Genomic DNA, 57671 nt, shown 5'->3' on the forward strand with positions numbered 1-57671 from the left:
CGCGAGGGTCGCGCGGGCACGCTGCAGCGCGCTGTTGACGGCGGGGACGGTCGTGTCCAACTGCGCGGCGACCTCGACGGCGCTGAACTCCAGCACCTCGCGCAGCACCAGCACGGCGCGCTGCCGCGCCGGCAGCAGCTGGACGGCCGCGACCCAGGCGAGCCGCAGGTCGGCCCGCGCCTCCGCGTCGAAACGGCCGTCAGGGAACGGCTCCAGCCAGGGGATGTCGATCCTGGGGGCGAGCGGCGCTCCCAGGTCGTCACTCGGCGCACCGAGGCCGGAGGGAAGCGGCCGCCGGGCACGGGCCTCCAGGGCGCTCAGGCAGACGTTGGTCGCGATCCGGTAGAGCCAGGTCCGCACCGAGGCCCGTTCGGGGTCGTACCGCTCCCGGGCCTTCCAGGCCCGCAGCATCGTCTCCTGGGTCAGGTCCTCGGCCTCGTGGACGGAGCCGAGCATCCGGTAGCAGTAGGCCACCAGCTCGTTCCGGTACGGCTCCGTGTCCACCCGTCCCTCCACTGCTCCATCATCCCGTAGCCGACCTGCGCTGTCCGGCGGATCGCGAGCCCGCCCCCGCGCCGGAGCCACCCGCGCCGGAGCCCGCTCCGCACGCCGCCCGAAGGAGCGCCGCTCAGCTGCGGATTCCTGCGGGGCGTCAGTTCGGGTAACTCGGAATGCCTAGCTGAACAGGCGGTTCCGGTTCCGCATTTCTAGCGTGGACAGAGACGGCCGCCGAGGACCCGCATCCATCCGCTCCCACCGCGGAGGCCGCCGCTCCCTCCCGTCCTCAGCGTGCCCCGGCGCGCCCGGCTGGAAGTAGGTCCGCGTGGGTGTACCAGCGTCGCCGGAGTCCGTCTCGGAGAACACCGCCGAGGAGCCCGCGCAGTCGGCGGGCGGACCGATGCCGCCGAAGAAGCAGCGCTTCCGCCGGCCCCGCCGAATACTCCTGCTGCGCGGGGTGCACGCCGTGCTCACCCTGCCGACGGCCTTCTTCGCCTGGCTGTGCCGGTCCATCGGCTCCGCCCTGGCTGCCCCAGGCGACGAGGGCGTCGTCGCGCGCAGGGCGGAGTGGGCCCGCGACCACCGCCTCGGTCCGGTGGTGACCTCCCTGGAGGACCGGCAGAACGAGGCTCATCCGCCGAGGATCGGCGGCAGGCCCGGCATGGCGCCGGCCCCGGACGGCGGCCCGGCGCACCACACCACCTCGAACCGGCCCGCGCTGAAGCCGATCACACCGGCGCAGCCGATCACACCGGCGCGGCTGGTCTCCCCGGCCGGCGCGCCGCTGCCGGGTGAGGGCGCCTGGCAGACCCTCGTCGACGGCACCCCGGCCCTGTTCGGCGCCTTGGTGCGACCGGACAACGCACACACCTCCTACCTGGCGGCGGTGGTCTCCATGGACGAGCGCCTGGTGCGCTTCCCGCTCCATCCCGGACAGTCCGACTACCGGCCGCAGCCGAACCCGGCGGACCCGACGCCGGTCGAACTGCTGCCGGAGCAGGAGCGCCCGGCCGTCCGGTACGACGAGGACACCAGTCGCGACCGCACCGCGGTGTGCGCCCGATGAGCGCGCCGCAGCCGATCCGACCGGCGCCGCAGTCGCCGGTGCCGCCGCTCCCGCTGGACGTCGACGCGGTCCGCCGGGGCGCCTGGGTCCGCGTGCCGTCCGCCCTGCTGCGGACCTCACGGCCGCGGCAGTGGGTCAAGAACCTGCTGGTCTTCGCCGCGCCGCTGACGGGTTCGGAGCTCACGGCCCGCCAGTTCGAGGCGCGCGGCGGGAGCGCGCTGGGCGGCGCGGCGCTGGCCTTCGTGGTCTTCACGCTGGCCTCCTGCGCGGTCTACTTCGTCAACGACACCGTCGACGCCGAGCGCGACCGGCAGCACCCGCGCAAGTGCCGACGCCCCATCGCCTCCGGCGAGCTGAGCGAAAGCACGGCGGTGACCGTCGCCGGGATCTGCCTGGCCGCGGCGCTGACCCTCAGTCTGGCCGCGCCCGGCTACGGTCTGACCGTCGCGGTCACGGCGTACCTGGTCACCTCGTTCCTGTACAGCCTGGGGCTGAAGCACCTCGCCGTGCTGGAACTGACGCTGGTGGCGTCCGGCTTCGTGCTGCGCGCGCTGGGCGGCGCGGCCTCCTCGCAGGTGCCGCCGTCCGGATGGTTCGTGCTGGTCTGCAGCCTGGGCGCGCTGCTGGTGGCCACCGCCAAGCGGCACACGGAGCTGGCGGGCCTGGGCGCCCCCGCCGCGGCGCACCGCCCCTCGCTGCGGCACTACACGGCCTCCGGCCTGCGGGTCGCCCAGCGGGTCATCGCCCTGGCGATGGTCGCGGCCTACCTGGCCTGGGCGCTGGTGGAGCGGGACGGACGCGAACGCGTCTGGCACGTGGCCACGGTGGTTCCGCTGATCGGGGCGCTGGTCCGCTTCGACCGGCTGACCTCGCGCGGGACCACGAGCCACATCGAGGACCTGCTGATCCGGGACACCCCGATGATCCTGCTGGAACTGTGGTGGCTGGTGCTGTTCGCCGTCGGCTTCGCGGCTCCCGCGCTCTGACCGGTTCCTGGCGCGCGGTCAGCGTCCGCCGGGGGTCGCCGCGGGATCGGGGCCGGCGGCTGCCTCCGCCTCGCTGTAGAGGTCCGGTTCGAGGTAGATGACGCGGACCGTGGGCTCCGCCGCCCGGACGCGGGCCTCAGCTGCGTTGATGGCGGTGGCGATGCGCCGGGCGTCCGCGGCCGCGGGGACCGCGATCTTGGCGGCGACGAGCAACTCCTCGGGGCCGAGGTGCAGGGTACGCATGTGGATCACCCGGTCCACGTCCCGCCCGTCCAGCAGCGCGGCGCGTACCCGCGCCACCACCTCGGGGCCCGCGCCCTCGCCCAGCAGCAGCGACTTGGTCTCGACCGCCAGCACCAGCGCGATGCAGACCAGCAGCGCGCCGATGCAGACCGTGCCGACGCCGTCCCAGACGCCGTTCCCCGTCAGCACGGCGAGGCCGACGCCGAAGAGCGCGAGGCAGAGACCGATCAGCGCGCCGAAGTCCTCCATGAGGACGACCGGGAGCTCGGGGGCCTTCGCCGTGCGGATGAAGCGCCGCCAGGACTGACGGCCCTTCAGCGACCGGGCCTCCCCGATCGCCGTGCGGAAGGAGAAACCTTCGGCGACGACGGCGAAGAGAAGCACGCCCACCGGCCAGTACCAGGCGTCGACCGGGTGCGGGTGACGGATCTTCTCGTAGCCCTCGTAGAGGGCGAACACGCCGCCGATGGTGAAGAGGACGACGGAGACGAGGAATCCGTAGACGTAGCGCTCGGCGCCGTAGCCGAACGGGTGCTCCTCGTCGGCCGCGCGCCGGGAGCGGCGTCCGCCGAAGAGGAGCAGCAGCTGGTTGCCGGAGTCGGCGAGCGAGTGCACGCCCTCCGCGAGCATCGACGAGGAGCCGCTGAAGGCGAACGCGACGAACTTGGACACCGCGATCGCGACGTTGGCGCCGAGAGCCGCGAGAACGGCCCTCGTACCTCCGGAGGCGCTCATGGACGAAGGACTCCCGTCATGCTCCGAGCTGCATTCTTACCGCTCTTACTTACCTGGGCGGGCAACACCGTAGAGCATGCCGCCGGGCGGCGGCGAGGGCGGCCCGGCCACGACGGCGGCCACGACGGCAGTGCGGCGACGGGTCACGGCACCACGGTGACCGGCCAGCGGCCCGACTTGACCAGGCGCACGCCGACCGAGCCGACGAGCCGGTGCCCGGCCTTCTCGGACGCGCCGATCACCACGCCGTCCGCCTTGAGCTGGTCGGCGAGGTCGACGATGCCCTGGTATGGGTCGCCGGCCTGGCTGTAGAACTCCCAGCGGACCCGCTGCTCCTCGGGCATCCGCTCGGCGGCCTCGCGGATCTCCGCGAGGAGCTTGTCCGCGACCTCCTGCTCCGCCTGCATGACGGCGGCGCCGACGTCGGCGCCGCCCATCGCGCTCAGCGGCTGCACGTAGACCAGTGCCAGCTTGGCCCCCTGTCGCCGGGCCAGGCCCGCCGCGTACGCGGCGGCCCGCATCGACGAGTCGGAACCGTCGATCCCCGCCACGATCACCGACGGCCCGTCTGTGCCGAGCTCGAACATGTCACCCTCCACCCCTGGCGGTCTGTCTGTCCGGTTCGACCCTACGCCGAAGATCGTCCGGACGCCGCGACCGGGGCGGAAAGGGCGCGCGGTCACCCCGTCAGTCCTCGGCGGCGATCTGCTCGTGGTGGCGGATCACCTCGGCGATGATGAAGTTGAGGAACTTCTCCGCGAAGGCCGGATCCAGGCGCGCGGCCGAAGCGAGCTCGCGCAGCCGCTCGATCTGCTCGCGCTCCCGCGCCGGATCGGCCGGCGGCAGCCGGTACTCAGCCTTCAGCCGGCCGACCTCCTGTGTGCACTTGAAGCGCTCCGCCAACATGTGCACGATCGCGGCGTCGATGTTGTCGATGCTGCCGCGCAGGCGCTCCAGTTCGGCCTTCGCGCGCGGGTCGACCTCGGCGTGGCTCTCGGACATGCACTCCCCTGTGGGCCGGTCTGGATGGGCAGCCAGGATACCGATTCGGCATTTCTCCTGGGTTCCTGTAATGTCTTCCACGTCAGCAGGCGCCGCTAGCTCAGTTGGTTAGAGCAGCTGACTCTTAATCAGCGGGTCCGGGGTTCGAGTCCCTGGCGGCGCACAGACGGTTGGAGGGCTCCTCCGCTTCGGCGGGGGAGCCCTCCGGCGTTTCCAACCGACCTCCATGGAACGGCAGGGAAGACGTTGTGATGGCCACTCCGCCCGACTCCCCGCTGCTCCCCGACGTCGTCGCCCGGCTGCGCGCCGCGGGGTGCGTCTTCGCCGAGGAGGAGGCGCAACTGCTGCTCGCCGCGGCGGCCGAGGCGTCCGCGTCGCAGACGTCCGACCCGGGCGACCCCGCCGGGGCGACGTCCGCGCTCGACGCGCTGGTGCGGCGCCGGGCGGAGGGCGAGCCGCTGGAGTACGTCCTCGGCTGGGCACGCTTCTGCGGTCTGCGCGTCGAGGTGGACCCCGGCGTCTTCGTCCCGCGCCCGCGGACGGAGTTCCTCGTCGAGTGCGCGGCGGAGGCCGGACGCGAAGCCTCCGTGATCGTGGACCTGTGCTGCGGGACCGGCGCCCTCGGCGCGGCCCTCACCGAGCGCCTGGGCGCCGCCGGGAGCCGGGCCGTGGAACTGCACGCCGCCGACATCGACCCGGCGGCCGTGCGCTGCGCCGCCCGCAACATCGCGCGCTTCGGCGGGCGGACGTACCAGGGCGACCTGTTCGACGCCCTCCCGGAGGCGCTGCGCGGCCGGATCGACATCCTCCTCGCCAACACGCCCTACGTGCCGACGGACGACATCCCCTTCCTCCCGTCCGAGGCCCGCGACCACGAGGCCCGCGTCGCCCTGGACGGCGGCGCGGACGGCCTGGCCGTGATGCGCCGCGTGGCAGCAGAGGCGCACCGATGGCTCGCCCCGGGCGGCGTGGTGCTGGTGGAGACCAGCGAGCAGCAGCGGGACGCCGCGCTCGCGGAGTTCGCCGCAGGCGGGCTCGATGCGACGACGGAGTCGTCGGAGGAGTTCTGGGCAACCGTCGTCCTGGGCCGGCGAAGCCGCTGAGCCTCGGCAACCGAGCGCGGCAAGGCCGACCGGGCGCGCGGCGGCCGGCCACGACGACGGGCCGGTGGTCCGGGGGCGCGGCGCACTCGGGGGGCGGGCCCGCCGAGTGCAGCCCCGGCGAAGCCGCGAACCCTCAGACCGAGGCCCTGAACACCCGAAGCGGCGGACCAGGGCTCCGACGGCCCGGCGAGCGCGGTGCGCTCGATGCCGTCGGTGCACCGGCTGCCAGGGCGACCCGGCGAACGGGCCCGCCCAACGGCCGAAGGCCCGGCAACCACCCGAACCTGACCGGCCGCCGGTGGGCTGGTGGGCTCGGGCGGCTGCCGGGCCGGCGCTTCCGGGAAGACGAGAGAGGCGGGGCTCCGCGGAGCCCCGCCCCCGACCGTGTGGCGCCCTCAGCGCGCAGCGGTCACCGGCTCCGGCCTGGACGCGGCGATCGTGCGGGTCTCCACCGCCGGGACGAGGAGGCCGCGGAAGCCGAGCAGGGCGATGAAGCCCAACGCCGAGCCCGCCGCCGGGACGAGGAAGCCGGCCGACGCGCCGTGGGCGTCGATGAGGCGTCCCGCGACCGTGGAGCCCAGGGCGAGGCCGAGGCCGATCGCGCCGGTGAGCCAGGTGAACGCCTCCGTCTTCGCGCCAGCGTCGACCAGGGTCTCGACGAGCGTGTACGCGGAGATGAGCGTGGGGGCGATCGCGAGGCCGCAGCAGAACGCCGCCACCGCGAGCGTGAGCAGGTTCGGCATCGCCCACAGCGAGGACGTGCCGACGACCAGCGCCCCGTACGCGGCGAGCAGCCGGGCCCGTGGGGAGCGCTTCCAGCTGACCGCGCCGAACGCCGTGCCGGCAAGCACGCTGCCCGCGGCGAAGAGGCCGTAGACCACGCCGCTCAGGCCCGCCTTGCCGGCCGCCTCGCTGGCGGCGGTGATGGAGACCTGGAGCGCGCCGAAGACCGAGCCGACGCCGAGCAGCGCCACGACCAGCAGCCGGACGCCGGGACGCGACAGGGCGGAGGCGGAGCCGCTGCCCCCGGCCGTGCGGATCGGCGGCGCGGTGCGCCGCTGCGCGGCGAAGGCGAGGCCACCGAGGACGGTGAGCCCGGCCTCCGCGGTGAGGCCCGCCGCGGGAGCGACGGTGGTGCAGAGCGTCGTGGCGAGGACCGGTCCGAGGACGAAGGTCAGCTCGTCCGTGACGGACTCGAAGGCGAAGGCGGAGGAGACCGCCTCGGAGCGGCCGTCCAGGGCGTGCAGCCAACGGGCGCGGACCATGGCGCCGATCTGCGGCAGCGACGCGCCGGCGAGGCCCGCGGCCAGGAACAGCGTCCAGACCGGCGCGCCCGACAGAGCCAGCACGATCAGGCCGACGACGGAGCCGCCGTGCAGTGCGAGACACGGAAGCAGCACGGGGGCCTGGCCGCGGCGGTCGGCGAGGCGGCCGGTGAGCGGCGCGCCGACGACCTGGGTGATCGAGGCGACGGCGGCCACCGCGCCGGCGGTGGTGTAGGAGTGGGTGGTGTCCAGCACGAGCAGGACCGTGCCGAGCCCGAGCATCGCGTAGGGCATGCGCGCGACGAAGGCCGGCAGCAGGAAGGTCCAGGCGCCGGGGGTGCGCAGCAGCGCACCGTAACCGAACGGACGGGCCATGTGGGGAGGTCTCTCCGCTGCCTGGTGACGCGCGGGAGCATAAGGGTGGTGTCCCGGGCGCCGAGGGTCGTCCTCTGTGCGTCGACCGGGGTAGATACCGCGCGCCTCGCCGGGGAGTGACGATGGCCGCGGCCGCCGAGCGGTCTAGCCGACTCTGCTTCAGGCAGATGTAGCTGGTCTCGGTAGATCTGCCGCCCAGTGTAGCCGATCGCGCGTGACGCGCGTAGACCCCTCTTCGTCCGGACGCCTCGTGACCGGACGGACGCATGCGGTTGCGGGGTGTTCACCCCGCGGGAATCGTGGCTTTCGTTGCCACCCACCATCACCTGAGCACCCCCGGAGGGCCCGATGCCCGACGTCACCTCGTACCCCGACGGCGCGCCCTGCTGGGCGGATCTGAACGCCCCCGACCTGGAGAGCGCCCGCCGCTTCTACGGCGCCGCCCTGGGCTGGGAGTTCCAGGACAAGGGCCCCGAGTACGGGCACTACACGATGTGCCTGTGGAAGGGGAAGCCGGTCGCCGCGCTGATGCCGCCCCCTTCCAGCGCCGACGGTCTGGCCCCCGCGTGGAACGTCTACCTGCGCACGAGCGACGTCGACGCCACGGTCGCCGCCGTCGAGGCGGGCGGCGGCAAGATCGCGATGGGGCCCCACGACGTGCCGGCGGCCGGACGGCTGGCCTTCGCCTTCGACCCGCAGGGGGCCTCGTTCGGGCTGTGGCAGCCGGCGGGCCACGAGGGCGCCGCTTTGTACGGGGAGCCGGGCGCGATGTGCTGGAACGAGGTCTACACGACGGCCGGTGGCGCCGCCGACGCGTTCTACGCGGGGCTCTTCGACTACAAGCAGGTCCAGATCGGCGACGGCACCAACTTCGACTACACCGCCTGGACCCCGCGCGGTGCCGACCGGCAGGTCTGCGGCCGGCTCCGTGCCACCGACCCGGCCCACGAGCTGGCCGCGGGCGGCGGGCAGCCGTTCTGGTCGGTCTACTTCGCCGTGGCGAAGGTGGACGAGACCGCCGAGCAGATCGCCGCGCTCGGCGGATCCGTCCTGCACGGCCCCTTCGACTCGCCCTACGGACGGCTGTGCGTGGTCCGCGACCCGTCGGGCGCGCACTTCTCCGTCATGACACTCGCCCCGCGGTGAGCGGGCCCGCGCCCGTCCGCTCCTAGGATGGGTGACGGCCTGTCACCAGCACCGAACGGAGGCCCCCGGTGGCCACGACCCGCACCGCGCACACGACCTGGGAAGGCAACCTGCAGGAGGGCCAGGGCGTCGTCGCCATGAAGTCCTCCGGCATCGGGGAGTTCCCGGTCTCCTGGCCCTCGCGCGCCGAGCAGGCGAACGGGAAGACCAGCCCGGAGGAGCTGATCGCCGCGGCGCACAGCTCCTGCTTCTCCATGGCGCTCTCCTTCGGCCTGAGCAACGCCGGCACTCCGCCCACCAAGCTGGAGACCACCGCCGACGTGACCTTCCAGCCGGGCACCGGCATCACCGGCATCCACCTGACCGTGGTGGGCACCGTGCCCGGCCTGGACGAGGCGGGCTTCGCCAAGGCGGCCGCGGACGCCAAGGCCAACTGCCCGGTCAGCCAGGCCCTGAGCGGCACGACCATCACCCTGACCGCGTCGCTCGGCTGAACCGGCCCGCAACCGAACTCCTGACCGGACAGCTCCTGGACGGGGCCGGCACCCCAAGGCCTACACCCGAAGCGCTCCGCCTGAACAGGAAAGCTCCGGTCGCTCACCGGAATGGGCGAACGAGGGCGCGCAGATACAGCGAATGTCCCGCTCGCGGGGGTGAATCGGCCCCGGAATGCTGGATTGATTCCGGGGCCGCTGCCTACGATCGCCACCGTGCGTAGTGGCCCGTCCGGTCCCCCCGGCTCTCCCGAGGACTTCGGCGCCCTCGGCGCCCTCGGCGCTGTGGACGCCCTCGGGGAGCGGATGACGCTCGGAGACCTGGAGGGCCTCGACCGGCTGAAGGAGTTCCGGCCGGCCGGCGCAAACGCCTCCGGTGCGGTCGGGCCCAACCCGTCCGGCGCGGTCGGCGAGCGCGGCGGCCCGGTGGATCGGCGCAGTCTCGAGGACGCGCTGCGGGCCAGCGAGAACCGCTTCCGGGCGGCCTTCGTCGACGCCGGCATCGGCATGGCGCTGGTCGACCGGGACGATCTGATCATCGAGGCCAATCCGGCCCTGGCCGAGATGCTCGGGCACACCGTGCCCGAGCTGATGCGGATGCACATCCACCAGCTGATGGACGTGGAGGAGCGCGCCCGGCATCTCTACCGGCAGCTCGTTCGGGGCGAGCGGGACCGGGTGCGCCTGGAGAAGCGGCTGCGGCACCGTCAGGGCCACGCGGTGTGGACCAACATCACCGTGTCCCTGATCCGCGATTCGACGGGCGAGCCGCTCTACACGCTCGCCATGGTGGAGGACGTCTCCGAGGCGCGGCGCCTGGGCGACCGGCTCCAGTACCAGTCGATGCACGATCCGCTGACCGGGCTGCCGAACCGGGCGCTCTTCTTCGAGCGGCTGGCGGACGCCTGCGCCGAGGCCGACCAGCGGATCGGGCTCTGCTACCTGGATCTGGACGGCTTCCAGGCGGTGAACGACACGCTCGGCCACCCGGTCGGGGACGAGCTGCTGGTGGCCGTGGCGCGTCGGCTGGAGCACCGGTTCTCGCCGCGCGGCCATCTGGTCGCGCGCGTGGGCGGGGACGAGTTCGCGGTGCTGGTGCCGCGCAGCGCGGGCGCGGAGGAGCTGACGGCCCTGGCGGCGGAGGTCGTCGAGGTCCTCGACGCCCCCTACGACCTGGCGGACCGGCGGGTCGCGGCGACGGCCAGCGTCGGCGTGGTGGAGCGGCCCGTCCCCGGCACCTCGCCGACGGAGCTGGTCCGGGACGCGGACGCGACACTGAGCTGGGCCAAGTCGGACGGGCGCTCGCGCTGGGCGCTCTACGATCCGGAGCGGGTCGCGACGCAGATGACGCGGCAGGTCCTGGCCACCACGATGAGGCCGGCGCTGGAGCGCGGCGAGTTCCTGCTGGAGTACCAGCCCCTGGTGGAGCTGGCGACAGGCCGGCTGCAGGGTGTCGAGGCGCTGGTGCGCTGGCGGCATCCCGAGTTCGGCCGCCTCGCGCCGGATCGTTTCATCCAGATCGCCGAGGAGACCGGCGCGATCGTCCCGCTGGGCCACTGGGTCCTCGAGGAGGCCTGCCGCCAGACGCGCGCCTGGCTCGACCGCTTCCCCGACGCGCGGCTGCTGGTCAGCGTGAACCTGGCCGCCCGTCAGTTCCGGGACTCCGACATGGTGGCGGACGTGGCCGAGGTCCTGGGCCGGACCCGACTACCCGCGCGGCTGCTGCAGCTGGAGCTGACGGAGAGCGCGGTCATGGGCCCCGCGGGTCGCCCCGTGGAGGCGCTGCACGCGCTGGACGCGATGGGCGTGCGGATCGCGATCGACGACTTCGGCACGGGCTACTCGAACCTGGCCTACCTCAGCCGCCTGCCCGTGCACGTGCTGAAGCTGGCGAAGTCGTTCGTCGAGGGCTTCCGCACGGAGCCGTACGTCGCCGAGGAGACGGCCGGGGACGCGGTGGACGAGAAGATCGTCACGGCGCTGGTGCGCCTGGCGCACGTCCTCGGTATCACGGTCACGGCGGAGGGCGTGGAGAGCGCGGGGCAGGCCGAACGGCTGCGGCTCACCGGCTGCGACGCGGCCCAGGGCTGGCACTTCGGCAAGGCCGTCCCGGCGGAGGAGATCACCCGCCTGCTCTGCGGTTGAGATGCGCGGCGGGCCGCACGAAGGGCAGGCCGGACGGCCGGACCGTGTGGACCGATGCCCCCGAACGGGTGAGGTGTGACACCTGTTCAGCTTGCATGGAGAGCACTGACGGTTCATCAGTCCATAGGCTGAAATCATGTCACAGCGTCGCCTGCTCGCGGTCCTGGCTCTCGCCATGAGCGCGCTGCTGCTCGCCTTCGCGGCCGGGGCGTGGGAGTTGGCTCCTCCGGTCGGCGCGGGGGCGGGGCGGGTCCAGAGCGGAGACGCCGTGCCCGCCGCCGGCGACGCCTCGCTGTGGGCGGACCCGACCGTGCTGCCCGCGCACGCGGTGCCCTTCGGGGCGTTCGTCGGCTCCGACTTCGCCGCCGATCGGCAGAACGAGCTCTCGGCCTGGCTGCACCGGGCGGACCTGCAGGTCGGGCACACCTACCTGCCGGGCAACACCTGGTCCGACATCGAGGGCTCGCCCTCGCTCCTGGCGCCCTGGGCCCAGTGGCGGCTCGCCCGTCCGGACCGGATCTTCGTACTGGCCGTGCCGATGCAGGAGCAGAACGAGGGCGACCTCGGCGACGACGAGGTCGCCGCGCTGCTCGAGCAGGCCGCGGCCGGCGCCAACGACACGCACTTCCTCACCCTGGCCCGCCGCCTGGTCGCGCTCGGGGTGCCGGACGCCGTGATCACGCTCGGCTGGGAGATGAACGGCATCACCTACACCAGCCGCTGCGGCCCGGACCCGGCCGCCTGGAAGGCCTACTGGCGGCGCATCGTCGCCGTGATGCGCAGCGTGCCGGGGCAGGACTTCCGCTTCGACTTCACCCCGAACCGGGGTCCCGACGCGCATCCGTGGACGGACTGCTATCCGGGCGACGACGTGACCGACGTCATCGGAACGGACAACTACGACCAGGGGCCCGGCGACACCTTCGCCGACTACGTGACGGAGCCGTACGGGCTGCTGGAGCAGGTGCGTTTTGCCGCGCAGCACCACAAGCCCGTCTCCTACGCGGAGTGGGGCATGTTCCGGCACGGCGACGATCCGCGGTTCGTGCGCGACATGATCGACTGGATCGAGACGCACGACACGCTCTACCAGACGATCACCGACTACTGCCCGCACGGCGTGCTGAACTGCGACGACAATCCCGAGTCCAGCGCGGTGTACCGGCAGATGATGTCGCATCAGCCGCCGCCGCTGCCGACGCCCTCGCCCAGCCCGTCGGGTTCCCCGTCCGCGTCCCCGTCCGCGTCCCCGTCCCCGTCGGCGTCCGCCTCGGCCTCCGCCTCGGCCTCGGCCTCGGGGGCGGCGTCGCCCTCCTCCTCGGTCGCCCCGTCGGCCTCCGTCCCCGCTTCCCCGTCCACGTCGCCCGGCGTCACCGCGAGCGCCGGGCCCGTCGCGAGCGCCCCACCCAGCGGGAGCGCGAGTGCCGGGGCGAGCGTGAGCGTGAACCCCACCACGAGCGTGGGCGGGAGGACAAGCACGAGCGTGCAGGCGGCCCCGACGCCGTCGCCGAGCCCGTCCTGCCACCGCCGGCGCTCCGCCGACCCGTGCGCGGGTCTGCGGTCCCGGCCCGCGGGCGCCGGCCACCCGGCCGCGCCCGCGCCGCTGCCGACCGTTCCACGGGTCAAGCTGCCGGGTCGTTCCTGACCTCGAGCGCGGCGACCTCCGCCTCGGTGGCCGCGCTCACCGGCACGTCCGGATGGCGGAACCAGGATCCCTGGACGGCCCACTGGATCAGCATCAGCACGAAGCCGAGCAGCAGCGAGCCGATGCCGATCACCGAGACGCCGCCTACCTTGCCCCACGGCATGGTGACGGTGGTGCTGCCGTAGTCGGGCGCGGCGTAGACGTCGAAGGCGGCGTAGCAGAAGAAGTACAGCAGCATCAGGCCGCCGAGCAGCGGCAGGATGCCCTTGAACCACAGGTCGCGGGCGCTGCGGCGGAGCACCTTGCGGAAGTACCAGACGCAGGCGAACCCGGTCAGGCCGTAGTAGAAGGCGATGCCCAGGCCGACCGAGGAGATCGAGTCGGCGAGCACGTTGGTGCTGATCCGGGTCATCAGCACGTAGAAGGCGATCGAGACCAGGCCCATCGCCACCGTCGACCAGGTCGGCGTGGCGAACCGGGGGTGCACCCGGCCGAACTGGGACGGGATGGCCTTGTGCAGGGCCATCGAGAAGCTGGTGCGTGCGGTCGGCAGGATCGTGGTCTGGGTCGAGGCCGCGGCCGAGGTCAGCACCATGAAGATGAGCACCTTGGAGAGGAACCAGCCGAAGCCGGTGGTACCGAAGATGGCCCCGCCGAGGCCGGAGAGCACGTCCCCGGAGTTGTCCGGATTGGCCAGTCCGATGCCCTTGTCGCCGACCCCGGCGAAGGCCTGGGTGGAGGTGGAGACGAGGGCGTAGATGAGCAGCAGGATCACGGTGGAGAGCACCGCCGCCCGACCGGGGGTGCGGGTCTTGTCGGCGGTCTCCTCGTTGACGGACACGGCCGTGTCCCAGCCCCAGTAGATGAAGACCGCGGACAGGATGCCGGCGGTCAGCGCGCTCGCCGTCGGCACCTGGAAGGGGTTGAACCAGGAGCCGGAGATGTGGATCGCGGTCGCCGGCGGGTGGCTGCCGTAGACCTTGACCAGCGCGGTCACCGAGAGCAGCACCAGCATGGCGACCTCGACGCAGAGCAGCACGCGCTGCAGCGCGGCGGAGATCTCGATGCCGATGTAGCAGATGAAGGTCATCAGGACGATCCAGACCACCCCGGCCACCGTCGTCCACAGGTCACTCGACGCCAGGGACGGGTGCCCGACGAGCTGGAAGCCGTAGGAGCCGGCGATCTGGGCCAGGTTGGCCATGACGATGATGTCGGCGACGATGATGCCCCAGCCGCCCATCCAGCCGGTACGCGGCCCGAACGCGCGGGCGGCCCAGGTGAAGGTCGTGCCGCAGTCCGGGTCGACCGCGTTCATCTCCTTGTACGCGTACGCGATCAGCAGCATCGGGATGAAGGCCAGGATCGTGATGATCGGGGCCTGCAGGCCGACGCCGACCACGATGAGGCCCAGGGTGGCCGCGAGGCTGTAGGCGGGAGCGGTGGAGGCCAGGCCGATCGCCACCGAGGAGAACAACCCCAGCGCGTTGCCCCTGAGCCCCTTCTCTCCGGAACCCGAGCCGGACACCTCACCCGGTGCGACGACGACGGAGGCCCCGGAGGGATGTTCCGGGCCCGAGGGGCCCTCAGCAGGCGGAACCGAAGCACTCATGTGACCCTCCATGCGGACGCGTCGCCCGGCCCGCGGCGCTGCCGAACGGGTTGACGTGGGGCGCTTTGGGTTGTTTACGGCTAATCCTCCCTCTTCAGGCGCCCAATCCGCATGGGCGACCGCATTGACTTCTTCGGCGTGGCGGCCGACTCTCGGCTGCACCCGTCACCACCCGACTGTCCCGCCGTGCCCCGCATCGCCGGCGTGACGCCCGCGCGGGACCGCACCGCCCGGCGCTTTCATCCACCCCTTCTCGCCGTGCGTCGGCGTGCGCCTGACCAGCGGTCCCCCCTACACGGCCTCCGTCCCCCGGACGAAGGTCCGGCGTGCCGGGCCGGTGAAGCGCGAGCACCTCGGCTGCGACGTCGCGCACGGCTGTGCTCCCACCCGAGCCAACCGGAGGACAGTCATGGACCAGCACGATCGCGCGCGCCTGTCGCGTCGCGCCTTCCTCGGCGCGACGGCGGCCGGTGCCGCCCTGGGAGCCGTCTCGTGGACGCCCGCATTCAGGGTCACCCCCGCGGAGGCGGCCACCGCGGCTCCCCCGAACCTCCCCGCCTCGATCCCCGTCTACCAGCAGGCCTTCCGCAACTGGTCGGGGGAGATCCAGCTGAACCCCACCTGGACCTGCGCCCCGACCAGCCCGAACGACGTGGTGACCCTCGCGAACTGGGCCAACGCCAACGGCTGGCGGCTGCGCGCCATGGGCATGGGCCACGGCTGGTCGCCGCTGCTGGAGCCGAGCGGGGCGGCGGGCGACATCCTGCTCGTCGACACGACCCAGCACCTGACCGCCGTCACGGTGAACTCCGGCTCCCCGGCCAGTGTGACCGCCCAGGCCGGGATCACCATGGTGAACCTGCTGACGACGCTGGAGAACGCGGGCTACGGCCTGACCAACACCCCCGCGCCCGGCGACCTGACCCTCGGCGGCGTCCTGGCCATCGACGGGCACGGCACCTCCGTTCCGGCGAACGGCGAGACGCCGCTCGCGGGCAAGACGTACGGCTCGGTCAGCAACCTGGTCGTCTCGCTGACGGCCGTGGTCTGGGACCCGGGCAGCGGCGCCTACGTGCTGAAGACCTTCCAGCGCAGCGACCCCGACATCGGCGCCTTCCTCGTCCACCTGGGCCGGGCCTTCGTCACCGAGGCCACCCTGCGGGTCGGCGCGAACCAGCGGCTGCGCTGCGTCTCCACGTACACCACCCAGGTCACCGACCTGTTCGCGCCGCCCGCCTCGGCCGGTTCCAGCTCGTTCGCCGCGCTGGTGCAGCAGAGCGGCCGGGTGGAGACGATCTGGTTCCCGTTCACGACCGTGCCGTGGCTGAAGGTCTGGTCGGTCTCCCCGAGCAGGTCGTGGCTGTCGAGGGAGGTGGACAGCCCGTTCAACTACAGCTTCTCGGACTCGGTCAGCAGCCAGGAGTCCCAGTACATCTCCGACATCGTGGCCGGGAACGTCTCGGTGACGCCGACCTTCGAGAACCTGGAGATGAGCATCGTCGGCTCCGGGTTGATCGTCACCGGCACCTGGGACATCTGGGGCTGGGCCAAGAACACCCAGCTGTACGTGCGCCCGACGACCCTGCAGGTGACCGCGAACGGGTACACCATCCTGTGCCGGCGCGCCGACATCCAGCGGGTCGTCAGCGAGTTCTACAGCTATCTGAGCGGACAGCTGAGCACGTACGCCGCGGCCGGACAGTACCCCATGAACGGCCCGTGGGAGGTCCGCGTCACCGGTCTCGACCACGCCGCCGACTGCGGCGTCCCGGGTGCGGTGGAACCGCTGCTGAGCGCGCTGAGACCGAGACCCGACCAGCCGCAGTGGGACACCGCGGTCTGGATGGACCTGCTGACCATCCCCGGCACCCCGCAGTCGCAGCAGTTCTACCGCCAGACCGAACAGTGGGTGCTCTCCAACTACACCGGCAGCTACGCGGCGGTGCGCGCGGAGTGGTCCAAGGGCTGGGCCTACTCGGGCACCGCCGCCTGGGCCGACCCGACGGTCCTCGGCAGCACCATCCCGGCGTCCTACCGCGCCGGGCAGCCCGGCTCGGCCAACTGGGACACAGCGGTGGCGACGCTGGACCGCTACGACCCCGGCCGGGTCTTCTCCAACTCCTTCCTGGATACCCTGCTGCCCTGACCGCGCCTGGGTCCCAGGCGCTCGTGAGTACGCGGGTGGTGCGGGTGAGCACAGCAGGGAACGCAGTACGGATCGAACGCTCCGGGCCGGTGTGGACCGTGGTCCTCTCGCGCCCGGAGCGGCGCAACGCCGTGGACGGCCCGACCGCGGCCGCGCTGTTCCGCGCGTTCGCGGAGTTCGACGCGGACGAGAGCGCGTCGGTGGCGGTCCTGTGGGGCGAGGGCGGCACGTTCTGCGCGGGTGCGGACCTCAAGGAGGCCGACGGCCCGCACGGCAACACCCTCTCGCCCGACGGCCCCGGCCCCATGGGCCCCAGCCGGATGCGCCTGGGCAAGCCCGTGATCGCGGCGGTCGCCGGCCACGCGGTGGCAGGCGGGCTGGAGTTGGCGGCCTGGTGCGACCTTCGCGTGGCGGCGGAGGACGCGGTCTTCGGGGTCTTCTGCAGGCGCTGGGGCGTCCCGCTGATCGACGGCGGAACCGTCCGTCTCCCGCGTTTGATCGGCGCGGGGCGTGCGATGGACCTGATCCTCACCGGCCGCGAGGTCCCGGCGGCGGAGGCGCTGTCGATCGGGCTGGTCAACCGGGTCGTCCCGAGCGGCACGGAACGCGAGGCGGCGGAGGAGCTCGCCCGCGAGATCGCGGGCCTGCCGCAGATCTGCATGCGCAACGACCGGCTCTCGGCGCTGGAGGCCGAGGGCCTCCCCGAGGAGCCGGCGCTGGCCAACGAGTTCCGACGCGGCATGTCGACCCTCAGCAGCGAAGGCCTCCCGGGCGCCGCCGCCTTCCGCAACCGCCACACCTGACCCGCCGCCCGGCCGGACAGACCTCCCCGGCCCGCCGCCCTCAGGGGATCTCAGGCGCGTTCAACGACAGGACGGACCCCCTGGGCCTCGGCGAGATGCTCGCGCTGGACGCCCACAGCGGCAGCCGGCTCTGGACGTCCCAGGTCCGCCTGAGCCTCCACCCCAGCCCGCTGGTGGTCGTCCGGGACGCCGTCTTCTGCACGGCCGCGAGGGCCTCGGGCGGCGACGCCATCGCCGCCTTCGACCGCACCGACGGCCACCTGCTGTGGACCTTCACCGACGGCGGCAGCCAGGACGCCAGTTGGTGGTGCGCGACGGGGGGCACCCTGCTCTACGCGCGCACGACAACCACGTCTACGCACTGCCGGCGCGCTGACCCGCGCCACGCGGCGTCCCGCGGTGTCCGCGGCGAAGGCCCTTACGGCAGCTTGAGCGCGACGAGCTGCTGCTCGAACGGCACGACCTCCGCGAAGGCGTCGGGCCGTCGGGTCCGCGCGGGCTGCCGGAGCAGGACGGCCGCCAGCTCGTCGGCCGCACGGTCGATGTGCCGGCGCAGGCCGTTCCGCTCCGCCGAGGCCCAGTCCTCCGAGGCCGCGTAGACAGCCGTGGGGACGACGGCCGCACGCAGGTAGGCGAAGAGCGGGCGCAGGGCGTGGTCCAGCGCGAGGGAGTGGCGGGCGGTGCCGCCGGTCGCGCCGAGGAGGGCGGGCTTGCCGGTGAGCGCGCCCTGCTCCAGCACGTCGAAGAAGGACTTGAACAGGCCGCTGTAGGAGGCGGAGAAGATCGGCGAGACCGCCACGAGCGCGTCGGCGCCGGTCACGGTGTCGATCGCCTGCCGCAGCGCCTCGCCGGGGAAGCCGGTCACGAGGTTGTCCGCGATGGGGTGGGCGAGCTCGCGCAGCTCGACGTGCTCGATCCGGACCTCGCGCCCCGCCTCGACCAGCCGGTCCCGGACCGCCTCGCCGAGGCGGTCCGCCAGCAGCCTGGTCGACGACGGCTGGCTCAGACCTGCCGAGACCACGGCCAAGGTGATGGCTTCCACGACGTTCTCTCCTTCTTTGTCGCTTGACGGTGTTTCAGGCCTGGACGGACCCCGCCTCGGCGGTCGCCCGGGAGGCGGCGAGCAGCGAGGCGTGGTCGGGCGCGTCCGGCACGTCGGCGGGGCGGTCCTTGGCGAACTCGCGGCGCAGCACCGGCACGACCTCCTCGCCGAGCAGGTCGATCTGCTCCAGCACCGTCTTCAGCGGCAGACCGGCGTGGTCGACCAGGAACAGCTGGCGCTGGTAGTCGCCCGCGTAGTCGCGGAAGCTCAGCGTCTTCTCGATGACCTGCTCGGGCGTGCCGACGGTGAGCGGGGTCTGCGCGGTGAACTCCTCCAGCGACGGGCCGTGCCCGTAGACCGGCGCGTTGTCGAAGTAGGGCCGGAACTCGCGCACCGCGTCCTGGGAGTTGCGGCGCATGAACACCTGGCCGCCGAGGCCGACGATCGCCTGCTCCGGCGTGCCGTGGCCGTAGTGCGCGTAGCGGGTGCGGTAGAGCTCGATCATCCGCTCGGTGTGGTCCTTGGGCCAGAAGATGTTGTTGTGGAAGAAGCCGTCGCCGTAGTACGCGGCCTGCTCGGCGATCTCCGGCGAGCGGATCGAGCCGTGCCACACGAAGGGCGGCACGTCGTCGAGCGGGCGCGGCGTCGAGGTGAAGGACTGCAGCGGCGTGCGGAACCGGCCCTCCCAGTCGACCACGTCCTCGCGCCAGAGGCGGCGCAGCAGTGCGTAGTTCTCGACGGCGAGCGAGATGCCGTCGCGGATGTCCTTGCCGAACCACGGATAGACCGGCCCGGTGTTGCCGCGGCCCAGCATCACGTCCACGCGCCCGTCGGCGAGGTGCTGCAGCATGGCGAAGTCCTCGGCGATCTTCACCGGGTCGTTCGTGGTGATCAGGGTGGTCGAGGTGGAGAGGATGATCCGCTCGGTCCTCGCCGCGATCCAGCCGAGCATGGTCGTCGGGGAGGACGGCACGAAGGGCGGGTTGTGGTGCTCGCCGGTGGCGAAGACGTCGAGACCGACCTCCTCGGCCTTCTCGGCGATGGCCACCATGGCCTTGATCCGCTCGCGCTCGCTCGGGGTGTGACCGGTGGTGGGGTCGGGGGTGACGTCACCGACCGTGAAGATCCCGAACTGCATGGTGCTCACCTCTCTGGCTCGGCTGGGTGCCTCGAAGCCTTGTTGTTGAAAATTCAATCATGCTCCACAACATCTCGCCACCCGCCGCCATTCCCGAGGATGTGACAGCGATACTGTTGAGCCCACTGAGCGGGCGGGGCGGCGGGAGGCAGGGTGTGGCGGACGAGGCGTGGTTGACGGTTGAGGAGTTGGCGGCGCGAGCCGGGATCACGGTCCGCACACTGCGCTTCTACGCCGCGAAGGGCCTGCTCCCGCCGCCCGAGCTCGGTCCGCGCCGGGTGGGCCGCTACGGCCCGGAGCACCTCGGCCGACTGGAGCTGATCGAGGAGCTGCAACGGCAGGGACTGACCCTGGCCGCGATCGAGCGCTACCTCGCCCAGCTGCCCGACGACGTCGGCTCCCTGGACCTCGCCGTGCACCGCGCTCTCGTCGCCTCCTGGCAGCCGGAGACCGCCCAGCGGATCAGCCGCGAGGAGCTGGAGCGCCGGGCCGGCCGACCGCTCACCGACGAGGATCTCCACCGTCTCGCCGCGATGGGGGCGATCCTCCCCGAGCCTTCGGCCGAGGGCGGCCACAGCCCCGAGCCGCCGCAGGGATGCGCGACGAAGGACGACTCCTTCCCCGTCGACCCGGGGCTGCTCCCCCTCGGCGTGCGGATCCTGGACGTGCCGATCCCGCTGGAGACGCTGGTCGCCGCCCGCGCCGTGGTCCGCCTCCACAGCCGCGCCACCGCGCACGACCTGCACCGCCTCTTCCGCGACACGGTCTGGCGCCCGTTCCGCGCCTCCGACCCGGACGCCGAGGGGCTGGAACGGATGAAGGAGCTGACCGCCCACATCGAGCCGCTGGCGGTCCAAGCCCTGGTCACCGCCTTCCAGCGCTCGCTCGCCGAGGAGCTGTCCGCCCCGGCGGAGTGAGCGACCGCGAGCAGGACGCGGCGGTTGTCAGTGGCGGCGGCTAGCGTCGGGACCGTGAACGCGGGGGGTGGCAGCGCGCGGGATGGCCGCGCGGGGGATGACGGGATCCGCTATCTGCGCGGCGACGCGACGGCGCCGCAGGGCGGGGGACCCAAGGTGATCGCGCACGTCTGCAACGACCTGGGCGGCTGGGGCAAGGGCTTCGTGGTGGCCCTCTCCCGGCGCTGGCCCGAGCCGGAGGCGGCGTACCGGAAGTGGCACCGGGAGCGGGCACGGAACGACTTCGGGCTGGGCGCCGTCCAGCTCGTGCCGGTCGGTCGGGCCGAGTCGCGGCTCTGGGTCGCCAACATGATCGGCCAGCGCGGCATCCGCACCGGCAGCAAGGGCGTGCCCGTGCGCTACGAGGCCGTCGAGCGGGCGCTCGTGGCGCTCGCGCCCCAGGCGCGGGAGCTGGGCGCGTCCGTCCACATGCCGCGGATCGGCTGCGGGCTGGCCGGCGGGCGGTGGGAGCGGATCGAGCCGCTGGTCCGGCACGCCCTGGTGGCCAGGGGTGTGGCGGTCACGGTCTACGACCACGACTGAGTCGGGCTTCCCGGGGCGACGCGCCGGGCTACGAGGCCCCCGTGTCGTGCCAGTGGACGAGGGCGCGGACGACCGCGCTCAGGCGGCCGTTCATCCAGGCGGTGGCCAGTGTGCCCGCGACGAAGCGTTCGGCGCGGAGGACGGAGGTCGCGGTGCGGACGGCGTCGGCCGGGGTGAGGGTGCCGTCCGTGGCGAGGAGCGGGTAGCTGAAGGCGTTCCAGTCGTAGGCCGGCCGCACCGCGCCGACCGCGTCGAGCGAGGTGGCCACCGCGCCCACCCGTGGCCCGTACACCCAGTGCCGGCCGTCCCAGCGCGCGTCGGCGTCCTGCACCGCCCAGCCGGAGGCGAACTCGCTGAGGCGGCCCCACGCGTCCGAGGCGACATCGAGGCCGGCCAGCAGCTCCGCGTCGGTCGGATCGCCCTCGTCGCCGTCGCCCACCGGCAGCGGCGCCTGCACGTCGGGGTGGAGCAGGCGGCGCATGCGCTCGTACTTCGCCGTCAGGCGGGAGCGCTTCGCCGCGTCCGGGAGCAGGGCGAGCCGCCGCGCGGCGGAGTTGCTCGCCAGGTCGGCGTCCTTGACGGTGACGGCGCCCGGGGTGGACAGGATGCGCGCGGTGTAGTCCGGGAGGGCCTCTCCCTCGCGTCGGGTGAGCGCGAGCACGATGTCCTTCGTGCGCTGCGGGAGCGCGGCCGCGGCCAGCCACTCGGCCGTCAGCACGCCGTCCTCGACGGCGTCGTGCAGCCACGCAGCCGCGATCTGCGCCTCGTCGCCGCCGTGCCGGGCCGTGCCGGCGGCGACCTCCGCCAGGTGCCCGACGTAGGGGCGGCCGGCCTTGTCGACCTGATCGGCGTGGGCGGTGCGGGCGATCGCCTCGACCTCGGCGAGGGACAGCGGCGGCGGTGCGGAGTCCTCGACCTCCGGCGTGCGCTGCGGCATCTGGTCCGGCCCCTTCCCGGTTCGGTGATCCCTACCCGTCCAGTGTGGCCCGGGGCGCGGCGGGAACGACCGGAGACACGGGCTGGAGACGAGGTGGGGGTGGCCCGTCCGCTCGCCCGCCGGCTCCCCCCGGTCAGGGTTCGGTGCCGGCGTTCGCCTGGTCGGCGGCGGAGCCGACGGCTCGCGATCAGCCGGCTCAGCGCCGGGCCAGCAGTTCGTCCGCGACCCGCAGCAACGTCTCCCGGCCCTCGATCTCCGCCGCCCAGGCCGCGGGGAGCGCCCGCTTGCCATAGGCGGCGCCGAGCAGGTTGCCGCAGACGGCACCGGTCGAGTCGCTGTCGCCCGAGTGCGTGACGGCCAGGGTCAGCGCCCGCCCCGGGCCGACCTCGGCCGCGGCCAGCAGGGCGAACACGGCGATCGCCAGGCACTCCTCCGCGATCCAGCCGAGGCCGACGCGCTCGACCGTGTCGAAGCCCGGCTCCTCCTCGGCGGCCAGCCGGACGGCTCGTTCCAGCGCGGCCACGGTCTCCCCCGCTCCGGGAAAGGCCGCTGTCTGCCTGATCGTCGCCTCGACCGCCGCACCCGGTTCGACGCCCGCGACCAGCCGCTCCACGAGCGCGGCGAACGCGCCCGCGGCGAGGTAGCCCGTGGGGTGGCCGTGCGTCAGCTGAGCGCAGTCCGAGGCGAGTCGGAACGCCCGATCGACGCCCAGGCCGAGGAGGCCGAAGGGTGCGGAGCGCATCACGGTGCCGCAGCCCTTGGAGTCGGGGTTCACCGGGCCGCGTTCGCCCGGCTGGACGGGCACGGACCCGGGCGGCCCGGCGTGCGCCTCCAGGCCGGACAGGCACGCGTTGCCCGGCGCGCGGGAGGCGTAGAGCCAGCCCTCGGCCAGCAGACCGGTCGCGTCCGGCTTCGGCGCGGCCTCGCACTGCGTGCGCAGCCAGCGGCGATAGGCGGCGTGGACGGCGGGCAGCACGGCCTCCGGCGTCGGCCGTTCGGCCAGGAGCAGGCCCTCCGCGGTGAAGAGGGTCATCTGCGTGTCGTCGGTGACCTCGGCGAGCGCGCCCAGGGGTCTCGGCAGGGAGCGCACCCCCTCCGCGCCGTGGCGGTCGAGGATTCGCTCCAGCCGCTGGAACTCCACCGGCCAGCCCAGCGCATCGCCCAACGCGCCGCCGAGCAGGCAGCCGCGCACCCGCTCGGCTGGGCACGCCGGGTCCACGTGGTCGAGGTGGTCCATGTGGTCCACGTGCTCCGTCCCGGGGGCGCCCGGTGCGTCATCCGTGCCCGGCGAGCCCGTCGAGCCCGTCGATCCCGTCGTCATGGCGTTCCCCCGTCGTCCCCGCGGCGAGCACCTCGCCCGCCTCGGTGCGACGGTAGACCACGCGCCGTCCGACGCGCTCCCCGACCACGAGTTCCGCCTCGCGCAGGACGGCGAGGTGACCGCCGACCGTGCCCAGCGAGAGGTCAAGCTCCGCCGCGAGTTCGCTGCTCGTCGCGGGTCGTGTCAGCGCGCGCAGGATCGTGGCGCGGCCTGCGCCGAGGAGCCGCGCGAGCGCGCGGTCCCGGCGGCCCCGGTCGCCCGCCGGGGCGGAGGACGGCTCGGCGCCCGGGCCGCGCGCCGGGTAGACCATCGCGTACGGGCGGCCGGGCGCCTCGCAGAGCCAGGAGCCCCGGGCGCCGGTGTAGGGGACGAACAGCATGCCGTCGGCGCCGACGACGCGGTCGGGGCCGGGCCGGTCGCTGAACCGGATCGCGTCGGCGCCGATCCAGGCGGTACGGCGGGCCATCTGTTCCAACGCGCCCGACCATCCGTACGCGGCGAGCAGGCCGGCCCGGTAGGTGACGTCGCGTTCGAGCAGCCTCCGGCGGCGGGGCCACTCGGCGGCGAGGTGGGCGTCCCAGGTCCGGCGGTAGAGCTCGGCGGTCCGGGCGGCGAAGTCACGACCGGTGAGCCAGGAGGCGACGTCGTGCTCCTCCCAGCTGGCCGCGGCCGAGAGCCGGACGCTCTCGACGACGGCCTCGTCCGGGACTTCGCGCATCAGCGCCAGCTCGTCCTCGAGACGGGTGCGCATGCCGTCGGTCGGCGGCAGGCTGACCTGATCGGGCAGGTACTTCGTGGAGCTGACCAGCCGGACCAGGCCCGCGGCGAACCGGTCGGCGGCGAGGGCCGCCCGCAGCGCGGCGTGGTGACGGGCGTGCCAGGGCGCGAGCCACGGATCGACGCACGGGCGCGCCAGCGCCATCAGCGCGCCGAGCGTCTCGGCGGCGGGCGAGAGGGCGAACCGCGAGCGGGACAGCGCGAGCGAGTCCAGGCGCAGCAGCACCATCCCCGTGCTCCCCTCTCCCGTGCGCCCTCGCCCGTGGCCGCGCCGACGCGGACGCGCGGACGTCGCCCGCTCGGCCCGCGCCGAGCTTTCGGGCGTGGGCGAAAGATTAGTGCCGTCCCGGGGCGCGAGGCAGTGTGTGGCCGGTGCCCACTCCACCCTCCACGGCCTCCCCGCTGCGTCGGGCGGCCTTCCGCTGGTTCTTCGCCGGACAGACCGTCTCCCTCCTCGGCAGCTCGATGGCGCCGGTGGCGCTGGCGTTCGCGGTGCTCGACGCCTCGGGCCGCGCGGGCGACCTCGGCATCGTGCTGGCCGCGCGGATGCTGCCGCTGCTCGGCTTCCTGCTGATCGGCGGCGCGGTCGCCGACCGACTGCCGCGCCGGGCCGTGCTCGTCGTGTCCAACCTCGGCGCGGCGCTGACCCAGGGCGCGGTCGCCGCGATGCTGCTGACCGGCCACTACACGCTGGGCACGATCGCGGGCCTGGAGTTCCTCAACGGGCTGCTCTCGGCGTTCACCACGCCGGCGTTGCGCGGTCTGGTGCCGGAGCTCGTCCCGCCCGACCAGATCCAGCGCGCGAACGCGCTGCTCGGGACGGTCCGCAACGGCAGCAGGGTGCTCGGCCCGAGCGTGTCGGGCGTTCTCGTCGTGGCGACGGGCGGCGGGGCGGCGATCGCGCTGGACGCGCTCAGCTGTCTTCTCGCCGCCGGATGGCTGGGGCGCCTCCCGTCGAACCAGGCGAGTCCCCCGGCAGCCGGGCCCGCGCGGCGCCATCTCGCCCGCGACCTGCGGGAGGGCTGGGCGGCGTTCCGCGGCACCGACTGGCTCTGGCCGGTGACCCTGGCCTTCTGCGCGGTGAATCTGGTGCAGACCGGCACGTGGCAGATCCTCGGCCCGGAGCTCACGGCACGCGCGGGATCGGCCGCGACCTGGGGCCTGCTGCTGAGCGTACGCGGCGCCGGCATGCTGCTGATGAGCAGCGTGCTCTACCGGCTGCACGTGCGACGGCTGCTGGCGTTCAGTCAACTGATGAGCGCCCTGCTCGGGTTGCCCCTGCTGGCGCTCGGCACGCGACTGCCCCTGCCGTGGCTGCTCGCCTGCGCTTTCGTCGCCGGGCTGGGTTCGTCCGTCGCGTCGATCGGTTGGGACACCTCGTTGCAGGAGCACGTCCCCCAGCGGCTGCTGTCACGGGTCGCCGCATACGACGACCTCTTCTCCTACATCGCCATCCCCGTGGGGCAGTTGTCGGTGGGACCGGCCTCCGCCGCGTTCGGGCCCTACGCCGCGACCGCAGTCTCAGGCCTGGCCTCCACGGTGTTCGCCCTCCTCCCGCTCACGCTCCGATCGGTCCGCCGACTGCCGCACGCGGGTCCCGAGCGTCGGTCGTCCGAGCCGGCTCCCCCGCTGCGGACGACCGTCGAGCCCGCCGCGGCCGCGCTCCCGGATGGGGGAGGACATGGAGCGGGACATGGAGCGGACGAACCCGCCGCCCCGGGAGCGCTCTGACCTCCCCGCGAAGCGGCCTCTCCGGGCCCGGCAGGGCTCCCACTACTGCTGGTCGCCGGTGGTGCCGGAGACGACCGGGTGGATCTGGAGGGTGCAGGCGGTGGGCTGGACCGAGGCGATGCGGGTGGAGGTCTTGGTGCCGGGCGGGGTGACCAGGACGCTGTTGTAGGTCGGGCAGGAGGTGGCGTTGCCCTCGGGCACGTCGGTCCACTCGAGCAGCGCGGAGGCGCGGCCGTGCGCGGGGACGGTGATGGTGGACGGGCCGGTCGCGCCCTGGGACAGGCCGCCGGTGAAGCCGCGCAGGGTCCGGGTGGCCTGGACGGCCTGGTTCCCGCTGGAGTCGAGGCCGGCGACGCCGGGGTAGCCGTAGAGGGTGCAGGACGTGCCGCTGACGTTGGTGAAGAGGAGGGGGACCTCCAGGTGCCCGGTGGCGGCGCCGCCCTGGCCGACGCCGACGGTGACCTGGGAACCGGTGCAGGCCGCCAGACCGCCGCCCGTCGAACCACCGGAACCGCCCGAGCCGCCCGAGCCGCCCGAGCCCCCGGTGCCGCCGGTGCCGCCGGTGGTGGAGCCGCCCGTGGTCCCGCCCGTGGCGGAGCCGGTCGTCCCGCCGGTTCCGGTGGCCTCGGTCGAACCCGTCGCGCCGGTGGAACCGTCCACGCCGGCGGATGCGGAGGCCCCGGACGACGCCGAGGTGGTCGGGCCGCCCGTGGTGCCGGTGGAGCCGCTGCAGGCGGAGAGCGTGAGACAGAGGGCCGAGGCCGCGAGTATGCCGAATGCGGAGAAGCGCGTCATGCCGGGAGGGACGGCACCCGTCCCGCCCCGGGTTGCGGGTCCCGCGTCACAGCCGCGTCCCGGCCGCGCCACCGAACCGTCCCGCGAACCGGTCCGCGAACCGGTCAATGCACCGCTCCGCGAACCGTCCCGCGCGTGCCCCCGGGCACGCCTCACGACAGCACCCGGCGCCGGAAGTTGCGCAGGCCGACGCTGAGGAAGAGCACCAGGAAGCCGATCAGCACCGGGTAGACGACCACGAGCGGCATGTGGGCCGCGTCGGTGAGGCCGGCACGCATGCCCTCGGCGATGTAGATGAGCGGGTTGACCAGGACCAGCACCTGCAACCAGTGGAAGCCGTCGACGCTCACCGCGCCCAGGCGGGTCCACTGGTAGTACGTCCCGCCCAGGAAGACCAGGGGCAGCACCACGAAGCCGAACATCAGGCCGATGTTGCGCGGCTCGAAGGTGGTCCCGAGCACCAGCCCGAGCGAGGTCATCGCCACGCACGCCAGCGGGATCAGGGTGACCACGATCCACCAGTGCACGGTCAGGTGCGCGTGCACGCCCGGCGCGTGGACGACCGCGGCGATCGGGAAGACGATCAGCGCCGAGATCAGCGCCTGCGTCGCGCCCGACAGGACGCGGGCGACCGCGACGAGCCAGATCGGGCACGGCGCCTGAACCCGGTCCTCGATCTCGCGGGTGTAGCCGAACTCCTGCGAGAGCTGGATGGCCACCGACTGGATGCCCTGGAACATGATCGAGATCGCCACCACGCCCGGCACCAGCACGGTGGCGAAGTCCGACTCCCCCGCGCGGCCGCCCGCTCCGCCGACGCCCTGGCCGATGGTGGGGAAGACGTAGAGGAAGACGAAGACCAGCAGCAGCGGCTGCATGAGCGTGCGGCCGACGAACTCCCAGAAGTTCTTGCGCAGCACGGTCAGGTCACGCCTGATCAGCGCCCGCAGCGCGGCGCGGCTCGCGGCGGCGCTCGAACGCGGGGGCCGGATCACCGCGACGGAGGGGCCGTCGCCCGCGCTGGTCACCGGAAAGGTCTCGGTCGTCATCAGTCCCGCAGCTCCTTGCCCGTGAGTCGGATGAAGACGGTCTCCAGAGTCGTCTCGGCCACGGACAGGTCCGCGACGTCGAAGCCGCCGGACTCGGCGGCCTCCAGCACCCGCGGCAGCAGCCGGTCACCGCCGTTGACCTGCAGCTCCACCCTGCCGTCGGCGACCCGGGTGCGCACCACGCCCGGGACGGTGCGCGCGAGCAGCTCCGCCAGTGCGTCACCGGGCCCGTCGGCCGCGGCCGACGGGCCCGACGCGGTCCCGGGACCGGCGCCCGCGGCGGGCTCCGGACCTGCTCCGGCCAGCTGGACCGTCACCTGCGCGTCGGCCTCGACGCCGCGCTTGAGCGCCGCCGGGGTGTCCAGCGCCAGGATCCGGCCGTGGTCGATGATGGCGACCCGGTCGCAGAGGCGGTCCGCCTCCTCCATGTTGTGGGTGGTGAGCAGGATCGTCTGCCGCTCGGCCACCAGTTCGGCCAGCACCTCCCACAGCGCGAGCCGGCTCTGCGGGTCGAGGCCGGCCGTCGGCTCGTCGAGGAAGAGCACGGCGGGCCGGTGCAGGATCGCCCTGGCCACCATGAGCCGCTGGGCCATCCCGCCGGAGAGCACGAACACGGGGTCGTCCGCGTGGCCGCTGAGACGGAAGCGCGCGAGCAACTCGTCCGCGGCGTCCCGGGCGCGGCGCGAGGTCATCCCGAACAGCAGGCCGTGGAAGTAGAGGTTCTCCCGCACGGTCAGCGACCGGTCCAGAGTGTTCTGCTGCGTCACCACCGCGATCAGCTGCTTGACCAGCGTCGAACGGGCGACGATGTCGATCCCGCCGATCAGCGCCCGGCCGCCGGTCGGGACGACGCGGGTGGTGAGCATGCCGACTGTGGTGGTCTTGCCCGCGCCGTTCGGCCCGAGCAGCCCGAAGAGCTCGCCCCGGCCCACCGCCAGGTCCAGCCCGTCCACGGCGGGGACGGACGAGCGCGGGTAGACCTTGGTCAACCCTTCCGTCCAGATCACGGTCTCGTTCGCGGTCTCGCGGCGCTGCGATGCGGTCATGCCCTCACGTCCCGTGCGGAAGCGCGCCCTCGTCCTCCAGGATGCTCCCTCCGCTCCCGCGCGGCACGACCGCGGGAAGGGGAAGGCGGCCCACCCGTGAGGGGTGGGCCGCCGAGCTGGAGCCGCAAGGCCGCACCGCAGCCGCACGGCCGTGGGCCGGCTGTCCGCTATCTGCCTGCGCCCGGAGGACGGGCGGTCTGGCGCACCACGCCCATCATGGCGGCGAGCCCGAGCAGGCAGCACACGGCACCGATGAGCACGTTGTTCCAGATGATCCCCCGCGTCGCCGTGTGGCCCACGGTCACCACCCACGGCGAGATGATCATCCAGACGCCGATCACGGCGACCACGCCGCTCATCCGGTACATCCGCTCCGGTGCGAGGGCCAGCGCCATGCCGATCACCGCCAGGGCGATGCCCACCAGCAGGTTGTTGGTCCGAAGCTCGGGGTTGCTGAAGTTGAAGTGCACCACCCAGGGCGAGATCGCCGTGTAGAGGCCGGTGAGCAGCACCAGGCCGTCCAGTGCGGTCACGCCGCGCGCCGACTCGATGCGCGCGTAGCGTTCGCGCATCTCGGCGATGTCCGGGTGTTCCGCCATATCCGCATGACGGTGGAAGAGATCAGCCACGGTTTTCGCCTTCTTCGAAGACTCGCAGCGGACTCCGGGAGGGACCCGGAGTCCCTTATGTTCCTTTTATCCTGCTTCCATCGCCCCGCCAAGGTCAACGCCCCGGTCGACCGGATTCGGCTCAGTCCGCGAAGCGCCAGCGCGTCGCGCCGTAGGGCTCCACGGTCGCGACGCCGAAGACCGTGAGGACCCGCATCCGGTACAGATGCCACGGCGGCGGGCCGGCGCTGGGCGCGTTGAACGGCGCGGTGAACCCCTCCCCCTCGACCTCGGCGGGCCACCCCGCCCCTGCGTAGACGGCCGCGAGCCGCTCCAGGGTCTCCGCGTCGGTCACCCGCGCGGCCTCGCCCTCGGCCACGACGTCGATCCCCTCCAGCCGCACCGACAACGTGCACATCGGGTTGCCGGCCAGGTTGCGCGCCTTGCGCGCGGCGGGGCCGCTGGTGAAGTACAGGCCCCCGTCGCGCCAGACCGCGCCGACGCCCGCCGCGCTCGGCCGCCCGTCCGAACGCACCGTGCCCAGGAAGGACGTCACCGCCGGGCTCGGCATGGCGCCGGCGAGCGCCGCCTCCGCCCTGCTCCACGCCAGCGGCGGATTGCCGTAACGGTCGAGGTTGGCCACCTCGACGGGTTCCCTGCCGGACATCGTCGATCACCTCTCCGGAGACGTGGCGGCCCCTGACGACGGACCGCGCCGAGTCGTCCCCCACACTCTCACCCGCCCCCGCGCCGGGGCCCGGAGGCGGTCCCCGGGCGGCCCCGGCGCGTCCCGACATCACCCGCCCGGCCCTGCGCCGACGCGGGCGTCGGCCGTACGCGGCGACCGCGCCTCGCGAGGGCGGCCCACCCGGCGGGGGTGAACCGCCCTACCGGGACCGGCCCTTGTGCCCGCGCGTTCCGCGGAGGACGCCCGGTCAGGCCGGCTCGGAGGCGAGCATGCGCTGCCGCAGGCTGAGCGGGCGCATGTCCGTCCAGACCTGGTCGATGTGGTCCAGGCAGGACTGACGGGGGCCCTTGGTGCCCTCCGCGTGCCAGCCCGCGGGCAGCTCGCGATCGGCGCGCCAGATGGAGTACTGCTCCTCGTCGTTGTGGACGACGAGGTACTCGGGTTCCTGAACGGTGGTCATGCGCTGGGCTCCTCCTCGGTCGGGTCGATGAACGGTCGCCGCGGCGACGGGGCCCAGCGTGCCCGGGGACGGGCGGGCGCGGACAGGGGCGAACACGCGGTCGGCGTCGCGGTCGTGACTGCCGGTTCTTCTCTGTCGCCGCGGTGCGCGACGACGGCAGGGTGCTTGAAGGCCGGATCCGGCCGCGGCGGACCGGGCGGACCGGCTGCCCCGACCCTCACCGCACCCACCCATGGAAGGAGTCCCGCCATGCCGTCGGACGACCCCGAGAACGTGCTGCTGCCCGGTGGGAGGTGGCGGCTGTGGGAGCACTTCGCGCTGCGCGGCCCCGGCTTCCCCGCCGAGGGCGTGCTGCGGATGGCCCCGGCCGGACTGGCCGAGGCCGCCGACAAGTTCGGCCCCGGGGACGCCCTGACCGGCCCCGAATGGGACGAGTTCAGCAAGGCCGTCGACGAGGCCGCGGTCGAGACGGCCCGCCGCCTGCAGACCATCGCCGCCACGCCGCGCTTCCGCGCCGCCGTGGCCTGGCAGAACCCGGCCGTGCTGCGCACCGGCATCGCGCCTTTCCTGAACTGGACCCCCACCGCGGCGAGCCGCACCAGCATGCCGCGTCAGCGCGAGGAGCTGGTCGCCCACTACTGGCAGCGCTTCTGCGTCAAGAACGACACCATCGGCTTCTTCGGCCCCGTCGGCTGGGGCCGTTGGGACCTCGCCACCCGTGGGGTCGAGGTCGCGCCCGGTGCGCCCGGCCAGGGATTCCTGGCGGCCTCCCGTGTGTACTTCGCCAGTTGGGGCATCGACGCGCTGGCGAAGTCGCTCGGCGAGGACCCGGAGCTGATGGCCTGGATGCCGCCCTACCGGATCTCCTTCGTGCGCGTCGTCGACAGCACGGTCCGGGTGCCGGGCCGGCCGCCGCAGCAGATCCAGCCGCTGGACCGGTCGGTGCTGGAGCTCTGCGACGGCACCCGAAGCGCAGCCGTGATCGCCGAGTCGCTGGGCGAGAGCCCGGACGCGGTGCTCGACGCGGTGCGCCGGCTGGCGCGCAAGCGCTGGGTGCGCTGGCAGGTGGACGTCCCCGCGAGCACCTACCCGGAGCAGGCGCTGCGCGCCGTGCTGGAGCGGGTCGGCGACGCCGGTCCGCGCGAGCGGGCGCTGGCCAAGCTGGACGTGCTGGAGCGCGGCCGGGACGCGGTGCAGGCCGCCGGCCTGGACGCGGACGCGCTGACCGCCGCCGTGGCCGCGCTGGAGACGGACTTCGCGGAGCTGACCGCGACCGCGGCGCAGCGCGCCAAGGGCGAGCGCACCGCGCCCTGCCGCAGCCTGGTCTACAGCGACTCGCGGCGCGCGGCGACGGCGACGCTGGGCACCGCCCTGCTGGACGAACTCGCCCCGCTGGAGCTGTGCCTGACGGCGGCCCGGTGGATGACCAACCGCTTCGCCGAGGCGATGGAGGGCCACCTGCGCGAGGCCTGGCAGCGACTGCGGGCCTGGCAGCGGCTGCGCGAGCCGAACGGTCGGCAGAGCGTCGACCTCGGCGCCCTCTGGCTGGAGTGCCTGCCCTCGCCGCACCCGATGTCCAAGACCGAGATCACCGCGATCCAGACGGAGCTGCGCGCCAAGTGGGCCCGCATCCTGGACATTCCGGCCGGTGTCCGCCGGGTGCGGCTGAGCTCGGCGGAGTTGGCCGGCCGGGTGGCGGAGGAGTTCGGCGAGGCGGGCGCCGGCTGGTCGCTGGCCCGCTACTTCAGTCCGGACCTGCTCCTGCTGGCCGAGAACGCCGACGCGGTCGCGCGCGGCGACTTCGAGCTGGTGCTCGGTGAGATGCACTGCGCCCTCAACACCATGGGCGCCTCCCTCTTCGTCCACCAGCACCCGGACCGCGAGGAGCTGCTCGCGGAGACCTCGCGGGACTTCGCGGGCCCGCGCCTGCTGCCGATGCTGGCCAAGGAGCTGCCGATCAAGTGGTCGGCACGCAGCCGTCCGTCGCTGGACCGGCCCGAGGACCACGTGGTGGCGCTGATCGACCAGACCGGCGACCCCTACCGGCCGCGCACGGTGCTCAGCGCCGACGTGGAGGTCGTCGAGGGCGAGAACGGCCGCCTCGAGGTCCTGCTTCCGGACGGCGCCCGCTACCCGCTGCTGGACGCGTACGCCAACACCCTCACCCAGAAGGTGATGGACCGGTTCACGATCCACCCGGAGGGCGACCACACGCCCCGGATCACCGTCGACAAGGTCGTGGTCGCCCGCGAGACCTGGCAGGTCCCCGTCGCCGAGCTGGCCTTCGCGGAGGAGAAGACCGAGTCCGGCCGCTTCGTCAAGGCCCGGCACTGGCAGCGCGAGCGCGAACTGCCGCGCTTCGTCTTCGTGGTCTCCCCGGCCGAGCCGCGCCCCTTCTACGTCGACTTCGACAGCCCCGTCTACCTCACCATCCTGGCGAAGGCGGCACGCCGGCTGGCCCGCAAGGACCCGGACGCCCGGCTGAAGATCAGCGAGATGCTGCCCACGCCGGAGCAGGCGTGGCTGACCGACGACGAGGGCAACGCCTACACCAGCGAGCTGCGCTTCGTGGCGGTGGACCAGACGGCCCCGGGCGTCCGGAACGGGGTGTCGTGATGCGCACCTTCGTGGACGAGATCGCGGCGCACGCCGGCGCGGACCCGGGCCGGGTGGCGCTGACCACCGAGGCCGGGGAGACGACCTACGGCGAGCTCGCCGAGCGGATCGACGCCGCCGCGCGCCTGCTGCGCGCGGCGGGCGCCGGGCCGGAGCGGGTCTGCGCGGTGGCCGTGCGCCGCGGACCGGACGCGGTGGTGGCCATGGCCGCCGTGCTGCGCGCCGGGGCGGCGTTCCTCGCGCTCGACGTCGAACAGCCGCCCGCGCGGCTGGCCGCGCTGGTGCGCAGCGGCGGCGCGGACCTGCTGCTCGCGGCCGAGCCGGACCTGGTCGCCCGGCTGGAGCTGCCGATCGACGGTCCGACGGTCCTGCTGGGCGCCGAGCCGCCGGGGGGCGGCGCCGGCGCCCGGCAGGCCGGTCCGACGGAGCCCTGCGGGCTGGCGTACGTCAGCCACACCTCCGGGACCACCGGCGAGCCGAGCGCGGTGCTGATCGAACACCGCGGCCTGGACAACTACCTCCGGTTCGTGGTCCACGACTACGGGCTGGGCCCGGACACCGTGGCCCTCCAGGTCGCGCCGCTCGGCTACGACGCCTCCATCCGCGACACGTTCGCGCCGCTGCTGGCCGGGGGCCGACTCGTGCTGCTGCCGCGCGGGGACGTGCTGCGGCCGGAGTCCTTCGGCGCGGCGGTGCGGCGGCACGACGTCAACACGCTGCTGAGCGTGACCCCGTCGTTCCTCTCCCACCTCACCGGACGCCCGGACGGCGCCGAACTCCTGGACGGCGTCGAGCTGGTGGTCTCCAGCGGGGAGTCGCTGCGCCCGTACCTGACGGCCGGAGGACGGGCCTCGGTGCGCGGCCGTCTGGTCAACCAGTACGGGCCGACCGAGTGCACGATGACCTCCACCCGGTACCCGGTGCCGGCCGAGCCGGCGACGGACGCCGACATCGTCGGCGCGCCGATCGACGGCGTCGTGGTGCGGCTGCTGGACGAGTCGCTGACGCCGGTCCCGGACGGCGGGACGGGCGAGGTGTTCATCGGCGGCGCGGGCGTCGCCCGCGGCTACCGCGACCGTCCCGGCCGCACCGCCGACCGTTTCGTGCCGGACCCGCTGGGCCCGCCCGGGGCGCGGTTGTACCGGACCGGCGATCTGGCCCGGCGCGGCCCCGAGGGGCTGTCCTACCTGGGACGCGTCGACCGGCAGATCAAGATCCGCGGCTACCGGGTGGACCCGGCCGAGATCGAGGGCGCGCTGCTGACCCACGACGCCGTCACGGGGGCGGTCGTCATCTCCGACACCGACACGCAGGGCCGAGTCTTCCTGGTGGCGCACGTCACGGGCGAGTTGGGTGAAACGTCCGATCCGGCGCTGCGGCTGCACCTCGCACGCACGCTGCCGCCGCACCTGATGCCGCGCCGCTTCGTGCGGCTGACCGCGCTGCCCACCACGCGTGGCGGCAAGACCGACCGCACCGCGCTCGCGCAGGCGGGAGCGACCAGATGACCGCCGACACCCTGCTCGCCCTCCCCCGGCCGGGACTGCTGTCCCGGCCCGGCACGGTCGACCCGGCGGAGGTGGAATACGCCGCCGCCCGGCTGGTCGACCGCGCCCGCCGCACCCCCCTGCTGCCGTTCCTCCCCGGGCTGCGCCTGAAGGCCGAACACCTGCAGCACAGCGGCTCGTTCAAGCTGCGGGGCGCGACCAACGCGGTGCTCGCACTCGGGGCCCGGTCCGTCGTCACGGGCTCCTCGGGCAACCACGGCATCGCCCTGGCCCGGCTGGCCCAGGACCTCGGCGTCGCGCTGACGGTCGTGATGGCCGGGGGCGCCAACCCGGACAAGGCAGCACTGATCCGGGCGCTCGGCGCCCGCACCGTCTCCGTGTCCGGCGGCGTCGCCGAACGCGAGGAACGGGCGCGGGAGTTGGCCGACCGCACGGGCGCGGTGCTGATCCCGTCCTCGGACCACGCCCTGGTCGTCGCCGGGCAGGGCACGGTGGGCCGGGAGATCCTGGCCGACGCCCCCGAGGTGGAGACCCTCTACGTTCCGGCCGGCGGCGGCGGACTGCTGGCCGGGGTCTGCCTGGCCGCGTGGGACCGCCCGGTGCGGGTGGTCGGCGTCGAACCCGCCGCAACGCCCCGCTACGCCCGCTCGCTCGCCGCCGGACGCCCGCTGCGGCTGCCGCCGAGCGACACGGTCGCGGACGGACTGCGCGGCCAGCAGCCGGGCGTGGTCACCTACCCGATCGTCCGCGACCGCGTCGACGCGGTGGTCGAGGTCACCGACGCGGAGATCCTGGCCGCGGTCGCCCTGCTCGCCGGGCACGGCGTCGAGGCGGAGCCCAGCGGCGCGGTGGCGGTGGCCGGGGCGCTGCGCCACCGCGGCGCAGAGCACGCCGTGGCCGTCGTCTCCGGCGGCAACACGCCCGCCGCGCTGCGCGCCGCGACGGCCCGCGTCACCAGGCTCTCCGACCTCCGGTCCTCCCGTTCGTCCGACACACCCGGCTCGTCCGGCTCTTCCCACGCGTCCCGCTCGTCCCATTCCCCGAAGGAGCAGTAGCCATGACCATCACCACCGCCTCCGGCATCAGCACCGTCGACCTGGTCGTCTCCGTCTACCAGGACGCCCTGGGGGTCCCCGGCATGGACCAGGACAGCGACTTCTTCGAGAACGGCGGCGACTCGCTCACCGCCTTCCAGATCACCAGCCGGCTCCAGGAGGCGCTGGGCGCCGAGATCCCGGTCGCGCTGGTCTTCGCCTATCCGTGCCCGGGCGAGCTGGCGGAGGTCGTCGAAGCAGACCTCGGCCAGGCGTGACCGGGCGGGCAAAGGGAGGAGGAGAGCTGAGGTGACCGAGATCCGTCTGCCCGGCGGCCGTTGGCGGCTGTGGGAGCAGTTCGCCCTGCGCGGCCCGGGCTTCCCAGCCGACGGAGTGCTGCGCCTGGCCCCCGCCGGACTGGCCGGGGCGGCCGACAAGTTCGGCCCCGGGGACGCCCTGTCCGGCCCCGACTGGGACGCCTTCGCCGAGGGGTTCGACGAGGCCGCCGTCGCGACCGCGCACGCGCTGCAGGACATCGCCCGCACCCCCGCCTTCCGCGAGGCCGTGGCGTGGCAGAACCGGCCCGTGCTCGACTCGGGCATCAAGCCCTTCCTGAACTGGACCCCGACCGCCGCCGGACGCACCAGCATGCCCCGCCAGCGCGAGGAGCTGGTCGCCCACTACTGGCAGCGCTTCTGCGTCAAGAACGACACCATCGGCTTCTTCGGCCCCGTCGGCTGGGGCCGGTTCGACCCCGAGGCGGGCGCGGGCGTCCGCGTCGACCCGGGCGAGGGGCTGGTCGCCGCGACCGAACTGTACTTCGCCGGCTGGGCGGTGGACGCGCTCGCTGCGAGCCTTGCCGCCGACCCGGCCGCACGGGAGTGGATCGCGCCCTGGCGTGTTCCCTTCGTCCGCGCGGACGGCGACCGGGTGATCGTGCCGGGCCGTCCGCCGCAGCAGGCGGGCGCCGAGCTCACGGCCGTGCTGGCCCGCTGCGACGGCGTCCGCACGGCCCACCGGCTCGCCGAGGAACTGCCGGAGTGGGACGTCCCCACCGTGCTGGACGAACTCGTGCGCCGCCGCTGGGCGGTGTGGCGGCTGGAGGTCCCGGCCGCCACCCGGCCCGAGCGCTGGCTGCGCGCCTGGCTCGACACCGTCGGCGACGCAGGACTGCGCGAACGCGGCCTCCACGGGCTCGAGTTGCTGGAACGCGGACGCGAACGGGTGCGCGCCGCCCGGGGCGCCGACCAGGTCGTCGCCGCGATGTCGCTGCTGGAGCAGGAGTTCGTCGAGCTGACCGAGACCGCCGCGGTGCGGGAGAAGTCGGCCGGGACCGCGCCCTGCCGGGCGCTGGTCTACTCCGACTGCCGTCGCGCCGCGACGGCCCGGATCGGCGCCGAGGTCGCCGAGGTCCTGGCCGCTTCCCTGGAACCGCTGTTCACCGCGGCCGGGTGGCTCACCTCGCGCCTCGCGGCGGAGGTGATGGAGGCGGCCAAGGGCGTGCACGCGCGGCTCGCCGCCGAGGGGCCGGTGGACCTGGCGTCGTTCTGGTTCGCCTGCATGCCGATCCTGCACGGCGACGCGCGGGAGGCCGCGCAGCGGCTCCAGCAGGAGTTCCAGGCTCACTGGCAGGCGATCCTCGCCCCCGAGCCGGGGGTGCGCCGGGTCGGGCGTGAGCTCGCGGACGTCGCCGCGGCCGTCGCCGAACGCTTCGCTGCGGGGCCCTTCGCCGACGCCGGCCCGGGCTGGACCGCCGCGCGCTACCTCAGCCCCGACGTGATGATCGCGGCGCGGCGCGCGGAGGCGATCGAGCGCGGCGAGTTCCAACTCGTCCTCGGCGAGCTGCACCTGGCCTCCAACACGCTCGGCGCCTCGCTCTTCGTGCACCAGCACGCCGAGCCCGCGGAGCTCGCCGCGCTCACCGACCGGGACCACCCCGGACCGCGACTGACCCCGCTGCTGCCCAAGGAGCACCGCTCGCGGCTCTCCGCCCGGGTCAAGTACGCGCTGCGCCGGCCCGAGGACTACCAGGTCGCCCTGGTGGACCAGACCGGCGACCCCGCGGATCCGCGCACCCTGCTGAGCGCGGACCTGGCGGTAGTGGAACAGGACGGCGACCTGCGGGTCGTCCTGCCGGACGGGACCGGGTTCCCCGCGGTCGACGTCTTCGCGCACGTGCTCACCACGCTCGCGATGGACCTGTTCCAGATCCTGCCCGAGGCGGAGCACACCCCGCGCGTCACCGTCGACCGGCTGGTCGTCGCCCGCGAGACGTGGCGCCTGCGCGCCACGGACCTCGACTTCCCGGAGGAGAAGGACGAACGCCGCCGCTTCGTCCGGGCCCGCCACTGGCGCGAGCAGCAGGGCCTGCCCCGCTTCGTCTTCGTCGTCTCACCGGCCGAGTCCCGCCCGTTCTACGTGGACTTCGACAGCCCCGTGTACGTCACCGTGCTGGCCAAGGCGCTGCGACGCCTGGCCCGCCGGGACCCTGACGGACGGGTGGTCATCACCGAGATGCTGCCCACCCCGGAGCAGACCTGGCTCACGGACGACACGGGGCGCACCTACACCAGCGAACTCCGCTTCGTCGCGGTGGACGAGCGCCACCTCCCCGGAGGTGATGCCTAACGGCTACGCCTGACGCGGTGTTGCACCTCCAGGGGCGCGGGGACCCGCGCGAGCAACCGCCCTGTGCGGACGGCCCCGCGCGGTCGGGCCTCTCCGTGGGTGGGCGCTTGTCGCGCGGTTCCCCGCGCCCCTGAGGCGGTGCGGCTACCTGCGGGAGCGAAGCTGAGCGCGCAGTGCGGGTTGCGCGCAGCGCTGCGTCTTCTTCCCTACTGGCCGATGCGGCCCGAGCGGCAGTCTGCAGGAAACACCGCTTGGAGGCCCCCGTGACTGCAACCTCAGCCGTCCCCGACGGCGCGCTCGACCACGAGCGTCCACGCACCGCGTCCTTCGCGCAGCGCCGGCTCTGGTTCCTGGACCAACTCGCCAAGGACGCCTCCGGCTCCCTGCTGCCGCTGGCCCTGCGGCTCCGCGGTCCCCTCGACGCCGACGCGCTGGAGCGCGCGCTCGCGGGGATCGCCGACCGGCACGAGGTCCTGCGGACCCGCTTCACCGCCGTCGGAGGCGAGCCCGTGCCGCGGGTGGACCCGGCGGGCAGCACCGCGCTGGAGCGGGTCGAGGCGACGGACGTCGCCTCCCTCTTCGCCGAGCAGCTGGCCCGCCCGCTGGACCTCGCCACCGAGCACCCGATGCGCGCCGTCCTGGCCCGGCTCGGGGCCGACGACCACGTCCTGCTGGTGACGATCCATCACATCGCGGTCGACGGCTGGTCCTGGGACGTGCTGATGCGCGAACTCGCGGCCGGGTACCAGGGCGAGGCCGTCGCCGCGCCGGCACTGCAGTACGGCGAGGTGGCCGCCGCGCAGGCCGAACGGCTCAGCGGCGCGCGGATGGAGAAGCTGCTGGGCTACTGGCGTGAGCGCCTCGACGGTCTGACGCCGCTGGCCCTGCCCACGGACCGGCCGCGGCCCCGCTTCTGGGACGGCGCGGGCGACGTCGTGCGCTTCCGGCTCCCGGCCGACCTCGTGGCCGAGGTGGACGTGCTCGCCCGCAAGCACCGGGCGACCCGCTACATGCTGCTGCTCGCCGTCTACCAGGCGCTGCTGGGCCACTGGTCCGGCCGGACCGACATCGCCGTCTGCTCCACCCTGGCCGACCGCGGCAGCGCCCAGGTCGCCGACCTGATCGGCCCGTTCGTCAACACCGTTGTGCTTCGGGCCGACCTGTCCGGCGGGCCCGACTTCGACACGCTGCTGGACCGGGTGCGGGGCGGCGTGCTGCAGGACCTCTCCCGCTGCGAGGCCCCGTTCGACACCGTCGTGCGGGCCGTCGGCGGCGAGCGCGACCTGTCCCGGCACCCGCTGGCGCAGGCCTCGTTCACCCTGCTCAACACCGCCCACCACGAGCTGCGCCTGCCCGGCCTGGAGGTCGAGCTGGTGCCGCCGCCGCTCGGCGGGACGCCGCTCGACGTCTTCCTCGACCTCAACCTGTGCCCGGACGGCTCCGTCGCGGCCCGGCTCCAGTACGCGACGGCCCTGTTCGATGCGGCGACGATGGAGCGGTTCAGCTCCGCCTACGTCGAGCTGCTGCGCGCGGTGCTGGCCGATCCGCGGACCCCCGTGCGCGAGCTGGCGGCGCGCCTGGCGCTGCTGCCGAGCGCGGCCCAGGGCACGGACGTCGCCACCGTCGTGAACGAGTGGAGCCGGGCCGCCGACCGGCCCGAGGGTGAGCCGGCCCCGGTCGCCTTCGCCGGTCCGGCCGAGGCGGTCGCGCTGGTCTGCGCCAGCCGCACCGTCAGCTACGGCGAGCTGGACGGGCTGACCGGCGGTCTCGCCACCGCCCTGCGCGAGGCGGGGGTCACGGCGGGCGGCCCGGTCGGCGTGCTGGTCCGGCGCGGTGTCTGGTCCGTGGCCGCGATGGGCGCGGCCTGGCGGGCCGGCGGCGTCTACGTGCCGCTGGACGCGGACCTGCCGCAGCAGCGCCTGGCCTTCATGGTGCGGGAGGCGGGCCTGGTCGCGCTGGTGGCGGACGAGCGGACCGCGTTCCTCGCCGAGGAGCTGGCCGCGCAGGCCGCGACCGACGAGGCGCACCCCGGCCTCCGGCCCCGCGCCGCTGCGCCCACCGCGCACAAGGCGGGCGCGGCCCCAGCCGGCTCACCGGCGGCGGCCGGCGACTGCGGAGCCACGGGTCCCGCGGCTGTTCCGGCCACGGGTGCGCCGGCCGCGGGCGGCGCACCGCTGCCGGTCGTCCGGGTCGAGGCCGTGGTGCCCGACGCCGGCGCGCCGCGTCACACCCCGCACCCCCACGAGCTGGCCCACGTCATCTTCACCTCCGGCTCCACCGGCCGCCCCAAGGCGGTCGGCGTCGAGCACCGGGCGCTGGCCGCGCACGTCGCCGCCGCCCGCGAGCGGTTCGCCGTCACGGCGGACGACCGGGTCCTCGCCTTCTCCTCCTTCTGCTTCGACGCCTCACTCGACCAGCTGCTGCCCGCCCTCGGCTGCGGCGCGCGGGTGGTGATCCGCCCGGACGAGCCGTGGCTGCCCACCCAGGTCGCCGAGGCCGTCGCCCGGCACGGCCTCACCGTGGTCAACCTGCCGCCGACCTTCTGGACCGAGCTCGCGTTCAGCCTGGACCGCCGCAGCGCCGCGCAGCTGGCCACACTGCGGCTGCTGATCCTGGGCGGCGAGGCGGTCCCGTCCGGCGCGCTGGCCGCGTGGCGGGAAGTCGTGCCGCAGGTCCGGGTCTGCAACGCCTACGGCCCGACCGAGACCACCGTCACCGCCGCCACCTTCGACGCGGCCGAACCGGTGGACGGCCGGGTGCCGATCGGCCGGCCGCTCGGTCGGCGCCGCGCCTACGTGGTCGACGCGCACGACGAGCCCGTGGCCGTCGGCGTCCCCGGCGAGCTGCTGATCGGCGGACCGGAGGTGGCCCGCGGCTACCTCGGCCGTCCGGCCCTGACCGCCGAGCGCTTCGTGCCGGACCCCTTCGCCGCCGACGGCAGCCGTCTCTACCGCACCGGCGACGTGGCGCAGTGGCTGCCCTCGGGCGACCTGGAGTTCCTGGGCCGCCGCGACGACCAGGTGAAGATCCGCGGCTTCCGCGTCGAGCTGGGCGAGGTCGAGGCGGTGCTGCGGTCCGCTCCCGGCGTGACCGCCGCCGCCGTCCGTCCGGACGCGGCCACGGGGCAGAGCCTGGGCGGGTACGTGGTGGGCGAGGGCGTCGACGCGGCGGCGCTGCGCGCGTGGTGCGCCGAGCGGCTGCCGCACTACGCGGTGCCCGCGGACTTCCTGGTGCTGGACGCGCTGCCGGTCACCGTCTCCGGCAAGCTGGACCGGGCCGCCCTGCCGGACCTGCGCCCGGACCGCTCCGCCTCCGGCGCCGGCTACGCCGCGCCGCGCACCGACGACGAACGGCTCATCGCCTCCATCTGGGCCGACGTGCTGGGCGTCGAGCGCATCGGCATCGACGACAGCTTCTTCGAGCTGGGCGGCCACTCGCTGCTGGCCACCATGGCCGTCTCCCGTGTCGCGGAGCGGCTGGGCCGCGACGTCGAGCTGCGCGCGCTCTTCGAGAACCCGCGCATCCGCGAGTTCGGCCCGCTGGTCGCCGCCGCCCGCAAGGCGGCCGGGGCGCAGGTGGTCCCGGTGGACCGCTCCGGCCCGCTGCCACTCTCCTTCGCGCAGGAGCGCCTGTGGTTCCTTGACCGCACCTCGGACCAGGGCGACGAGTACGTGCTCTGGTTCTCCTGGCGGCTGCGCGGCCGCCTGGACCGGGCCGCCTGGCAGGCCGCGCTCGATGCCATGACGGACCGCCACGAGGTGCTGCGCACCGCCCTGCTGGAGGTGGACGGCCGTCCGGTGCAGCAGGTCTGCGACCCGGTCCCGGTGCCGCTGGAGTGGTGCGACGCCCAGGAGGGCCTGGACGAGGACGAGATCCGCCGCCAGGCCCACGCCCTCGCCACCCGCCGCTTCGACCTGACCCGGCCGCCGATGCTGCGCGCGGGCGTGTGGCAGTTGGACGCCGAGGACCAGGTCGCCGTCGTCGTCTTCCACCACGTCGCCACCGACGGCTGGTCCAAGGACGTCTTCCTGCAGGAGCTCACCGAGCTCTACCGGGCCGAGCTGGCCGGGCGCCGCGCGGTGCTGCCGCCGCTGCCGGTGCAGTACGGCGACTACGCCGTCTGGCAGCGCGACCGCGCCGAGAGCGGCGCGCTGGACGAGCAGTTGGCGCACTGGACCGGGGCGCTGCGCGGCGTGCCGGTGCTGGAGCTGCCCACCGACCGGCCGCGACCGGCCGGCTGGTCCGGCCGCGGCGGCGCGGTGGAGCTGACCCTGCCGACCGAGATGGGCGCGCGGCTGGACGCCTTCGCCCGCGAGCACGGCGTGACCCGGTTCATGGTGCTGCTCGCCGTCACCCAGGCGGTGCTGGCCCGCTGGACGGGACAGACGGACGTGGCCGTCGGCACCCCGGTGACCGGCCGCGGCCGCGCCGAACTCGAGCGGCTGGTGGGGTTCTTCGTCAACACCGTGGTGCTGCGCACCGACCTCGCCGGCGAGCCGACCTTCACCGCGCTGCTGGAGCAGGTCAAGGGCCGCGTGCTGGACGCGTTCGACCACCAGGACGTGCCGTTCGAGCGCGTGGTGGAGCAGCTGCGGCCCGAGCGCGACCTGTCGCGCAACCCGCTGTTCCAGGTCATGGTCGACGTGCAGGAGTCGGCGACCGGCGGGCCCGGCATCGACGGCCTCTCAGCGAGCGACTTCACCCTCCCGTGGCGCTCGGCCAAGTTCGACCTGACCGCCGCCTTCCTGCTGTATCCGCACCGCTTCGCGCTCAACGTCGAGTTCGCCGCCGACCTGTTCGACCCGGAGACGGCGCTGCGTTTCGCCGCACACGTCGGCCGGGTGCTGGAGGCGGTGCTGGAGGACCCCGACGCGGTCGTGGACCGGATCGACCTGCTGACGGCCGAGGAGCGCGCCGAGCTGGTCGCCGCCGCGGGCGTCGAGGCCGCGGCCGCGCCGCCGTTCGCGGTCGCGGGCGAGCCGGACGCCGTCGCGCTGGTCTGCGAGGGCGAGCGGCTCACCTACGCGGAGCTGGACGCGCTGACGGGTGGCCTGGCGGCGGCGATGACCGACGCCGGGGTCACCGGGGGCACACCCGTCGGCGTCTGCCTGCGGCGCGGCACCGGCTCGGTGGCGGCGATGACCGCCGTCTGGCGCGCGGGCGGCATGTACGTGCCGCTGGACCCGCAGCTGCCCGTCGAGCGCCTGCGCTACATGCTGGCCGAGGCCGGCGTCGGCCTGGTCCTCGCCGACGCGGCGACCGCCCCCGCCCTCGCCGGACTGGACGTGCCGCTGCTGCGCGCGGACCAGGTGCGGCCCGACGCGGCCGGCCCCCGGTGCGAGGGCGCACCCGACGGCCTCGCCTACACCATCTTCACCTCGGGCTCCACCGGTCGCCCGAAGGCCGTCGGCGTCGAGCACCACGCACTGGCCGCGCACGTCGCCTCGGCGCGCGAGCTCTTCCGGCTGACGCCGCAGGACCGGGTGCTGGCCTTCGCCTCGCTCTCCTTCGACGCCTCCCTGGAGCAGATCCTGCCCGCGCTGAGCGTCGGCGCGCGGGTGGTGATCCGGCCCGACGAGGTCTGGTCGGTGGAGGAGCTGGCGGCCCGGGTCCGCGACGAGGGCGTCACCGTGATGGAGCTGACCCCGTCGTACTGGGAGGAGGTCGTCGCCCGCCTGGATGTGGTCGCGGCCGACCTGGCCTCGCTACGGCTGCTGGTGACCGGCGGCGAGGTGCTGCCGTCCGGCCCGCTGGCGGCCTGGTTCCGGCATCTGCCGGACGTCCACGTGGTCAACACCTACGGGCCCACCGAGACCGTCATCTCCGCGACCGCGCACGAGATCGACGCGCCGGTCCAGGGCCGGGTCCCGATCGGCCGCCCGCTCGGCTCGCGCCGCGCCTACGTGGCCGACGCGCACGGCGCGCTGGTCCCGGTCGGCATCCCCGGCGAACTGCTGGTCGGCGGACCGGAGCTGGCGCGCGGGTACCTGGGCCGCACGGCGCTGACCGCGGAGCGGTTCCTGCCCGATCCGTTCGGGCCCGGCGGCGGCCGGATCTACCGCACCGGCGACCTGGTGCGCCGACTGCCCAGCGGCGAGCTGGAGTTCGTCGGCCGCAGCGACAACCAGGTGAAGATCCGCGGCTTCCGGGTCGAGCCCGGCGAGGCCGAGGCGGTGCTGCGCCGCCACGCGGGCGTGCACGCCGCCGCCGTGCTGGTGCGCGAGCTGCGCGGCGAGCCGGCGCTGGTCGGCTACGTCGCGGGCGCCGGGCTCTCCGCCGACCGACTGGCCGCACACTGCCGCGCCGAACTGCCCGGCTACCTCGTCCCCTCGGTCTTCGTGCTGCTGGACCAGCTGCCGCTGACCGTGCAGGGCAAGCTGGACACCGCCGCCCTGCCCGAGCCCGAGCCGCCGGCGCCCGTGGCGTTCACGGCGCCGCGCACGCCCACCGAGACCGTCATCGCGCAGATCTGGGCCGAGGTCCTGGGCGTCGCCAAGGTCGGCGTCCACGACGACTTCTTCGCCCTCGGCGGTCACTCGCTGCGCGCCGTCTCCGCCGCCTCCCGGCTCCGGACCGCCTTCGACTGCCCCGTCCAGGTGCGCGACCTGTTCGAGCACCCGACCGTCGAGCTGCTGGCCGCCGAGGTCGAGCGGCAGCTCGTGGAACTGATCTCCGCCATGAGCGAGGACGAGATCGACCTGTCCCTGACGTGGACCGACTGAGACCTGATTGGACCCCAAGCATCATGACCACTTCGGAGATCCGGCCGGTCACGGCTCCCGGCGCCAAGCCCCGTCCCGTCCTGTCCGACGCCGCGCGCAAGCTGCTGGAGCAGCGCCTGCGCGGGCTCGCGGCCCAGGTCGCGCCCGCCGGGATCCCGCGGCTCGACCCGCGCCCGGCCGAGGTGCCGCTCTCGGCGCCGCAGCAACGGCTGTACTTCCTCGACCAGATCGACCCCGGCGCGCCCACCTACCTGATGCCGGCCGCCTGGCGGCTCACCGGCCCGCTCGACGCCGCCGCGCTCGCCGCCGCCGTCGACGACCTGGTGTCCCGGCACGCGCAGCTGCGCGTCACCTTCCCCGCCGAGGACGGGCTGCCGATGCAGCGCGTCCACGCCGCCGGGCTGCCGCTCGCGGTGGTCGAGGCGGAGGGGGACGGCGTGCGCGCCGCCGTGCAGGAGGCGGCGACCCGCCCGTTCGACCTGGCCGCCGCACCCGCCTTCCGGGCCACCCTGGTCCGGGCCGGGGCCGAGGAGCACGTGCTGGTGCTCGCCATGCACCACATCGTCTCCGACGGCTGGTCGCTGGACCTGCTGGTGCGCGACCTGCGCGAGCTCTACCGGGCCCGCGTCGAGGGCTCCCCCGCCGAGCTGCCCGCGCTGCCGATCGACTACACCGACTACGCCGTGTGGCAGCGCGCCGCCGACCAGAGCGCCGAACTGGACTACTGGCGCGGACGGTTGGCGGGCCTGACCCCGCTGGATCTGCCCACCGACCGGCCACGTCCCGCCACGCCCTGCCACGAGGGCGCCGTGCACCGCCTCGCTCTGCCCGAGGAGCTGTGCGTCTCGCTGGCGGCGCTGAACCGCCGCACCGACACGTCCTCCTACATGACCGTCGCCGCCGCCTTCCAGGCCGCGCTGGCCTTCCACGGCGGCCAGACCGACGTGTCGCTGGGCACCGTCGTCGCCAACCGCGAGCGGGCCGAGACCGAGCAGTTGGTCGGCTTCTTCGTCAACACGCTCGTGCTGCGCGCCGACCTGTCCGACGACCCGACGCCGGCGGCGCTGCTGACCCGCACCCGCGACGCCGTGCTCGGCGCGCTCTCGCACCAGGGCCTGCCGTTCGAGCAGGTGGTCGACGCGCTGAGCCCCGAGCGCGACCTGGCCCGCAACCCGCTGTTCCAGGTGCTGTTCACGCACGCCGAGGCCGGTCGTGGCGGCTTCGCGCTCGGCCGCGCGCAGGCCGAGCCGTTCCCGGTGGAGCTCACCAGCGCCAAGTTCGACCTGCACCTGGAGCTGCGCGACGACCAGGGCCGGCTGGAGCTCGTCCTGGTCTACCGGCCCGATCTCTACGACGCCGCCACCGCCGAGGCGCTGACCGCGCACACCCTCGCCGTGCTGCGCGCCTTCGCCGAGGCCCCGGACGCGCCGCTGAGCACCGCCCCGCTCCTCACGGCGGCCGAGCGCACCTGGCTGCTCGGCGCGCAGGGCCCCGCTCAGCCCGAGGCGCGCCTCGCGGCCGTCCCGCGCACCGCGCCGCAGCGCGTCGCGGAGCACGTCGCCCGCACGCCGCACGCCGTCGCGGTGAGCGGCGGCGGCCGGACGCTGACCTACGCCGAGCTGGACGAGGCCGCCTCGGCGCTGGCTCGCCGGCTGCGGGCGCTCGGGGTGGGCCGGGAGTCGCTGGTCGGCGTCTGCCTCGGCCGGTCCGTGGACCTGGCCGTGGCGCTGCTCGCGGTCTGGCGTGCGGGCGGCGCGTACCTGCCGCTCGACCCCAACCATCCGCGTGCGCGGCGCGAGTTCACCGTCCAGGACGCGGGCGTGCGCTACGTGGTCGCGGACGAGGTCGGCGCCGTGGCGGTCGACGGGCTGCCGGTCGAGATCGTGCCACTGCGCGCCGACGGCGACGTGGGCTGGCCCGAGGGACGGCCCGAGACGGACGCCCGCCCGGCCGCCGACGATCTCGCCTACGTCATCTACACCTCCGGTTCCACCGGCCGCCCCAAGGGCGTCGAGCTGACCCACGCCAACCTGGCCTGGCTGCTCGGCGCGGCCGACGAGCACTTCGACTTCGGTCCGCGGGACGCCTGGACGCTGGTCCACTCCCCCGCCTTCGACTTCTCCGTCTGGGAGCTGTGGGGCCCGCTGACCAGCGGCGGCCGGGTCGTCGTGCTGACCGAGGACGAGGTGCGCGACCCGTCCTCGGTGGTGCGGGTGCTGCGCGAGGAGCGAATCACCGTCCTCAACCAGACGCCCGCCGCCTTCAAGGGCCTGCGCGCCCATCTCGCCCAGTCGGACGTCGACTTCGCGGACCTCTCGCTGCGCGTGGTGGTCTTCGGCGGCGAGGCGTTCGACGTCCGCGACTACCGCGACTGGTTCGCGGACGGCGGGAACGCCGTGGGCCGGCCGGCCCTGGTCAACATGTACGGGATCACCGAGACCACGGTCCACGTCACCTTCCGCACCATCACCGGCGCGGATCCGGACGGGCCCGTCCGCTCGCCCATCGGCCGTCCGCTGACGGGGCAGCACGGCTACGTCCTCGACGCGCACGGCCGTCTCGCGCCCCGCGGCACCGTCGGCGAGCTGCACGTCGCGGGCGGCGGCGTGGCGCGCGGCTACCGGGGGCGCCCGGAGCTGACCGCGGAGCGTTTCCCCGCCGACCCGTTCACGCCAGGTCGGCGCATGTACCGGACCGGCGACCTGGTCCAGGTCCTGCCCGACGGCGAGCTGGCCTACGTCGGCCGCGCGGACCACCAGGTGAAGATCCGCGGCTACCGGATCGAGCCCGGCGAGATCGAGACCGCGCTCAAGGCCCAGTCCGGGATCGCCGACGCCTGCGTGGTCGCCCGGACCGAGACGCACGGCGGCGCGCGCCTGGTCGCGCACGTCGTGACGACCGAGGGCCGCCCGCTGGACCCGGCGGCGGTGCGCGACCGGCTCCGGATCGACCTGCCCGAGTACATGGTCCCGGCGCTCTTCGTGCGCCACCCGAAGCTGCCGATCACCGCGAACGGCAAGGTCGACCGCAACGCGCTCGCCGCCGTCGCGGGCGCGGACGAGACGGCCGGCGCTGCCTACGAAGCCCCCGTCGGCGCCGCCGAGCAGACCCTGGCCCGGATCTGGTGCGAGGTGCTGAGCACCGAGCGGGTCGGCCGCACCGCCAACTTCTTCGACCTGGGCGGCGACTCGATCCTCGCGCTGCGCGTGGTGGGCCTCGCCCGCGCGGGCGGGCTGGGCGTCAGCGTCGCGGACGTCTTCCGCGCCCGGACGCTGGCCGACCTGGCCCGGCTGGCCACCGCCGCCGTGGACGCGCCCGCGCCCGTCGTCCCTTTCTCGCAGCTCGATCCGGCGGACGCCGCCCGGCTGCCGGAGGGGCTGGAGGACGCATACCCGCTCACCCCGCTCCAGGCCGGAATGCTGCACGAGATGCTGGCCGACCCGAGCCGCGGCGCGTACCACAACGTCACCGACCTCAAGATCCATGTCCCGGAAGGCTTCGACCTCGCCGCCTTCCAGTCCTCCGCCGACGCGGTGGTGCGCGCGCACAGCATCCTGCGCTCCTCCGTCGACCTGGCCTCCTACGCCGAACCGACGCTGCTGGTGCACCCGACGGCCGCACTCCCCGTCGGCTACCGCGATCTGCGGGGCCTGCCGCGCGCGGGGCAGCGGACCGCCCTGAAGGCCCACGTGGCGAGCGAGTTCGAGCGGCGCTTCGACCTGGCCGAGGCGCCGCTGGTGCGGATCCACCTGTTCCACGTCGCCGACACCGAACTACGGCTGGTCCTGACGGACTGCCACATCGTGCTGGACGGCTGGAGCCTGACCTCGCTCATCGCGGACCTGCTGGACCTGCATCGCGCGGCCGTCGTCGACGGCGCCACGCCTGCTCTGCCGCCGGCGCCCGCGTTCGCCGACTACGTGGCCCTGGAGCGCGCCGCGAGCGGCAGCGAGCAGAGCCTCGCCTACTGGCGGCGCACCCTGGCCGACCTGGAGCCGGTCCACTTCGTCCGCCGGGCCGCCGAGGACGGCTCCCTCTACGAGGCCCGGCGCACCTTCCCGCAGCTCACCGGCCCGCTGGGCGAGCTGGCCCGCCGCGCCGGAGTGCCGCTGCGCACGGTGCTGCTGACCGCGTTCCACCACGTCATGGGAATGTTCGCGGAACAGAACGACGCGGCGGGCCCGCACGCGGTCGGGATGGTCGTCAACGGCCGCCCCGAGTACGCGGGCGCGGACCGGATGCGTGGACTCTTCCTCAACACCGTGCCGTTCGGCCTGCCGACCGCGCCCGAGGGCGACAGCTGGCTGGACCTGCTGCGCCACGTCTTCGCCGCCGAGCAGGAGTTGATGCCGCACCGGCGCGTCCCGCTGGCCCGCATCCAGCAACTGTGCCCCGGCGCGGGCACGCTGGTGGAGGCGGTCTTCAACTACGTGAACTTCCACCGGCTGGAGGGCGACAGCTGGGACGAGTCGCTGGAGGTCGCCCGGACCACCTTCCCGCTCGCGCTGAACGCCAGCCCCGGCGGCTTCACCCTGGACACGGACGCCGCCTGCTTCGACACCGCGACCACCGAGCAGCTCGCCGACCTGCTGCGCGAGTGCCTCGACGCGATGCTCGCCGACCCGGACGCCCCCGCCACCCGCCCCGCGCTGCGCGGCGCGGCCCGCGAACGGGCCCTGGTCACCTGGGCCGAGGGGCCGACGGCCGTCAACCCGCCGCTGACCTTCCACGGCTGCGTCCGCGAGCAGGCCCGGCTGCGGCCGGACGCACCGGCGATCGCGCACGGCGACCTCGTGCTCAGCTACGCCGAACTCGACTCCTCCGCTGACCGGTTGGCCGCGCGCCTGCGCGAACTGGGCGTCGGCGCGGAGACGACGGTCGGCGTCTGCCTGGACCGCGGCCCGGAGCTGGTGCGGGCGGTGCTGGCGGTGCTCAAGGCGGGCGGCGCGTTCGTCCCGCTGGACGCCGCCTACCCGACCGAGCGCCTCGCCTTCATGGCCTCGGACAGCGGCATGACCGTGCTGATCAGCCAGCGCGGTCTGGCGGACGCGGTGCCGTTCGACGGCCGGGTGCTGCTCGTCGACGACCCGGCCGACGCCGAACCGGCCACCGAGCTCGGGGAGATCGCCGTCGACCCGCTGCACGCGGCCTACGTCATCTACACCTCCGGCTCCACGGGCGTGCCCAAGGGCGTCACCGTGCACCACGACGGCCTCGCCAACATGCTCCGGGCACAGCGCGACGGCCTGCGGCCGACGCCGCAGGACCGGGTGCTGCAGTTCGCCTCGTCCAGCTTCGACGCCTGCGTCTTCGAGCTCACCTGGGCGCTGGCCAACGGCGCCTGCCTGGTCACCGCGCCCAAGGACGCGCTGCGCGCCGGCCCGGACCTGGCCCGCACACTGCGCGGGCAGCGCGTCACCGCGGCCGTGCTGCCGCCGACCGCGCTGGCCGTCATGCCGGGCGAGCACCTGCCTGCGCTGGCCACACTGATGGTCGCCGGCGAGGCCTGCCCGGCCGAGCTGGCCGACGCGTGGTCGGCGGACCGCCGCTTCCTCAACGGCTACGGTCTGACCGAGACCTCGGTCTGGTCCCACCTGGCCCAGTGCCACCCGGGCGAGGGCCGCCCGGCCATCGGCGGACCGGTCCGCAACACCCGCTCCTACCTGCTCGACCGCGACCTGCAGCCGGTCCCGGTGGGCGTCCCCGGCGAGATCTACGTCGGCGGCCCGAGCGTGGTCCGCTGCTACCTGGGCCGTCCGGGGCTGACGGCCGCGAGCTTCGTGCCCGACCCCTTCGGCCCGCCTGGCGCCCGTCTCTTCCGCACCGGCGACCTGGGCCGCCACCGCGCCGACGGCTCGGTCGAGTACCTGGGCCGCCGCGACTCCCAGGTCAAGCTGCGCGGCCTGCGGATCGAGCTCGGCGAAGTCGAGGCCGCGGTGCGGCAACTGCCGCAGGTGCACTCGGCGGCGGTGCTGCTCCGCACCGACCTGCCGGGCGGCCCGGGTCTGGTCGCCTATGTGGTCGCCCAGCCCGGAGAGACGCCCGGCGAGGCACCCGGTGAGCCGCTCACCGCGGAGGCGATCCGGCAGGCGCTGCGCACCCGGATGCCCGCCTACATGGTCCCCGGCCGCTTCGTCTTCCTCGACGCGCTGCCGCTGACCAGCAACGAGAAGGTCGACCGCAAGGCGCTGCCGGCCCCCGCCCTGGAGCGGTCCGACCTCAGCGCCGCCTACGTCGCCCCGACCACCGCGGCCGAGCTGGCGCTCGTCGAGGTCTGGCGGGAGGTGCTGGGCGTCGAGGAGATCGGCGTGCACGACGACTTCTTCGAGCTCGGCGGCAGCTCGCTGTCGACGGTCCGGGTCGCCGCCAAGGCGCTCGCACGCGGTGTCACGGTCACGGTCCGGGACCTCGTCGAGGCCCCCACGGTAGCCCAACTGGCGCTGCGGGCGGCCCAGTCCGCGCCCTCGGTGATCCGGTCGGAGGTGACGCTGCGCGCGGGCGAGGGCGCTCCGCTGTACTGCGTGCACCCGACCGGCGGCTCCGCCACCTGGTACGTGCCGCTGGCGCGGGCGCTGCCCGAGGGCAGCGCGGTGGCCGCCTTCCAGGCGCGCGGACTGGTCGGCGGCGTCGACCCGCAGACCGTGCCGGGCATCGCCGCCAACTACGCCGCCGAGATCGCCGCCCACGGCGACCTCGGCCCGCAGCGGATCCTCGGCTGGTCCATGGGCGCGAACATCGCGCTGGAGCTCGCCACCCAACTCGTCGAAGCCGGACGACCAGTGGCGCCGCTGGTGCTGATCGAGCCGTATCTGCCGCACCCGGCCGCGGCCGAGCGCCTCGCGGGCTTCGTCGCCGACATGGCTGACGCCCTGCGCCTGCGCGACGCGCTGCGCGCCACCCCGGAGGGCTCGCCGGAGCGGGCGTCGGCCGCGGCCGTGCTCCAGGACCGGCTGCTGGCCGCCGGCATGGCGACGAGCGAGGCCGCGCTCGTCGCGGACGCGCCGATCGAGGTCTGGCACTCGCTGCTCGCGGCCCTGGCCGACTACGAGATCCGGCCCTACCCCGGCCACGTCCACCTCGTCATCGGCCAGGAGTCGGCGGAGCTGCCCCAAGGGGAGCCGATGCCGGGCCTGGACGTCGACCACGCCACCTACGTGGCCCGCTGGCGCGAGCTGGCGCCGGGCGGCCTGACCGTGCACACCCTCCCCGGCGACCACCGCACCATGCTCACCGACCCGCTCGTGGCGGGCCTGGCCGCGCTGCTGACCGAACTCGACCCCGCCACCGGGCAGGAGGCCCGCCGATGAGCACCCCCACGCTGACCCGCACCCGCTTCGCCGAGCGCTACCTGCTCGACCCGGCCGTCAACGCCGACCCGTACCCGTACCTGAACGCGCTGCGCGAGCACGAGCCGGTCTTCTGGAGCCCGATGCACCGCGCCTGGCTGATCACCGGCTACGACCAGGTGATGCGCTGCCTGCGCGACCCGGCGGTCTCCGCCGACCGGGTGCGCCCGCTCATGGACGCCGTCCCCGAGGGCGCCCGCGAGGACGCCGAGCGCGCCTTCGGCATCCTCTCCAGCTGGATGGTCTTCAACGACCCGCCGAACCACCGCCGGCTGCGGCAGGTCTTCCAGGAGCAGTTCGCGGCACGGGCGGTGGCGCGCTACCGCACCTTCACCGAGCGGGCGACCCAGGCCATGCTGGCCCGCAAGGCGGCCCCGGGCCGCACCGGCGACCTGTACGCGGACATCGCCAAGCCGCTGCCCGCGCTGGTCTTCGCCCGCTGGCTGGGCGTGCCGCAGGCCCACGGCCCCTCGTTCTGGTACTGGAACGCCAAGGTGGCCGACCTGGTGCTGGGCACGGCCCAGCAGGAGAGCGAGTACCGCACCTCGCTCCAGTCGCTGTGCAGCCTGGAGGACTACCTCGCCGACCTGGTCGCCCAGCGCCAGGCCGACCCCAAGGACGACCTGATCAGCTCGGTGCTGGCGGCCGGGCGCATCGGCGACAGCGTCACCGAGGCGGAGTTCGTCGGCATGCTCACCCAGATGGCCTTCGCGGGCGGCGAGACCACCAGCAACCTGATCGCCAACACCATGCTGGCGCTGCTCGGGCAGCCGGAGCTGCTGGACGCCGTCCGGGCCGAACCGGGGCTGGCGGCGGTGGCGGTCGAGGAGACGCTGCGCCTGGACGGACCGTCGAAGATGTCGATCCGCAACGCCGCACGGGACTTCGAGCTGGACGGCCACACCGTGCGCGCCGGGGACCGGATCTTCCTCGTCACCGCGGCCGCCAACCGTGACCCGGCCAAGTTCCCCGACCCGGACGCCTTCGACCTGCGCCGCGCGGACGGCACCCACCTCGGCTTCGGGTTCGGCGCGCACTTCTGCATCGGCGCGGCGCTGGCCCGCCTGGTGGCCGGCGTCGTGGTCTCGGTCCTGGTCCGCGAGCATCCGCGGCTCGCCCTGGACGCGCGACGGCTCGCGTGGCAGCCGTCCCTGCTCAACCGAAGCCTGACCGCGCTGCCCGTCCGGTACTGATCCCACCGACCGGGGCGCCGCCCGCCCGGACGGCGCCCCCACGAAAGGTCTCCCCTCACCATGGCTGCCACCGCCTCCGCCCCCGCACCCGCCGTCGAGGCACCCACCCCCACGCTCTGGGCGCCGCTTCGGCTCCGCTCCTTCCGACTGCTCTGGCTCGGTCAGTCCCTCTCCCTCCTCGGCGACGGCTTCAGCACCATCGCCTTCTCCTGGATCACCCTCGCGGTCACCCACTCGACCCTCGACCTCGGCTACGTGCTCACCCTGCAGGCCGTCCCGCGCGCCCTGCTGACGCTGGTCGGCGGCTCGCTCAGCGACAAGTGGTCCCCGCGCACGCTGATGACGGCCTCCAGCCTCACCCGCGCCCTGGTCATGGGCGCGGTCGGCGTGGCCGGCCTGAGCGGCGGCCTGGGCCTGTGGCTGCTGCTGGCCGCGGCCGGGCTCTTCGGCGCGGTGGACGCGTTCTTCCAGCCGGCGCGCGTGACGGTGCTGCCCTCGGTGGTGGACAAGGCGCTGCTCACCCAGGCCAACTCGCTGCTCGGCACCGGCACCAGGATCAGCGCGGTCCTCGGCCCGGCACTCGGCGGCATCGTGGTCGCGGTGACCCAGCCGTCGGTCGCCTTCGTGGTGGACGCGGTCTGCTTCGCGCTGTGCGGCCTGCTGGTCTCCCGCATCCGGCCGCTGACGAGCCGCCCGAAGGCGGCCGCCGCCGGGGAGAAGGGCGAGGGCCTCGGCGCCCGGATCCGCGTCGGCGTCGGCTTCGCCCTCAAGGACCCGCGCATCCGCACGATCCTCGCCCTCGACACGGCGGTCAACTTCTCCTACGCGGGCCCGTTCACGGTCGGCTTCGCCACGCTGGCCCGCGCAGCGGGCCACGGCGGCTCCACCACCCTGGGCCTCCTCAACGGCGCGCTCGCCGGCGGCGCGATGCTCGGCACCCTCGTCGGCGGCACGGTCAAGGGCAGCCCCCGCGTCGGCCTCATGGTCGCGGCGCTGGCCGGCTGGCTGGCCATCGGCATGGGTGCGCTCGGGCTGGTGAACAGCCCCGTCGCGGCGGTGGCGACGGTCCTCGCGATGGGCTTCGGCATCGGGTTCCAGGGCGTCTTCGGCCTCAGCTGGATCCAGCGCAACATCCCGGGCGAGGTGCTGAGCCGCGTCGTCTCGGTGGACATGGTCCTCGGCTACGCGGCCGCGCCGATCTCGCTCGTCGCCTGCGGGGCGCTGGCGCGCACCGGCGCGGGTGCCTTGTTCGCGCTTCCGGCCGTCATCCTGGCCCTGACCGCGCTGGCGACCCTCTCCTCCGCGCAGGTCCGTTCAATGAGGTAGTCGCGACTCCCAGGGGCGCGGGGCTCTGCCGATATGCGGCTCCGCCGCGTGGGCGCGGGCAACCACCCTGTGCGGACGGCCCTGTTCAGCGAGGACCCGCTGCCCCGGGTGGCTTCTCGCGCAGTTCCCCGCGCCCCTGGAGGGTGGAGGCCGACAGCGCGCAGAGCGCGGCTCGGTTGGGCACGGCTGTCTTCGCGATCAGCGAAGCGATGTGCTTCTCCACCGTCCGCGGCGAGATGTACAGCCGCTCCGCGATGTCCTTGTTGCCCAGCCGCTCCGCCAGCACCACGAAGACCTCGTACTCGCGGACCGTCACCCCCTGGGCACGGAGGCCTTCGGGGATGCGGTCAGCGCCGCTGCGGTGCTGGTGCACCGACGCGCCCATGGCGCGCAGCGCGGCACGGCAGGCGTTGGCGACCGCAGGGACCTCGCGTTCGTGGAAGAAGTGCTCCGCTCCGCGCAGCCAGGCGACCGGCTCGCCCCAGCCGTCGGCGTGGGCCGCCTCCGCCACCAGGCGCAGGCCCAGCTGCTGGGCCACGGGGTAGGCCTCGGCCTCGCGGACGGCGTGGGCCACCGCCGCCGCGGCCGCCTCGCCGCGGCCCTCGCGGCCGAGGAGGACCGCGTCGGCCAGGGCCAGGAACTGGCGGTTCCAGCGCATGCGGCCGGGGGCCGTCGCCGCCGCCGCGCTCAGCGCGGTCTGGTCGGCGCGGCCGTCGAGGACGTCCAGCAGGACGCCGACGCCGAGCCGGCCGCTGAGGTAGTACGTGCTGGGGTTGTCCCGCTCCAGCCGTGCCACCTCCGCGAGTTCGCGCAGCGCGAGCCCGCGGTCCTCCTCCATCAGCGCGCAGAAGGTGCGGGCCAGGCCGACGGCCAGCACCTCCTCCTGGGAGCCGGCTCCGTCCCACGCCGAGAAGGCGCTCAGCGCCTCCTCCATGCCCGCGCGGTCGCCCAGGTGCGCGCACGCGCTGGCCCTGGCCATGAGCGTGTAGCGGATCACGGGGGCCAGACGCAGGCGGCGCACCACGGCCAGGCACTCCTCCGCGGCCTCCCGGGCGCGGTCGAACTCGCCGCGCAGCACGGAGTCGAGGATCAGGATGCCGTCGATGGTGTAGACGATGGTGGCCGCGCCGAGGCGCAGCGCCTCCTCGCGGGCGGTGCGCAGCCCGCTCGGGTCGGTCTCGGCCAGCCAGCCGTTGCCGCCGATCCGGGTGAGCGCGTAGAGGCGTTGCAGCGGCAGCCGGTGGCGTTCGGCCGCCCCCAGCGCGCGTTCCAGGACGGCCTGGGCCTCCTCGGGGTCGCGCTCCCTGGCGACGACCGCGAGCAGTTCCCAGCCCTGGCAGGCGACGATGGACAGTTCGTGCCGCTCGGCGACCTCCACCGCGGACCGGGCCAGCTTCTCGGCGAACAGGGTGCGGTCCGGCCCGGGGGTGTCCAGCGCGAGGTAGGCCGCGACCACGTCGACGGGCGCGACGTGGGCCTCGTCCGCGAGCGGGCCGAGGGCCTCGCGGGCGAGCGCGACCTGCCGGTTGCCGTCGACCCAACGCCCGGCCGTGTGGGCGACCTTCGCCAGGCGGGTGTGCAGCGCCGCGATCCGGGCGCGGCTGAGGTCGGCACCGCCGAGCTCGCGGAGGTGTTCTGCCAGGTCGAAGGCGCGCCCGAACTCCCCGGCCTCGGCGAGGGCGGGCAGCAGCGACTCCAGGACCTCGGCGCGGGCGACCGCGTCGTCCAAACCGCTCAGCAGGCACTCGGCCCGGTCCAGCAGGGCGACGGCGGAGCCGATCGCGCCGTCCGCCAGGGCGCGGCGTCCGGCCTCGGCGTAGAGGCGGCCGGCCTCGGCCTCCTCCCCCGCCTGCAGGCGCAGTTCGGCGGCCAGGGGGCACCACTCGCCGGTGAGCCTCGGGTGCAGCTCCTCGACCGCGTCCGCCGCCCGGTGCGCGAGCTGCGCCCGGTTGTCGGGGGTCAGCTGGGTGAACAGCGCCTCCAGGGTCAGCGAGTGCCGGAAGGCGTACCAGTCCGGCGCGGGCTCGTCGGGCAGCACCAACTGCGCGGCGACGCCCGCGTGCAGGTGGCTGAGCAGGCTCCGGTCGTCGATTCCCGTCATCCGCTGGAGCACGGTCAGCGGGAACCGGCGGCCCAGCACGGCCGCCGCCGACAGCAACGCCAGGCCCTGCGGGCCCAGCCGGTCGATCCGCCGCAGGATGCCGCGGGCCAGCGAGCCGGACACGTCGCTGCGCAGGTCGCCGACGACCCGCCAGCCGTCAAGTCCCTGCACCAGCGCGCCGCCGCCGACCAGCGACTGGAGCAGCTCCTCCACCAGGAACGGGCTGCCGGAACTGTCGTCCCAGAGGCGTTCGAGCACCGGCGGCGGCACCTGCGCGGGCTCGACGCCGAGGCCGACGGAGATCAGCTCCTGGACCTGGGGCCGGGTCAGCGGCGGCAGGTCCAGGACGGTGCCGGTGCCCCGTCTGCGGGCGGCGGAGGCGAGGTCGAGGGCGTCGCTGAACTCGGTGCGGATGGTAGCCAGCAGCGTCACCGGGGTGTACTCGAGGTTGTCGACCAGGTACTCCACGACGGCGAGCGTCTCCGGGTCGGCCTCGTGCAGGTCCTCCAGGAGCAGCAGTTGGCCGCGGCCGCGCCCCGCGGCGATCAGCAGGCGCAGCACCGCCTCGCCGAGGATCACCATGGAGCTGTTCTCCTGGTCCCCGACGCTCCACTCGGGTATGAGCCGGCCGAGGACCGGCCGGTAGGGGCCGAGTGCCTGGTCGTCGATCGGCTCGCCGCCGCGGAAGAGCGACATCAGCGCCTCGGTCAGCGGCCGGAACGGCACGGTGGGACCGGTGGCGGTGCTCCGCCCGCGCAGCACCCGCATGCCCGCGGTGAACGCCTCCCCCGCCGCCTCGGCGGCGAGCCGGGACTTACCGACGCCTGCCTCACCGACGATGA

Annotated in this window: 39 protein-coding genes, 1 tRNA gene and 1 pseudogene (1 of these 41 only partly in view); 22 read left to right on the top strand and 19 right to left on the bottom strand. The window is 74.3% G+C overall.

Annotated features, from left to right (window positions below; translation table 11 throughout):
* A partial coding sequence (locus TR48_RS10550; protein WP_042365878.1) for an RNA polymerase subunit sigma-70 occupies positions 1 to 504 on the bottom strand: 504 nt, incomplete at its 3' end.
* Positions 505 to 823: 319 nt separating this feature from the next.
* Here TR48_RS10550 and TR48_RS40235 point away from each other — a divergent pair.
* The gene (locus tag TR48_RS40235; RefSeq protein WP_052442553.1) at positions 824 to 1564 is read left to right on the top strand and encodes a hypothetical protein; all 741 of its coding nucleotides are present in this window, start codon (positions 824 to 826) and stop codon (positions 1562 to 1564) included.
* Positions 1561 to 2550, top strand: coding sequence for a decaprenyl-phosphate phosphoribosyltransferase (locus TR48_RS10560; protein WP_152627899.1), 990 nt, complete (start codon positions 1561 to 1563; stop codon positions 2548 to 2550). The genes TR48_RS40235 and TR48_RS10560 overlap by 4 nt, the downstream gene beginning before the upstream one ends.
* An 18-nt stretch (positions 2551 to 2568) precedes the next feature.
* On the opposite strand, the gene TR48_RS10565 is transcribed toward TR48_RS10560, so the two are convergent.
* The 3 genes from TR48_RS10565 to TR48_RS10575 all read right to left on the bottom strand — a co-directional run bounded on the left by TR48_RS10565 (position 2569) and on the right by TR48_RS10575 (position 4530).
* Complete coding sequence (locus TR48_RS10565; protein WP_042365773.1) at positions 2569 to 3528, bottom strand: cation diffusion facilitator family transporter; 960 nt, start codon at positions 3526 to 3528, stop codon at positions 2569 to 2571.
* Between the two features lie 143 nt (positions 3529 to 3671).
* Positions 3672 to 4115, bottom strand: a complete 444-nt coding sequence (locus TR48_RS10570) for a universal stress protein (protein WP_042365775.1) — start codon at positions 4113 to 4115, stop codon at positions 3672 to 3674.
* 100 nt (positions 4116 to 4215) lie between these two features.
* Positions 4216 to 4530 carry a chorismate mutase gene (locus tag TR48_RS10575; protein ID WP_042365777.1) on the bottom strand — a complete coding sequence of 105 codons (315 nt, stop codon included), beginning with the start codon at positions 4528 to 4530 and terminating at the stop codon, positions 4216 to 4218.
* 89 nt (positions 4531 to 4619) lie between these two features.
* Here TR48_RS10575 and TR48_RS10580 point away from each other — a divergent pair.
* Together TR48_RS10580 and TR48_RS10585 are read left to right on the top strand one after the other, a co-directional pair.
* Positions 4620 to 4693, top strand: a tRNA-Lys gene (locus TR48_RS10580).
* Positions 4694 to 4781: 88 nt separating this feature from the next.
* Positions 4782 to 5633: a putative protein N(5)-glutamine methyltransferase gene (locus TR48_RS10585; protein ID WP_042365778.1), complete on the top strand. Its 852-nt coding sequence runs from the start codon at positions 4782 to 4784 to the stop codon at positions 5631 to 5633.
* A gap of 395 nt (positions 5634 to 6028) precedes the next feature.
* Here TR48_RS10585 and TR48_RS10590 read toward each other — a convergent pair whose 3' ends face one another.
* Complete coding sequence (locus TR48_RS10590; RefSeq protein WP_042365779.1) at positions 6029 to 7273, bottom strand: MFS transporter; 1245 nt, start codon at positions 7271 to 7273, stop codon at positions 6029 to 6031.
* Between the two features lie 348 nt (positions 7274 to 7621).
* On the opposite strand from TR48_RS10590, the gene TR48_RS10595 reads away from it, so the two are divergent.
* From TR48_RS10595 to TR48_RS10610, 4 genes are all read left to right on the top strand, one after another.
* Entirely contained in the window at positions 7622 to 8419 is a 798-nt protein-coding gene (locus TR48_RS10595; protein WP_042365781.1) for a VOC family protein, read from the top strand.
* A 68-nt stretch (positions 8420 to 8487) separates the two neighbouring features.
* Entirely contained in the window at positions 8488 to 8913 is a 426-nt protein-coding gene (locus tag TR48_RS10600) for an OsmC family protein (RefSeq protein WP_042365782.1), read from the top strand.
* Between the two features lie 216 nt (positions 8914 to 9129).
* Positions 9130 to 11058, top strand: coding sequence for a putative bifunctional diguanylate cyclase/phosphodiesterase (locus TR48_RS10605; protein ID WP_236652093.1), 1929 nt, complete (start codon positions 9130 to 9132; stop codon positions 11056 to 11058).
* Between the two features lie 136 nt (positions 11059 to 11194).
* Entirely contained in the window at positions 11195 to 12703 is a 1509-nt protein-coding gene (locus TR48_RS10610) for a glycoside hydrolase family 26 protein (RefSeq protein ID WP_052442555.1), read from the top strand.
* Here the strand turns inward: TR48_RS10610 and TR48_RS10615 are convergent.
* On the bottom strand, positions 12681 to 14315 hold the full coding sequence (locus tag TR48_RS10615) for an APC family permease (RefSeq protein WP_084729169.1): 1635 nt from the start codon (positions 14313 to 14315) through the stop codon (positions 12681 to 12683). The two genes, TR48_RS10610 and TR48_RS10615, sit on opposite strands and share 23 nt — an antisense overlap.
* A 409-nt stretch (positions 14316 to 14724) precedes the next feature.
* Between TR48_RS10615 and TR48_RS10620 the strand changes: the two genes are divergently transcribed.
* Positions 14725 to 16461, top strand: a complete 1737-nt coding sequence (locus TR48_RS10620; RefSeq protein WP_042365785.1) for a cholesterol oxidase substrate-binding domain-containing protein — start codon at positions 14725 to 14727, stop codon at positions 16459 to 16461.
* Between the two features lie 44 nt (positions 16462 to 16505).
* Positions 16506 to 17264, top strand: coding sequence for a crotonase/enoyl-CoA hydratase family protein (locus TR48_RS10625; RefSeq protein ID WP_042365881.1), 759 nt, complete (start codon positions 16506 to 16508; stop codon positions 17262 to 17264).
* Positions 17265 to 17682: 418 nt separating this feature from the next.
* Here TR48_RS10625 and TR48_RS10635 read toward each other — a convergent pair whose 3' ends face one another.
* Together TR48_RS10635 and TR48_RS10640 are read right to left on the bottom strand one after the other, a co-directional pair.
* Positions 17683 to 18306: an FMN reductase gene (locus TR48_RS10635; RefSeq protein ID WP_042365789.1), complete on the bottom strand. Its 624-nt coding sequence runs from the start codon at positions 18304 to 18306 to the stop codon at positions 17683 to 17685.
* A 34-nt stretch (positions 18307 to 18340) separates the two neighbouring features.
* On the bottom strand, positions 18341 to 19444 hold the full coding sequence (locus tag TR48_RS10640) for an LLM class flavin-dependent oxidoreductase (protein ID WP_042365791.1): 1104 nt from the start codon (positions 19442 to 19444) through the stop codon (positions 18341 to 18343).
* A gap of 155 nt (positions 19445 to 19599) precedes the next feature.
* Here TR48_RS10640 and TR48_RS10645 point away from each other — a divergent pair, with 155 nt between their 5' ends.
* Together TR48_RS10645 and TR48_RS10650 are read left to right on the top strand one after the other, a co-directional pair.
* The gene (locus tag TR48_RS10645; RefSeq protein ID WP_042365792.1) at positions 19600 to 20361 is read left to right on the top strand and encodes a MerR family transcriptional regulator; all 762 of its coding nucleotides are present in this window, start codon (positions 19600 to 19602) and stop codon (positions 20359 to 20361) included.
* A 54-nt stretch (positions 20362 to 20415) separates the two neighbouring features.
* Positions 20416 to 20943, top strand: a complete 528-nt coding sequence (locus tag TR48_RS10650) for a macro domain-containing protein (RefSeq protein ID WP_042365882.1) — start codon at positions 20416 to 20418, stop codon at positions 20941 to 20943.
* A 28-nt stretch (positions 20944 to 20971) separates the two neighbouring features.
* On the opposite strand, the gene TR48_RS45365 is transcribed toward TR48_RS10650, so the two are convergent.
* The 4 genes and pseudogenes from TR48_RS45365 to TR48_RS10665 form a co-directional block, all read right to left on the bottom strand.
* Positions 20972 to 21424, bottom strand: a complete 453-nt coding sequence (locus TR48_RS45365; RefSeq protein ID WP_236652100.1) for a DUF6508 domain-containing protein — start codon at positions 21422 to 21424, stop codon at positions 20972 to 20974.
* A pseudogene (locus TR48_RS41780) lies at positions 21410 to 21880 on the bottom strand (HD domain-containing protein); the annotation flags it as partial. The gene TR48_RS45365 and the pseudogene TR48_RS41780, both read right to left, overlap by 15 nt.
* 196 nt (positions 21881 to 22076) lie before the next feature.
* On the bottom strand, positions 22077 to 23201 hold the full coding sequence (locus TR48_RS10660) for an ADP-ribosylglycohydrolase family protein (protein WP_236652094.1): 1125 nt from the start codon (positions 23199 to 23201) through the stop codon (positions 22077 to 22079).
* Positions 23155 to 24207, bottom strand: a complete 1053-nt coding sequence (locus tag TR48_RS10665) for a helix-turn-helix domain-containing protein (protein WP_042365794.1) — start codon at positions 24205 to 24207, stop codon at positions 23155 to 23157. The genes TR48_RS10660 and TR48_RS10665 overlap by 47 nt, the downstream gene beginning before the upstream one ends.
* A 143-nt stretch (positions 24208 to 24350) precedes the next feature.
* On the opposite strand from TR48_RS10665, the gene TR48_RS10670 reads away from it, so the two are divergent.
* Positions 24351 to 25709, top strand: a complete 1359-nt coding sequence (locus TR48_RS10670) for an MFS transporter (RefSeq protein ID WP_084729196.1) — start codon at positions 24351 to 24353, stop codon at positions 25707 to 25709.
* A 42-nt stretch (positions 25710 to 25751) separates the two neighbouring features.
* Here the strand turns inward: TR48_RS10670 and TR48_RS38745 are convergent, their stop codons facing one another.
* The 6 genes from TR48_RS38745 to TR48_RS10700 all read right to left on the bottom strand — a co-directional run bounded on the left by TR48_RS38745 (position 25752) and on the right by TR48_RS10700 (position 30355).
* Positions 25752 to 26504 (bottom strand): DUF4232 domain-containing protein, encoded by a 753-nt coding sequence (locus TR48_RS38745; RefSeq protein ID WP_052442556.1) that lies wholly within the window; start codon positions 26502 to 26504, stop codon positions 25752 to 25754.
* Positions 26505 to 26656: 152 nt separating this feature from the next.
* The gene (locus TR48_RS10680; protein WP_052442557.1) at positions 26657 to 27553 is read right to left on the bottom strand and encodes an ABC transporter permease; all 897 of its coding nucleotides are present in this window, start codon (positions 27551 to 27553) and stop codon (positions 26657 to 26659) included.
* On the bottom strand, positions 27553 to 28599 hold the full coding sequence (locus TR48_RS10685) for an ABC transporter ATP-binding protein (protein ID WP_042365796.1): 1047 nt from the start codon (positions 28597 to 28599) through the stop codon (positions 27553 to 27555). The genes TR48_RS10680 and TR48_RS10685 overlap by 1 nt, the downstream gene beginning before the upstream one ends.
* Positions 28600 to 28766: 167 nt before the next feature.
* Positions 28767 to 29228, bottom strand: coding sequence for an SPW repeat protein (locus TR48_RS10690; RefSeq protein WP_174501685.1), 462 nt, complete (start codon positions 29226 to 29228; stop codon positions 28767 to 28769).
* A 121-nt stretch (positions 29229 to 29349) separates the two neighbouring features.
* The gene (locus TR48_RS10695; RefSeq protein ID WP_042365799.1) at positions 29350 to 29874 is read right to left on the bottom strand and encodes a pyridoxamine 5'-phosphate oxidase family protein; all 525 of its coding nucleotides are present in this window, start codon (positions 29872 to 29874) and stop codon (positions 29350 to 29352) included.
* A gap of 268 nt (positions 29875 to 30142) precedes the next feature.
* On the bottom strand, positions 30143 to 30355 hold the full coding sequence (locus tag TR48_RS10700) for an MbtH family protein (RefSeq protein WP_042365800.1): 213 nt from the start codon (positions 30353 to 30355) through the stop codon (positions 30143 to 30145).
* Between the two features lie 249 nt (positions 30356 to 30604).
* On the opposite strand from TR48_RS10700, the gene TR48_RS10705 reads away from it, so the two are divergent.
* The 9 genes from TR48_RS10705 to TR48_RS10745 all read left to right on the top strand — a co-directional run bounded on the left by TR48_RS10705 (position 30605) and on the right by TR48_RS10745 (position 54728).
* Positions 30605 to 32971, top strand: a complete 2367-nt coding sequence (locus TR48_RS10705) for a lantibiotic dehydratase (protein ID WP_042365801.1) — start codon at positions 30605 to 30607, stop codon at positions 32969 to 32971.
* The gene (locus TR48_RS10710) at positions 32971 to 34479 is read left to right on the top strand and encodes an amino acid adenylation domain-containing protein (RefSeq protein ID WP_042365803.1); all 1509 of its coding nucleotides are present in this window, start codon (positions 32971 to 32973) and stop codon (positions 34477 to 34479) included. Before TR48_RS10705 ends, TR48_RS10710 begins: the two co-directional genes overlap by 1 nt.
* The gene (locus TR48_RS10715; RefSeq protein ID WP_063770962.1) at positions 34476 to 35534 is read left to right on the top strand and encodes a threonine ammonia-lyase; all 1059 of its coding nucleotides are present in this window, start codon (positions 34476 to 34478) and stop codon (positions 35532 to 35534) included. The genes TR48_RS10710 and TR48_RS10715 overlap by 4 nt, the downstream gene beginning before the upstream one ends.
* A gap of 2 nt (positions 35535 to 35536) precedes the next feature.
* Positions 35537 to 35791 (top strand): phosphopantetheine-binding protein, encoded by a 255-nt coding sequence (locus TR48_RS10720; protein ID WP_042365805.1) that lies wholly within the window; start codon positions 35537 to 35539, stop codon positions 35789 to 35791.
* A 31-nt stretch (positions 35792 to 35822) separates the two neighbouring features.
* Complete coding sequence (locus TR48_RS10725) at positions 35823 to 38141, top strand: lantibiotic dehydratase (protein WP_042365809.1); 2319 nt, start codon at positions 35823 to 35825, stop codon at positions 38139 to 38141.
* 263 nt (positions 38142 to 38404) lie between these two features.
* Entirely contained in the window at positions 38405 to 44863 is a 6459-nt protein-coding gene (locus TR48_RS10730) for a non-ribosomal peptide synthetase (protein WP_042365889.1), read from the top strand.
* Positions 44864 to 44886: 23 nt separating this feature from the next.
* Entirely contained in the window at positions 44887 to 52170 is a 7284-nt protein-coding gene (locus TR48_RS10735; RefSeq protein ID WP_052442558.1) for a non-ribosomal peptide synthetase, read from the top strand.
* Complete coding sequence (locus TR48_RS10740; RefSeq protein ID WP_042365814.1) at positions 52167 to 53402, top strand: cytochrome P450; 1236 nt, start codon at positions 52167 to 52169, stop codon at positions 53400 to 53402. The genes TR48_RS10735 and TR48_RS10740 overlap by 4 nt, the downstream gene beginning before the upstream one ends.
* A 60-nt stretch (positions 53403 to 53462) precedes the next feature.
* Positions 53463 to 54728, top strand: a complete 1266-nt coding sequence (locus TR48_RS10745; protein WP_042365816.1) for an MFS transporter — start codon at positions 53463 to 53465, stop codon at positions 54726 to 54728.
* Positions 54729 to 54813: 85 nt separating this feature from the next.
* Here TR48_RS10745 and TR48_RS10750 read toward each other — a convergent pair whose 3' ends face one another.
* Positions 54814 to 57671: the 3' portion of a helix-turn-helix transcriptional regulator gene (locus TR48_RS10750; protein ID WP_042365817.1), read on the bottom strand. It continues 100 nt past the right edge of the window; only the last 2858 of its 2958 coding nucleotides appear in the window; its start codon lies beyond the right edge, outside the window — the gene reads right to left on this strand; its stop codon occupies positions 54814 to 54816.

The sequence above is a fragment of the Streptacidiphilus neutrinimicus genome (assembly GCF_000787815.1).
GTDB lineage: Bacteria > Actinomycetota > Actinomycetes > Streptomycetales > Streptomycetaceae > Streptacidiphilus > Streptacidiphilus neutrinimicus.

Excerpts from the sequence above, each read along its gene's own strand:
- TR48_RS10560 (WP_152627899.1), top strand. The coding sequence starts at position 1,561 with ATGAGCGCGCCGCAGCCGATCCGACCGGCGCCGCAGTCGCCGGTGCCG.
- TR48_RS10565 (WP_042365773.1), bottom strand. The coding sequence starts at position 3,528 with ATGAGCGCCTCCGGAGGTACGAGGGCCGTTCTCGCGGCTCTCGGCGCC.
- TR48_RS10570 (WP_042365775.1), bottom strand. The coding sequence starts at position 4,115 with ATGTTCGAGCTCGGCACAGACGGGCCGTCGGTGATCGTGGCGGGGATC.
- TR48_RS10575 (WP_042365777.1), bottom strand. The coding sequence starts at position 4,530 with ATGTCCGAGAGCCACGCCGAGGTCGACCCGCGCGCGAAGGCCGAACTG.
- TR48_RS10585 (WP_042365778.1), top strand. The coding sequence starts at position 4,782 with ATGGCCACTCCGCCCGACTCCCCGCTGCTCCCCGACGTCGTCGCCCGG.
- TR48_RS10590 (WP_042365779.1), bottom strand. The coding sequence starts at position 7,273 with ATGGCCCGTCCGTTCGGTTACGGTGCGCTGCTGCGCACCCCCGGCGCC.
- TR48_RS10595 (WP_042365781.1), top strand. The coding sequence starts at position 7,622 with ATGCCCGACGTCACCTCGTACCCCGACGGCGCGCCCTGCTGGGCGGAT.
- TR48_RS10610 (WP_052442555.1), top strand. The coding sequence starts at position 11,195 with ATGTCACAGCGTCGCCTGCTCGCGGTCCTGGCTCTCGCCATGAGCGCG.
- TR48_RS10615 (WP_084729169.1), bottom strand. The coding sequence starts at position 14,315 with ATGAGTGCTTCGGTTCCGCCTGCTGAGGGCCCCTCGGGCCCGGAACAT.
- TR48_RS10620 (WP_042365785.1), top strand. The coding sequence starts at position 14,725 with ATGGACCAGCACGATCGCGCGCGCCTGTCGCGTCGCGCCTTCCTCGGC.
- TR48_RS10640 (WP_042365791.1), bottom strand. The coding sequence starts at position 19,444 with ATGCAGTTCGGGATCTTCACGGTCGGTGACGTCACCCCCGACCCCACC.
- TR48_RS45365 (WP_236652100.1), bottom strand. The coding sequence starts at position 21,424 with ATGCGCCGCCTGCTCCACCCCGACGTGCAGGCGCCGCTGCCGGTGGGC.
- TR48_RS10660 (WP_236652094.1), bottom strand. The coding sequence starts at position 23,201 with ATGACGACGGGATCGACGGGCTCGACGGGCTCGCCGGGCACGGATGAC.
- TR48_RS10665 (WP_042365794.1), bottom strand. The coding sequence starts at position 24,207 with ATGGTGCTGCTGCGCCTGGACTCGCTCGCGCTGTCCCGCTCGCGGTTC.
- TR48_RS38745 (WP_052442556.1), bottom strand. The coding sequence starts at position 26,504 with ATGACGCGCTTCTCCGCATTCGGCATACTCGCGGCCTCGGCCCTCTGT.
- TR48_RS10680 (WP_052442557.1), bottom strand. The coding sequence starts at position 27,553 with ATGACGACCGAGACCTTTCCGGTGACCAGCGCGGGCGACGGCCCCTCC.
- TR48_RS10685 (WP_042365796.1), bottom strand. The coding sequence starts at position 28,599 with ATGACCGCATCGCAGCGCCGCGAGACCGCGAACGAGACCGTGATCTGG.
- TR48_RS10695 (WP_042365799.1), bottom strand. The coding sequence starts at position 29,874 with ATGTCCGGCAGGGAACCCGTCGAGGTGGCCAACCTCGACCGTTACGGC.
- TR48_RS10700 (WP_042365800.1), bottom strand. The coding sequence starts at position 30,355 with ATGACCACCGTTCAGGAACCCGAGTACCTCGTCGTCCACAACGACGAG.
- TR48_RS10705 (WP_042365801.1), top strand. The coding sequence starts at position 30,605 with ATGCCGTCGGACGACCCCGAGAACGTGCTGCTGCCCGGTGGGAGGTGG.
- TR48_RS10710 (WP_042365803.1), top strand. The coding sequence starts at position 32,971 with ATGCGCACCTTCGTGGACGAGATCGCGGCGCACGCCGGCGCGGACCCG.
- TR48_RS10715 (WP_063770962.1), top strand. The coding sequence starts at position 34,476 with ATGACCGCCGACACCCTGCTCGCCCTCCCCCGGCCGGGACTGCTGTCC.
- TR48_RS10720 (WP_042365805.1), top strand. The coding sequence starts at position 35,537 with ATGACCATCACCACCGCCTCCGGCATCAGCACCGTCGACCTGGTCGTC.
- TR48_RS10735 (WP_052442558.1), top strand. The coding sequence starts at position 44,887 with ATGACCACTTCGGAGATCCGGCCGGTCACGGCTCCCGGCGCCAAGCCC.
- TR48_RS10740 (WP_042365814.1), top strand. The coding sequence starts at position 52,167 with ATGAGCACCCCCACGCTGACCCGCACCCGCTTCGCCGAGCGCTACCTG.
- TR48_RS10745 (WP_042365816.1), top strand. The coding sequence starts at position 53,463 with ATGGCTGCCACCGCCTCCGCCCCCGCACCCGCCGTCGAGGCACCCACC.